The following is a 57671-nucleotide window of genomic DNA, read 5'->3' as shown; positions in this document are numbered from 1 at the left end:
GCCGGGTCCACAGGCGCCCTGATCCAGGCCGGCCGCCTGGCAGACCGTGGCCCGGAAATTGTCGGAGGAGACCGGTGCCTCATTGAATTCAAGCGGACTTCCCTCCCTGCCAGCGGGCTTCACAAAGAGTCCTGTCACCATGGCAGCTTCAGGCGGCAGGACATCGCTGCTTCTGGCTCCGTGGTCACCGGTGATGATGATGGTCGAGCCGGCGTATTGCCTCACGGCTTTGAGCTGGTCCAGGTATTCGTAAAGGATGTGGAAACAGCCCTTGGTCTGGAGCAGGTAGGAAGAATTGCCGGCCTGCACCCTTTGAGCCTGTTCGTCCATGGTGAAAGGGGGGTGGGAGCCGTTCAGATGCAGGAATATGAAATTCCCGCTATCCGCCGTGACCTTCAGGCCCTGGTTAAGGAGACCGTCATAGAAGAGCGGGTCGTCCAGTTCGTAGGGGGCGGGGCCAGGCGCGGCATGGGTCAGCTGGGAAAATTCCTGACTGCCTGTCCAGTAGAAAGGTTTGAGAGCCAGGGGAACTGAGCGATAGGCATTCAGCCGGATCAAGCTGGCCAGCAGCTTTCTTGTGTCGATCTCGGGTCTGCCTTTGGCCAGATTGTCCGCCAGCAGTGACAGGTCACGGGCCTCATCGTAGGCCTGGCTGGGTGTCAGATAGAGTTTGCAGGTAAAACCCGCCTCCTTGAGGCCGGGGATAAAGCTTCCCTCCCGCCAGGCTCTTTTTAAGTAATCTCTGTAGCCTTCCTTGAAGTCGTAGGGGACGCCCGTCAGCGATTCGGTGACGGAGGGAAAGGTCTGGCTGTAACGTGAGGTGTTGTTGGTAAAACGTGTGAAACCGTCCAGACGGTCAAAGAAATGAGGGTCGTCGCTTTCGACCAGGTCCAGAAAGCGGTTGTCCAGGCGGTCCAGAATGAAGACAATGATGTTGTTGCCGTCAGCAACTTCATAAATTCCCTGCCTGGACAGGTAGCTGTCAGACCTGTCCTTTCGCAGGCCGGGCTCCCCCGCATAAGAGAAAATGGCCGTGATCAGCTGGGTGCCCACCAGAATCAGGGGGAGGATAAAGGCAAGGCGCCGCCAGGTTTTCCCGCTAAGGAATCTGACCAGAAGTGGCAGCAGGATGAGTAAGGTCCAGAGAGTAAGGTTGGCCGCCATCTTACCCGTAACTTCCTCCCAGGCAACCGCGTCTCCGGTCAGCCTGCCCAGACCCGCATTCAGGAAATTCGCCTGGACATAAAGGGAAAGACCCAAACCAAGAAGCAGGGACAGGGTCAGATCAAAGAGCCGGCCCCGGAGGAGGGCGGATGCCAAAGCGATCAGGACAGTCCCCGCGGAGGCGATCAGGATCAAGGGGCCGACAAGACTGCCAAAGGAAAAGGTCATATCTTCCAGATTGCCCGCGTAAAGCTCGAAGATGCCGAAGACGAAAAAGGTAAAGCAAAGACTGGCTGCGGCCGGGAGGGCGGACAGCAGCCGCTCCCGGAAAGAGCGCCGGTCGGCCCACAGGAAGCTGACCTTGTCGATTTTTTCATTGGCTCCTGTCCGCAGCGTCCGGTCCGCAGGGACAGGCAGCCGGTCTCTTTTTGCGAAAAGCCTGATCCAGAGTCTTCCAAGGCTGACACGGAAATTCAGGAAAAAGAGGCGGATCCGGTTAAAAAAAATGCCGGCGGTCACGCCCAGGGTAATGACAAGGGCCGAGACAATCTGAATCAGGTAGGTGGTGGTGGCCGGGTCAATGTAAGCCTGGACCGTTTGGCTGCGGGCCAGGAAGAGACCAGTGAGCAGCAGGATGATGGCGGGGATTTTGCGTCTCATGCCTGACCCTCCTCTCCATCCCTGGCCGCGGACTCGAGGTCCTCCATGATCTGGAGCAGGAGATCGCCCCTGGTCTTGAGTGCCGGATCCCTGTCGGAGAGGGGCTGCTTGAGGATCTCTTCCAGCCGGGGATCGCCCAGCCGTCCCTCTTGACGCAGCCGGTCCAATCGCATGATCTGGTTTTCCAGGGCGCCTGTGTCCCGGCCTTGCTCCTGCCCAATATCAGGCTGCTGATGAGCCGGCGGTGATTTCTCTTCTTCCTGTTTCATTTCCAGTTTCCGGATCATGTAGCTGCCGCCGCCCCGCGCGCCGTCTCCCAGGTCAAAGATGTTACGGGATACGATCTCGCTGATCCGCTGAGCGTAACGATCTTTTTCACGGAAAAGCCTTTCAATCATTTGTGGCAGCCGGTCAAGCTGGTCGGGATCGACAGAAAGGCCGATCTGATCGCGAAGTGAAATATCCAGTGGCACAATGGGGATCCGGTCGTATTCGGGGTTGAGGATTTTCATGGGGGTGTTGATGAAAAGCGAAGGTTTTTTGGTCGCGTAGGAAAATTCCTGGGCGATGGAGGACCAGTCGGTGATCACCAGATCAGCTGTATAAACTGTTTCACTGGAGGAGAAATCGGTCTGGATTTCAAGCCTGTCGTCCGGCAGGCCTGCGTAGCGGTCCTGGATGGCCCGGATCTTGGCCGGAAAGCGTTTGACAAATTCCGGATGGGGACGTACAACGATCCGGTAGCCTGTTGCCAGCAGGGGTTTGAGAGTTTCCTCCAGGCAGGATTCCAGGATGTTGTCTTTTTGCCAGGAGGGGGCGATCAGGATAATCCTGGGCTGGTTTCGGATCTCGCCCAGCGCTTCAACTTCCCGCAGCATGGAGTCGAGCAGGGGGAAGCCCGTCTTGACAAGATTCTTGGGGGGCAGGCCGTAGAGTTTTTCCGTTTCGCGGACCTCCCTGATGTTGCTTGGCCCATAGCAGAAAATGGTGTCAAAATGGTCCAGGGCCCCTTTCCGGTACATGAGATGGTAACTGGCCATGCCATGGTCGATGAAGATGTATTCGACGTCTTTGCGGACCAGGGAACGCTTGATGTGATAGGTTTCCAGATCTGGTGTTGTCATGACCACCATATCGGCATCCATCTTCATCATGAACTGGATCAGGGCGATGGGGCCGATGTAATAGCTTTGGATGCGGGGATGGGTGTTTTGAAAAATCCGGTCATGGAAGTCACTGGTCACATAATGGATGGTCAGGTCGGAATGATCCAGGACGAAATCCATAAAACCCTGGAAATATTTGTAAAAGCCGCTGCCTTCCGAGTAGAAGACAAGCTGCTTGCCCGGGCAGGCGGCAAAGCGTTTTTTATCCATTTTCTGGCGCCGCCTTTTTCCCCTTGCCAGGGCGCGGGCGGCGGCCCGCTCCTGCCGGCTGAGCCTGACTTTGGAAGCGCGCTGCAGACGATCCAGATAGGGCCGGGGATCATGGATCCGGTTGCAGGCGGCCAGAACAGGGATGGAGAGCAGGTTGCCTGTGATCCAGTAAAGGCCGATGCCGGCCGGCAGAATGGCAGCGAAGAAGACCGAAAAGGCGACAAGAAAGGCGGCGGTCAGCCACTTGCGGACCGGGCCCTGTGTCAGTTGGAGGATGTAGTGCTTGTTCTGGTAAGCCGCCAGCGCCAAGGCGCTGAGCCCCGACAGGGCGGGATAGATGAGGGTGATTGAACCAAAAGCCGGCAAGTGGGTCAGCTGGGTTCCAAGGAACCAGGTGTCCAGGTCCAGGATGGATCCGACACCTTCCATTCCGGCAAAAAGCCGGGGGCTGGCCTGGACTGTTTCCATGACTTTGAGCTGTCCGCCTGTCCCCAGGCGGGCGGCGGTGGTGCCCAGCAGGTCAGCAGTCCTGTCAAGGAGAGAGCTGATGGCAGCGGCATCCAGATGAAGCAGATGCTGGAGGGGGTGGTAGATGACGTTGATCAGGCCCAGGATCAAGGGGATCTGGGCCAGGAGCGGCAGCAGGCTTTTCAGGGTGCTGTAGCCCTCAGCCTTGAAAAGTGCCCGCTGCTCTTCGATCATCAGGGTGCTCTTGCCCCTGTTCCGTTGCTTGACGTCGTCCAGAGCCGGCTGGATTTTTGCCATGATCAGGGCATTTTTTTGGGAACTCAAAGACAGGGGAAACATGAGGAGCTTGGTCAGCAGGGTGAAGAGGATGATGGCGGCACCGTAATTTCGGACCAGGAGCAGGCAGAGGTACATGAGATAGCCAAGCGGCAGACCGAGCAATGTGTTGATAATTTTCATTCAATCCGCCTTGTCCAAAAAGATAAAAGGGCCAATCAGCCTGTCAGTCATCTTAGCACAAGGACAGCCGGCAGGGATTCCGAGCAGCGGGGTCCGGCAGGGCCTGTCCGAAAAAGGGGAAATGGTGTAGAATAATTGAACGAATTGATGGCGGAATCTTGTCTATTCCTGGCGATGGTGTTCAAGAATGACCGTATCTGAGAAGTATTGTAACAGGGGGTCCTGCTGTGAGAAAATTGATTTCTTTAATCCTTGCGATCAGTTTCCTGGTTCTGGCTGCCGGCTGTGCCAAAGAAAAAAAGGAGAAAGTCCTTGTCTACCTGAGCGCCGAGGAGTACCGCGTCGAATACTTCCACAAGCGGCTGAAAGAAGAGTTCCCGGACTACGAAGTCGTTTTGGAGTATCTTCCAACGGGAACCCACGCGGCCAAGCTAGAAGCGGAAGGTCTTGACACGGCATGCGATATTTCCTTTGAACTGGATTACGGCTACCTGGGCAGCCTGGAGGGGCTTTTCGCCGACCTGTCCGCCTATGACACCTCCCCTTATCTGGATGAACTGATCCCCGAAAGCAGAAAGTATCTCCCCGAATTGAGGAATGGCGGCTGCATCGCCGTCAACCGGCAGATTCTTGATGAGCGGGGGCTGCCCCTGCCGCAAAATTATCAGGACCTGGTCAGGGAGGAGTACAGGGGGCTGGTCTCCATGCCCAACCCCAAGGCCTCCGGGACCGGCTACATGTTTTTGAAGTCCCTGGTCAATGCCTGGGGGGAGGACCGGGCTTTTGAGTATTTTGAGGCCCTGACCCCCAACATCCTCCAATACACCTCTTCCGGTTCCGGCCCGGTCAATGCCCTGGTTCAGGGTGAGGCGGCCATCGGCCTGGCCATGACGGCGCAGACAGTCACGGAGATCAGCAAAGGCGCCGGGCTGGAGATTTATTTTTTCGAGGAGGGCTCGCCCTATTCCCTCTACGGCATCGCCATGATCAAGGGCAAGGAGGAGCGGCCCGCTGTCAGGGAGGTGTTTGAGTTCTTTCTCCATAAGCTGATCATCGAAGACAAGGAACTGTTTTTCCCCGAGAAGATTTTCAAGGACCGCGATTTTGTGATCGACAACTATCCGGACCCCATTCCCTACGCTGATATGTCAAATGATTCCCCGCAGGAGAAGGCCCGCTTGCTGGAAAAATGGGACCACTGATGCCGAAACACAAGCTGGTACTGGAAAAGATAAGCAAAAAATTCGGGCCCAACAAGGTCCTGCGGGATATCTCCTTTGCGGTGGAGGAAGGGGAATTCCTGGCCATCCTGGGCCCGTCGGGCTGCGGCAAGACCACCTTGCTGCGCATCCTGCTGGGACTGGAAGAGGCCGAAAGCGGCCGGATCATCAAGGACGGAAAAGAGATCACCCGCCTGGCGCCGGCCCAGCGAAAGATGGGCATGGTCTTTCAGAATTACGCCCTTTTCGGCAATATGACCGCGCTGGGCAATGTGGAATATGCCCTGAAAAAACAGAGCGGGGATAGGATCCTGGCCCGGGAAACGGCCCTCCGCCTGATCGGCCGCGTCGGTCTGACGGATCACATGGACAAGAAGCCGCACGCCCTGTCCGGCGGCCAGCAGCAGCGGGTGGCATTGGCCCGGACCCTGGCCATGAATCCGGACATCATCCTGATGGACGAACCCATGAGCGCCCTGGATGTGGAAACCCGGCTGGCGCTCCGTTCGGAGATCCTGGGCATCCAAAGGGAGTTTGGTTCCACCATTCTTTACGTGACGCATGACCAGGAGGAGGCTTTCGCCATGAGCGACCGTATCATGGTCATGCATGAGGGGCGGATCCAGCAGCTGGATACACCGCAAAACCTGATGGATCACCCGGCCAATGACTACATCCGCAGTTTCGTCATCCATAACATCCGGCTCAAGATTGAATCGCTGATCCGTTACGCGAGGGAGGAGACATGAAGGGCAGCAAGGGCCTGACCGGCGTAAAATACCTGCTCCTGGCTTTTTTTGCCTTCTCCGTTTTTCTGCCCCTGATCCGCATGCTGGCCCATATGGCAGGCATTGACATCAGGGCCCTCCTGGCATCCGGACAGTTTTTGAACGCCCTCAAAAATTCGCTGGTGGTGACCACTGTATCGACCCTTATTTCGGTCGCGCTTGCCGCCGCTCTGGCCTGGTTGGTGGAACGGAGCGGAATCCGCTTCAAAGGTTTTTTTACCCTGCTTTTTACCCTGCCCATGCTGATTCCCTCGATTTCGCACGGCATGGGCCTGGTCGTCCTCTTCGGGGCCAATGGGATTCTGACCAATTGGCTGGGACTGAAGGGCAGCGTTTACGGTTTCTGGGGAATCGTAACAGGCTCCGTCATCTACTCCTTCCCGGTCGCCTTCCTCATGCTGTCGGACATTCTCCGCTATGAGGACAGCACGCCCTATGAGGCTGCGGAGGTGCTGGGCATTCCCAGGGGATGGCAGTTCACCTCCATCACGGTTCCCTATCTGCGAAGGCCTCTGACCTCAACGGTCTTTGCCATCTTTACCCTGATCATCATTGATTACGGGGTCCCGCTCATGATCGGGGGCCAGTACAGGACCCTGCCGGTCATGATGTACCAGGATGTGATCGGTCTGCTCGATTTCGGCAAAGGCAGCGCGATCGGCCTGGTGCTTCTGACACCGGCGGTGATTGCTTTCCTGCTGGATGTCCTCAACCGGGACCGGGGCATCCAGTCCTTTGTCAGCAAACCTTTTCGTATCACGCGAAACCGGGTCCGGGACGGATTGGCCTATCTTTTATCTGCCTTGGTCAGCCTGGGGGTTGCGCTCCCCATCGGGGCCTTCCTGCTCTTGACCCTGGTCCGGAAATATCCTGCCGACATGCGCCTATCCCTGGACAATGTCCGCCGGACTTTCCAGATGAGCGCCGGCGCCAACCTGGGTCACTCGCTCCTGATCGCCCTTTTTACCAGCCTGACTGGCCTGGTGCTGACCTTTGCTGCCGCCTACCTGACCGCCCGCAGCCGGGGCCGCCTGTCCAAGCTGCTCCACCTGGCCTCCCTGACCTCCCTGGCCATCCCGGGCATCGTGCTGGGCCTGTCCTACGTTCTCTTCTTCAAGGGCAGCCTGATCTACGGCACCCTGGCCATCCTCATCCTGGTCAACCTGGTCCACTTTTTTGCCTCCCCCTACCTGATGATCTACAACACACTTTCCAAGATCAACCAGCACCTGGAGGCCGCCGGCCAGACCCTGGGCGTCAGCAGGTTCAGCGTGATCCGGGATGTGATCATCCCGCAGACTGCCGGCACCCTGGGGGAGATGTTCACCTACTTTTTTGTCAATTCCATGATGACCATCTCGGCGGTGGCCTTCCTGGCGACAGCCGGCACCCGGCCCCTGTCTCTCATGATCACCAGCTTTGAAGCCCAGATGATGCTGGAATGCGCGGCTTTCATCGCCCTGCTTATCCTGACGGTCAACCTGGTTGTCCGGGGTCTTTTCGCCTGGAATAAAAAGAGAATAGGAAGGGGAATGGCATGAAGCTGACCCGTCTGCAGTTTGATTTGCTCGCCCGCCTGATCCAGGGCAGGGGGAGCGTCACCCAAAGAGAACTGGCCGGGGCGACAGGCTGGTCGCTGGGCAGCGTCAACCGGGCCCTGGGCGAGCTCTCTGCTCATGGATGGATCCGGCAGGGCGCCGTCACGGAGGCGGGGAGGGAGGCCCTGGAGCCGCACCGGGCAAAAAGAGCCATCTTCCTGGCCGCCGGCTTCGGCGCCCGCATGGTACCCATCACCCTCAACACCCCCAAGCCACTGATACGGGTCAAGGGGGTGCGGATCATTGACACCCTGCTGGATGCGGTGACCGGTGCGGGCATCGAAGAAATTTATATCGTCCGCGGCTATCTGGCCGAACAATTCGACCAGCTCCTATACAAGTACCCCCAGATCGAATTTCTTGAAAATCCGGCCTACAACGAAACCAACAATATTTCCTCACTCATGTGTGCCCGCTGCCATCTGCAATCGGCCTATGTGCTCGAAGCCGATCTCTTTTTGCAAAATCCCGGCCTCATTACCCCCTACCAGTACCGGTCAAACTACCTGGGCGTTCCGGTGGAACGGACCGACGACTGGTGCTTCACAAGCCGTGACCGCCGGATCACCGACCTCACCCTGGGCGGCCGGAACTGCCACCACATGTTCGGCATCTCCTACTGGACTGACGCTGACGGCGCCCGCCTGGCCGGGCGGATCCAGGACGTCTACGGCATGCCCGGCGGCAGGGAACGCTTCTGGGATGCCGTCGCCCTCAACTATTTCCCGGAGGAGTTCGAGATCGACATCCGGGAATGCGGCTTTGACGACCTGGTTGAGCTTGACACCTTCCGGGAGCTCAAGGAGCTGGATCCCTCCTATGGGGCCCCCGGGCAGGCGGGAAATGAAGGCTTGGATCAGGCCAGGAGCAGCTTGTCGTCAAAATCCCCATAAGCACTGATGCTTTCAAACATGGCCAGCAGCTTTTCCACGGTCAGCTGCTTCTTGGCCTCACCTTTCACATCGATGACCACCCGGCCCTCCTGGAACATGATCAGGCGGTTCCCGAAGGCGATGGCATCCTTCATGTTGTGGGTCACCATCAGGGTGGTGACGGCATGGCGGGCCACCATCTTTTCTGTAAGCTCCAGGACGGTTTTTGCCGTTTTGGGATCCAGGGCTGCCGTATGCTCATCCAGGAGCAGGAGTCGTGGCTTCTTGAGGGTGGCCATGAGCAGGGTCAGGGCCTGCCTTTGTCCGCCTGACAGCAGGCCTGCTTTGACGGAAAGTCTGTTTTCCAGGCCCAGTTCAAGCTCTTTCAATTTCTCCCGGTAAAAGGCACGCTCCGCTTTGGGAAGCCCCCAGCGGAGTCCCCGAGGCTGTCCCCGGCGTTTGGCCAGGGCCAGATTTTCCTCGATGCTCATACCGGCTGCCGTCCCCATCATGGGATCCTGGAAGACCCGGCCGATATAAGGGGCCCGCTTGTGTTCGGGCAGCCGGGTCACGTCCGTTCCGCCGATGAATATCCGCCCGCAGTCGACAGGCAGGACACCCGCGACGGCGTTGAGCATGGTGGATTTGCCGGAGCCGTTGCCGCCGATGACGGTGACGAAATCGCCCTCATCAATCGAAAGGCTGAGCCCGATCAGGGCCTTGCTCTCATTGACTGTATTCCGGTTGAAGGTTTTACTGACACGACAGATCTCAAGCATGGTCTCCGCCTCCCTTCCGCCAGGCCGACAGCTGCGCAAGCCTGCTTTTCCAGTGCGGCAGGGCCAGGAAAACCGCGACAACCACCGCCGTGAGCAGCTTCAGGTAATTGGGATCCAGCCGGAGCCATAGTACAGACTGAATGACAGCAAAGTAGATGACTGCTCCCATGGATGAGCTGAGCAGGCGAAGAGCGAAATTCCGAAAGACCCTGGATAGAAGCACCTCGCCGATGATAACGGCTGCCAGACCGATGATGATGGCCCCCCGGCCCATGTTGATGTCAGCAAATCCCTGATACTGGGTCAGGAGGGCGCCTGACAGGGCCACCAGGCTGTTGGACAGCATGAGGCCTGCAATTTTGGCAAATCCGGTCGAAATGCCCTGGGCTTTGGCCATGCTGATGTTGGCGCCCGTGGCCCGGATCCCTGTGCCGAATTCAGTTCCGAAAAACCAGTAGAGCAGGGCAATCAGGGCCAGGAGAAAGAGGGCGGCAACGAAAAGGGGCGATCCATGGAAGGCACGCTCGCCCTTGATCACTTCCTGCAGGTAGCGCAGGGAGACCAGCAGGCGGAAATGATTTACGTTGAGGGCCAGGTTGGGCTTTCCCATGACGGACAGGTTGACGGCCCAAAGGCCGATCTGGGTCAGGATGCCGGCCAGCAGGGGTGAAATCCCGAACAAAACATGAAAGATGCCGGTGACAAGGCCCGCCAGCGCGCCCGCCAGGACAGCCAGGGCCAGCGCCGGCCAGAGGCCCCAGCCTTGGACCAGCAGGACTGCCAGGACAGCTCCTCCCGTGCAGAAGGAGCCGTCCACGGTCAGGTCGGCCATATCCAGGACCTTGTAGGTGATGTAAACGCCGATGGCCAGGATGCCCCAGATCATACCCTGTGCCAGAGCGCCCGGAAGCTGATCCAGGAGATTGGAGAAACTTAAATTCATGGCTTGGTTCAATCGCGGGGGTTAATCCGTGATTGCCTCGTATTCTTCAGGCATGACCAGGCCGAGTTCCTCACAGATCTCCCGGTTGTACAGCTTGGTAAAGCGGGGGGCGTATTCGACCGGCATCTTCCCTATTTCGGCCTGGCCGGTCAAAATCCTGGCGGCCATTTCCCCGGTGGCAAAACCGAGATCATAGTAGTCGATGGACAGGGTGGCCGCGCCGCACGCAGAGCAGATGCCCTTTTCACCGGCGATGACCGGCAGCCTGGCCGGCCGGCAGATGTTGTCGATGATACCCGCATTGGACGCCACGGTATTGTCAGTCGGAAGGTAGAGGGCTTCCACCTGGCTGACGGCCGTCATGGTGACGCTGGACAGGTCGTTTGAATCGGTGAAAGGGAAGAGGGCGACCTTGCAGCCGTCCGCCTCCAGCAGGTCCCGGATGACCTGGACCTGGTAGAGCGAGTTGGGTTCTCCGGAACAGTAAAGCAGGCCAATGGATGAAAGGTCCGGGAAAAGTTCGCGGAACATGGCAGCCTGCTGATCCAGGGGCGCCAGATCCGAGGTGCCCGAGATGTTGCCTCCTACGGTACCCTTGAAGTCCTGGATGCCCAGGGCGACCCCGTACTCCGTGATGGAGGTGCCCAGGATGGGGATATCCGCGGTTGCGGCAGCCGCCGCCTGCAGAGCCGCGGTTGCGTTGGCCATGATTAAATCAACCTTGGAGGCGACAAATCCGTTGGCGATGGAAGCGCAGGTGCCGGGATCGCCTTGAGCGTTTTGAAAGTCAAAGCTCACCCGATCCCCCAGTTCTTCTGTGAGGGCATCTTTAAAACCTTGTGTCGCTGCATCGAGTGCTTTGTGCTGGATCAGCTGTGAAATACCGACCCGGTAAAAGCGGCCGCTCCCTTCTGTGGGGTTTGCAGTGCCGTTTTTTACGGCACAGCCCATTGAGATGATGGCCAAAGTGGTCATCAGCAGGACGGCGAAAATGCGTAACGCTCTTTTCATGATCTGTTCCTCCTTCTTTGAGTATTTTAAGTTCGATCATAGACTTAATTGACAGGCTTGTATAGTGAGTGAATGCAAATTCAACGAAACACACAGCATTACAGATTGCTTAGACCATAAAGTTGCATAAATACAACAAGGGGGAGGCGGACTGCTTCCCCCTTGTCCAGGTCAGAGGCCACCTGCTCTTTTCAGCCTGTTGACAGTTCTGGAAAGAGGGTGGCCTGCCCGGTCCCCGCAGGTTCCGATCAGTTCCAGGGCGCTGAAGATGATGCCGTCAGCTGCCTGTACGAGGCAAGCCGCCTGCTTTTCCTGGTTTCCGGGTAAATCGGTGACGGCCGGGAGGCTGATCAGGCGGGCAGCCTCTTCAAGGAAATGAACTGCCTCCCCAGGATTTACCGGTGTCTTCACATAGACAAAGCCTTCCGCATCCCGGACAATGTCCCTGGCCCGCCGCCCTAAAGACGGGGCCAGCACGGAGATGAGGGCGATCTTGTGCTGCTTTGCAAAGGGCAGAACTTCAGCCCTTTCCTCATGGGGCAGATCCAGGATGACCAGACCATCAAGGCCTGCTTCTTCACAATCGGAAAAGAAGGCCTGATAGCCGTAGCAGAAGAGCGGGTTCAGGTAACTTTGCAAAAGGATGGGTCGATCTGTTTTTCTCCGGATTCTTCCGGCCAGCCGGATCAGGTCCCCGGTTTTTGCGCCCGAGGCGATCGCACGCAGGTGGGCTGCCTGTCCGGCCGGCCCTTCGGCAGCGGGATCGGAAAAGGGGATCCCCACCATGATCATGTCCGCGCCGGCCTCAAGCATGGAGAGGGCGAACGATTCGCTTGACGCCGGGGAGGGGTCACCTCCCATCAGAAAGGCGATCAAGGCCTTGTTCCCAATGAACGTTTTTTCAATTCGATTCATGTATCTTCCTCCTCCTGTATGAGGCCATGGCCTCGACGTCTTTGTCGCCCCGCCCGGACAGATTGGCAATAATCAGGGCTTCCTTATCCATGTCGGGAGCGATTTTCATGACTTGCGCGATGGCGTGGGCGCTTTCCATGGCCGGGATGATTCCTTCAAGGCGTGACAGGTATTCAAAAGCCCTGACGGCTTCTTCATCTGTGACAGCCACGTAATCGGCACGTCCCGTTTCCTTGAGCCAGGCGTGTTCAGGACCGATTCCCGGATAGTCCAGGCCGGCGGAAATGGAATAGACCGGGGCGATCCGGCCCTGATCATCCTGGCAGAAATATGATTTCATGCCGTGAAAGATTCCCGGCCGCCCTGCAGTCAGGCTGGCAGCGTGCTGGCCGGTACCAATGCCCCGCCCGGCGGCTTCGCAGCCCAGCAGCCGGACACCCCTGTCAGGGATAAAGGGGTGAAAGAGGCCCATGGCATTGCTGCCGCCGCCGCAACAGGCGACAAGGACCTGGGGCAGACGGCCTTCCAGTTCGAGTATTTGCTGTCGCGCTTCCCGGCCGATGACACTTTGAAAGTCCCGCACCATGGCCGGGTAGGGGTGGGGGCCGACTACCGATCCCAAAAGATAATAGCTGTCCGCTGTCCGACCCGCCCAGGCGTGAAGGGCCGCATTGACGGCGTCCTTGAGGACACGGGTTCCGGTTTCGACCGCGTGGACCCGGGCGCCGAGAAGCTCCATCCGATAGACATTCAAGCGCTGCCGGTCAAGATCTTCCCTGCCCATGAAAATTTCACAGTCAAGGCCCATCAGGGCTGCTGCAGTCGCCGTTGCCACGCCGTGCTGGCCGGCGCCTGTCTCCGCGATCAGGCGCTTTTTTCCCATTCTGACCGCGATCAGGGCCTGACCCAGCACATTATTGATTTTGTGAGATCCCGTGTGGTTCAGATCTTCGCGTTTGAGGTAAATTTTTGCCCCACCCAGGTCCTCTGTAATCTTTTTGGCCAGATAGAGCCGCGATGGCCGGCCGGCGCAATTTTCGAGCAGGACGGACAACTCGGATTGGAAACCGGTGTCATTCCTGCATTTTTCGTAGGCATCTTCCAAGTCCCTGATTTCGTTCATCAGCAGCTCCGGGATGAACCGACCGCCGAAGGTGCCAAAATAGCCATTTCGTATCACTTTGTTTTCCTCACTTTCCATGCAGTTACAGTGGTCATTCATGTGCGTGGATGCATCACCATCGCTTGTGGAGCCGGAAAAGCAGGAGCCGTATCTTCATCTTCTTTCCTTTTCCAATTCTGTCGGGTCAAAAGAAAACCCGCCCTTGACTGATTGCCAGTCAAGGACGGGTGAATTTCATCCGCGGTGCCACCTTGTTTCACGGGCTGTCCCGTGCGCTTTGCGGGATACCATCATATCCCCGGCAACTTACGTATGCCTCACGTCGTGGAATACTCGGAAAACGGGGTTTTCCTTTGACCACGCCCTCAGCGGTCCATTTGATGTACTGCCTGGTGCGGGCTTCCACCTTGCCCCGCTCTCTGTGACCGCACATACACCTTTACTTCCGCGTCAACGGTTTATTCAGCTTATTCAGTTGTTGTGACCCAATATAGGCCCTTTGCCGTCCTCTGTCAATCGGGCCAGCGAGAGCTTGTCAAACAAAAACCGCCTGACGGCGGCTTTTGTCCGGCGGAGATGAAGTTTTCGTTCCGGCGGAACTTGGATTTTGCCCAACTTCCAAATCTTAATCTTTCACTTACATCCGTCCTCAAGTATCGCCGGCAGCGACTTTAAGTGGAGGTTGCAGCTATTTTGAAACGATGGTCAACTTCAGGTCCAAACCATCCAGGAGTTTCATCAAAGTATCGATTTGAGGAATATGTTTTTCTCTTTCCAGCCGTGAAATTGATTGCTGTGAGATACCGGTCATGGCAGCCAACTTCTCTTGCGTAATCTTTTTCCGCTTTCTTTCTTGAACAATTTTGTCGATCAAACTGTATTCTTGTTCAATTTTTGCGTACGCTTTATCAAAATTGGGATCTTTTCGCTTTTCTGCGACCAGATCCTTGACAATAATTTTCTCAAAACTCATTGCAATCAATCCTTTCTATCGATTTTTCTGGCCCTGCTTCTTGCCTTATTCAAATCATGCTGTTCTGCTTTACCTTTTTGTTTTTTACAAGCATGCAGAAGGTAGAGATTGTCTTGATCGAACATAACATAAAAAATCCGATTGTGTCTTCTAAATTTAATCTCCCACAATTTGCCTTCTATTTGTTTCGTGTTGATTGAAGCTAAAAATCAATTCCCCGTTTTTCAAGTTCTGCCAGGATGAAATAGCCTTCAGCGGATTCGATCGTGTCGAGTTTATCCAAATAATCTCTTATCAAGTATTTACCACCATCGGTTTTGTATGTATGAACATTCATCCATGCTTTTCTCTGATGAAAGTATACATCAAAATTGATGTATTGTCATCATCATGCCCCTTGCGATTAATTGATAAAATAACAGAAAATCACAATTTCGCGAAACTGCAACACGAAACTGCCCCAGCTGGCCGGTAACGGACTTGAGTTTGTCGGAGAGGGAAGAAGGGCGGGAGATCAAGGCATGGCAAAAACAAAGACTCCATCACGCTTACTCATGTAACGGAGTCTTTGTCTGGCGGAGATGGTGGGATTCGAACCCACGTGCCGGTCACCCGGCAAACGCTTTTCGAGAGCGCCCCGTTACGACCACTTCGGTACATCTCCGTGCCGGGCACCAGTTTATCATATGCCGGCTGCTTCTTGGAACAGCAGGTCCAGGAGTGGCTCTTTCATGGTCTCCGGGCTCTCCGTCAGCCAGGGCCCGGTCCGGTCCCTTGGAATAATCACCGGCATACGGTTGTGAATGAAAGCGAATCCGGGTGCGGCATCACGGGTCAGGATCACAAATGAGGGGAGCGGGTTGTCCTTTTCCTGGCGGTAGCATCCCGCCAGGAAAAGCGGCCCCTGGGGGAGGAAAAACTTGTAACGCAGCTTGCGGCCGTCAGAAGGCTGCCATTCATAGTAGCCGCTCGCTGGGATCAGGCAGCGACGGAATTGCATGGAATCCCTGAACATGGGTTTTTCCAGGGCCGTTTCACTTCGGGCATTAATGACCGGCCGGTTTTGGTAGCCCTTGAAACCCCATGTCATGGCCTGGTAGCTGCCCGGACCTGTTTGAACCGGGACCAGGTCGGAGGGGAAGATTTCCCCCTGAGTTTTCAGTTTGCGGGGAAGATCGGGGCCGCTCAGAGACTTTTCCACCTGCCTGGCGATCCGCTCAAGTTCGGGGTCGCTCAGTTCAATATAGTAACGTCCGCACACAGAAACCACCTCACCTTCGGGTGTCCATTGTAAATCATTTATGGTTTAATGAACGGGTGGCTGACAAACAGATAGACAAAACAAGACGGATGGCGGAGGCGAAAGTCTTTCCCCTGCTGATACGCATGTCGGGACCGGCCATGTTCTCCATGCTCATCATGTCGCTTTACAACATCGTTGACAGCCTCTTTGTCAGTGCCGTCTCCGAGATTGCGCTTCGGTCGGTCAGCATTATTTTCCCGGTTCAGCAGCTTATGATCGCCTTCGCCGTCGGCACTTCCGTAGGGGTCAATTCCTATGTCGCCCGCAGGCTGGGGGCAGAAGACCCTGAAACGGCAAGTGCCGCGGCTTCACACGGACTGGCCCTGTCTTTTGTCAACTGGCTCTTCTTCCTGGTTACCGGTTCCCTCATGGCCCCTGTGGTGGTTAATTGGTTTTCCAATCACGGAGAGGTAATCAGCAGCGGCATCGCTTATCTGAGGATTGTCACCGTCGGCTCCATTGGTCTCTTCTGGCAGATCCACAGTGAGAAGATTTTCCAGGCGACCGGGAATATGACACGTGCCATGTTCATCCAGCTGACGGGGGCGGTCCTGAATATTGCGCTTGACCCCATCCTGATCTTCGGCTGGTTTGGCCTGCCGGCCATGGGGGTCCGTGGCGCTGCCGTCGCGACGGTTGTTTCCCAGATCATTGCCGGGGGTGCGGGGGTCCACCTGCTGCTCCACAGGGAGAAAGTGATCAAGGTCAGACTTCGGGGCTTTCGCTTCCAGAAACACATCCTGGCCGCCATTTACCGAGTCGGCCTGCCTTCCCTGGTCATGCAGTCCGTGACGGCCATGGTCGGCATGGTCTTCAACATGATCATCCTGCCTTTTTCGGAGATCGCCATCACGGTTCTGGGCGTCTACCTGAAACTTGAATCCTTTGTCTTCATGCCGGTTTTCGGCATCGGCCAGGGCATGTTGCCGCTGATGGCCTACAATTACGGGGCCAAACGTTTTGACCGTGTCCGCCAGACCCTGAAAAGCGGCATGATTCTGATGGCAGGCATGATGTCATTTTCAACGGTGGTATTCCAATTGATTCCGCGGCTTCTCCTTGGTGCCTTCAACGCCACGGAGGAAATGTATGAAATGGGAATTCCCGCCTTCCGCAATATTTCCATCTGTTTCCTATTCGCGGGAATTGCTATTATTCTGTCCATCTCCTTCCAGGCCCTGGGCAGGGGAACTTACAGCCTCTTCATCTCAATCTTCAGACAGCTGGTCCTGCTACTGCCGCTGGCCCGCTTGTTTGCGGTCTGGCACCTGGACTACGTCTGGTACTCCTACGTCATTTCAGATCTGGGTGCGGCCCTGATGGCGGCCTTCCTCTTCCGACGGCTTTCCGCGAGAATCATGCCGCAGGAAGAAACCTCAGCAATCATGGCTGTTGAGAAGGACGCCGCCTAGCATCATTCTGCTTTTGTGCGCTGTCACATCGAATGGATGCAAATCGGTGTGATTTATGTGCAAATTTTGTGAAGCTCTGGTAACATATGGTCAACGTTTATTCCATTGAGGACAGAAAGTTTAGAGGAGGAAGCTTATGAAGATCATACGTAAGGTGACGGTCGCCTTCCTGGTCATTGCCCTGATGGTCATCCTGTTGCCGGTCAATGTCTTTGCCGCGGATGCACAGTTCATCATTTACCACACCAATGACATCCACGGCCGGGCCGAGGGGACTCCCGAAAAGGATAAGGACGGGAACCTTAACGAAAAGGGCAATATCGGCTACGCCCGCTACAAGAAGATCATTGATGTGGATAGGGGTAACATTGACTACGATGAAGTCATTGTCCTGGATGCCGGCGATGCGGTCCACGGCACCCTTTTTGCCCAGTTCAGCTCGGGTGAAAGCATGATCGAGCTGATGGGGATGGTGGGTGTGGATGCCATGACCTGTGGTAACCATGAGTTTGACTACGGCGCCGTCCAGCTCAAGGAGCTGGAGACTCAAGCGGCTGCTGCAGGCTTTCCCATTATGGGCGCCAATGTGACCAAGACCGATTCGGGCCTGCCTTTCTTTGGCGTCAACGTCAAAGAATTCGATGTTGCCGGCCGTAAGGTGATCGTTTTCGGGGTTACCACTCCCGAGACCAAATACAAGGCCCACCCCAACTATACCAAGGGTGTGTCCTTTGGCGCCGGTGACAGCGAACAGGACCTGGATGCCTTTGCCGCCAAGATTCAGGCCGTGATTGACGGCCTGCCGCCTGCGGAAGTGGTCATCATGATGGGCCACCTGGGTGTGGATATGAGTTCACCCATCCGGACCACCACGCTTCTGCCCAAACTGAAAGGGCTTGATCTGGTCATCGACGGTCACAGCCATACAGCGGATTACAAGATGAAGATCAAGGACAAGGAGGACAAAGAGGTTCTGGTTGTCCAGGCAGGCAAGTATTTTGAACAAATCGGCAGGATCTTGGTTGAGTTTGATGCCGGTGAAATCAGATTTACCCCCGAGCACATTACCTTCAAGGACGTGCGTGGTCTGGAGGGGGATCCCGCCATCCTGGCCAAGATCAAGGCCTTTAACGACGCCAACGCGGCGGAGCTGGGCAAGGTAATCGGCAAGACGGCTACCAAGCTGGTCCAGTCCGGAGACTTCCGGGGCAAGGAGAATGTTCAGCTGGTACGGGTCCAGGAGACCAATCTGGGCAACCTGGTCGCCGATTCACTTCGCAAGGCCACCGGTGCTGATGTGGCCCTGACCAATGGCGGCGGAATCCGGGCCAATATCGAACCGGGAGAGATCACTTTCGGCGATGCGGTCTCGGTGCTTCCCTTCGGCAACCTGATTACGGTCATCAGGGTGACCGGTCAGCAGATCGTTGACGCCCTGAAACACGGAGCCGGGGGTTACCCCGCGCCCATGGGCGGCTTTCCCCAGGTGTCGGGCCTGACCTTTGTGATTGAGACCGAGGGCCTGGGAGACAAGGAAGCTTTCAAGGGGATCGCTGACGTCAAGGTGGGCGGCACGCCCATTGACCTGAAAAAGACCTACACCCTGGCCACCAATGACTTCATGGCCGTGGGAGGCGACAACTATACCATGTTTGAGGGAGCCGAACAGGTCCTGCTCCACGGCCTCATGCTGGAAGCCTTTATCGATGAGATCAAGGCCCTGACCAAAGCTGCCGGAGCTGAGGGATTCACCTATGGGACCGACGGCCGCATCAAGGTCAGAAACCTGTCTGAAGTTGAACCGGCGGTTCCGACAGGTGAAACTGCCGTCTACCTGGTTTCCGGAGTCCTCTTCTTCGCGGTCGCGGCCCTCCTGCTTCTGACCAGCCGGAGAAAGGTTGAAGAGAGCTGACGGGAAGCCTTTGAAAATGGGTCACTTGACCCGGAACCGCCTCTATTTTGGGGCGGTTCCTTTTTCTGAGTCGTGATATAGTGATTAGAAGATAATCGGGTCAGGCGCCAAAGGTCAGGTGCTGGGAATAAGGGGTTACAGATGGCGACCAAGTATATTTTTGTGACGGGCGGTGTTGTGTCCGGGCTGGGCAAGGGAATCACGGCGGCTGCCCTGGGCCGGCTCCTGATCGCCAGGGGATTGAGTGTCCGCATCCAGAAGTTTGATCCCTACATCAATGTCGACCCGTCCCTGATGAGCCCCACCCAGCACGGGGAAATTTTCGTGACCGAGGACGGGGCGGAGACTGATCTGGACATCGGCCATTACGAGCGCTTCACCGATGTTGACCTGACCAGTGAAAGCGACATCACCTCGGGCCGGGTCTACCTCAATGTCATTAACCGGGAGCGGTCAGGCGGCTATTACGGCGGCACGGTCCAGGTGGTGCCTCACATCATCAATGAAATCAAGGATCATATCTATAAGGTATCGGAAGAAGGCCAGGTGGATGTGGTTATCTCCGAAATTGGCGGAACCGTCGGCGACATGGAGGGCCAGCCCTTCATTGAAGCCATCCGGCAGGTCAGCTATGAGGCGGGGAGGGGCAACTGCCTCTTCATCCATGTCACCTTGCTGCCCTATGTAAAAAAACCGGGTGAGATTAAAACAAAACCGACCCAGCACAGTGTGCAAAAACTTTTATCCTATGGGATCCAGCCCGATATCCTGGTTTGCCGGACGGAGCTGCCGCTTGATGAGGTCATTCGTGAAAAACTGGCACTCTTTTGCAACGTGCGCATGGATTCAGTCATCCAAAACGTTGACTGCAGCTCGGTTTATGAGCTGCCGCTGATCTTCGAGAATGAGGGCTTCGCCCGTGTTGTCTGTGAACGTCTGGGGCTCGACCGCCCCGAGCCCTTTCTGGATGATTGGAAACTCCTGGTTGAAAAAGCCAGGGAACCGCGCGAAAAACTGGACATTGCCCTGGTCGGCAAGTATACGGAATTGCAGGATGCCTATTACAGCGTGATCGAAGCGCTCGACCATGCGGGGATCGCCCTGGGCGTTGAACCCGTCATCGACTGGGTGGCAAGTGAGGAGCTGGAAGGGCTTTCTCCTGCAGAGGTGGACGCCAGGCTTGGATCGTCCTGTGCGGTGGTGGTTCCGGGAGGTTTCGGACCCCGAGGCATGGAGGGAATGATTGAAGCCAGCCGGAGCGCCCGTGAGCGGAATCTCCCCTTTTTGGGAATCGGCCTGGGCATGCAGATGGCGGTGATCGACATTGCACGTCATGTGGCCGGCATCGCAGACGCACACACCGATGAATACGGACCGGACTGCCGCGATGTTTTCTACTATGCGGGATTGACGGAGCCCGCAAGCGGTGTCGACCGGATTCCCTTCTGTGAACGGCCCATGCGAAAGGGCGCCTATCCACTGGTGATCGAAGATGAATCTTTGCTGGCTTCGATCTATGGCCGCCTGGAAACATCCGAACGGCATCACCACCGCAGGGAATTCAATCCTGCTTTCTCGGGAGTCCTGGCTTCAACAGGACTGCGCTACTCAGGCATGTCGCCTGATGGCCGCCTGGTTGAGGCCGTTGAGTGGCCCGGTCATCCGTTTTTTGTCGGGACTCTCTATCATCCCGAATTCAAGTCGCGGCCGACCCGGCCGCATCCGCTTTTTTTGGCCCTGATCGAAAAGGCAATCGCCCGCAAGAAAGGAGTGAGCTAGATGGCAGAGCTTATCCCCGAACTGTCCCGCACCTTCAGTGAATACCTCCTGGTGCCCAACCGGACCAGCCGTGAATGCATCCCCGACCGGGTGCAGCTTGCGACGCCTCTCGTGCGCTACAAGAAGGAGGCAGAGGATTGTCCCATCACCTTGAGCATCCCGCTTGTTTCCGCCATTATGCAGTCGGTGTCGGGGGACCGGATGGCAGTGGCGCTCGCCCGTGAAGGCGGGCTTTCCTTTATTTTCGGCTCCCAGCCGATTGAGCAGCAATGCGAGATGGTCAGGCGGGTCAAAAAATTCAAGGCGGGCTTTGTGCCAAGTGACAGCAACCTCAGGCCGGATGACAAGCTTGCTGATATTGTCCGGTTGAAAAAGAAAACGGGCCACTCCACTGTTCCCATTACAGATGACGGGACGGCAACCGGTAAACTTGTCGGGATCGTGACCAGCCGTGATTACCGCGTTTCCAGACTGGATCCCCAAACCCCCATTAAGGACTTCATGACGCCCCTGGAGGAGATTGTCTACGGACGTGAGGGGATCAGCCTGAGTGAGGCTAACGACATTATCTGGGACCACAAACTCAATCAGCTGCCCATCCTGGATGGAGAGGGCCGCCTGGTTTCGCTTGTTTTCCGCAAGGACTACGATGCCCATAAAGAAAATCCGGGGGAGATGCTGGACGCGCAAAAACGTCTCCTGGTCGGCGCGGGGATCAATACCCACGATTATAAAGACCGGGTCCCCGCCCTGCTGGACGCCGGATGTGATGTCCTCTGCATCGATTCCTCCGACGGTTTCTCCGACTGGCAAAAGGACACGATCGACTTTATCCGCCGGCAATATGGGCCCGACCTGCCCCTGGGTGCCGGCAATGTGGTCGACGAGGACGGTTTCCGTTTTTTGGCGGAAGCGGGCGCCTCTTTCATTAAAGTTGGAATTGGCGGCGGATCCATTTGCATCACCCGCGAACAAAAGGGAATCGGCAGGGGGCAGGCATCCGCCCTGATGGATGTCGCAAAAGCGCGTGACCGCTGGGAAGAAGAGACAGGGATCTACATTCCGCTGTGTTCAGACGGCGGGATCGTCCATGACTATCACATGGTTCTGGCTCTGGCCATGGGAGCGGACTTTCTGATGCTGGGCAGGTATTTTGCCCGCTTCGATGAAAGCCCGACCCGCAGGATCCTTTTCAACGGAAGCTATGTCAAGGAGTATTGGGGGGAAGGCTCCAACCGTGCGCGCAACTGGCAGCGCTATGAGGACGGCGGAAGGGGACAGATGCTCTTTGAGGAAGGCGTCGACTCCTACGTTCCCTACGCGGGGAAACTGGCCGACAACGTCCCGACCACCTTGGCCAAAATCAAGGCCACCATGTGCGCCTGCGGGGCACTTACCCTGGACCAGCTGTCGCACAAGGCCAGGCTGGTGGTGGTGTCGCCGACCAGCATCGTGGAAGGCGGTGCCCACGACGTGATCCATAAGGAAAGCGATTTCGGCAGTTGATCAAAAATAGCTTCTGTGTATAATAGGGCAATCGCAAACTATATGAAAAGAGGGAAGCATAAGAGCGATGGCTGAGACTGTCTACGAAATGACTTACGGAAAAATCCGTGAATACCAGCAGGAATTGGAAGACCGCAAAACCCGGGTAGCGGCCGAAATCGCCGAGCGTTTGAGGGAAGCGCGCGCCCATGGGGATATAACGGAGAATTCGGAATTTGATGATGCCAAGCAGGCCTATGCGGATAATGATCTGCGAATTGCCGAGATCGAGGAAATCCTCAAAAATGCGCGGGTGATCGATGAAAAGGGCATCAGCCGGACCCGGGTGACCCTGGGCGGCCAGGTGCTCCTGCGCAATGAGGACGACGGATCCGAACATGAGTACTTGATCGTTTCCGCCAAGGAGGAGGATATCCTGATTGGCAAACTTTCCAGCGAATCGCCGGTCGGACAGGCCATCCTGGGGAAGAAGAAGGGCGATGTCGTCCAGGTCAGCACGCCCCTTGGCATGATCAGGTATTCGGTGGCCCGTATTTCCAAGCCGAAAGGACTGAACGAATGATCAATGAAAACGGACCCTCTGACCGCCGGGATGAGCTTCCCGAGCAGATGAGGTACCGTCTTGACAAACTGAGGAAGCTGCAATCGGAAGGAAAAAACCCCTACCGGATTACCCGGGCCCAAGTGACCCACCTGGCTTCCCATATCATCACAAATTTCGAACAAATGGAGGGAGAAACCGTTTCGGTCGCAGGCCGCCTCATGGCCAAACGCGGCATGGGCAAAGTATCCTTCGCCGACCTGCTTGACCGGACGGGGGCCATCCAGATTTTCAGCCGGCTGGATCAGCTGGGGCAGGAATCCTATGAGGCTTGGCAGGCGCTCGATCTGGGTGACCTGGTCGCCGTGACCGGTCAGGTTTTCCGGACAAAAACGGGGGAGGTTTCGATTCGAAATACTTCCTGGACCCTGCTGGCTAAATCGCTGCGGCCGCTGCCCGAGAAATTTCACGGCCTGCGCGACACGGATCTCCGCTACCGCAAACGCTACCTGGACCTCATGGTCAACCCCGAGGTCCGGGATACCTTTGAAAAACGCAGCCGGATCATCCGCCTGATCCGGGAAGAGCTGGACAGGCGCGGTTACCTGGAGGTTGAAACTCCGCTTCTCAACCTTATTGCGGGCGGTGCGACGGCCCGCCCTTTTGTCACCCACCACAATGCGCTGGATTTGGATCTTTTTTTGCGTGTCTCACCGGAATTGTATCTGAAACGCCTGATTGTAGGCGGCCTGGAACGCGTTTACGAGATCGGCCGCAATTTCCGCAATGAGGGGATGAGCACCAAACACAACCCCGAGTTCACCATGCTGGAGCTTTATGAAGCATATGGCGACTACCACACCATGATGGAGATCACCGAAAAGCTTTTTTCAATCTGCTGTCTGGATATCTGCGGCAGCCACGACATCGACTATCAGGGGACGGCCATTTCCATGAAGCCGCCTTTCAGGCGCCTGTCCATGATCGAGGCCGTGCGTCAGCACACCGGCCTTGATTTTGATGAACTGAAGACGGATGAAGAGGCCCGCGAGGCTGCCAAGTCCTTCGGGTTGGAACAGGTGACAGCCAAGATGACCTGGGGTGAGGTGCTCAATGCCTGTTTCGAGAATTTCGTGGAGGAAAAGCTGATTCAGCCCACCTTCCTGATGGACTATCCGGTCGAGGTTTCCCCCCTGACCAAGATCAAGCCGGGAACGGAAGGGAGGCTGACCGAGCGTTTCGAGGTTTTCGTGGTGGGGCGCGAACACGGCAATGCCTACAGTGAACTGAACGATCCCTTTGACCAGAGGGGCCGCTTTGCCGATCAGCAGCGCCGCCGTGATGCGGGGGATGACGAAGCCCAGCTGCCGGACGAGGATTTTGTTGAAGCCCTGGAGTACGGCATGCCGCCGACAGGGGGCCTGGGCATCGGCATTGACCGCCTGGTCATGCTTCTGACCAACCAGCCCTCCATCCGGGATGTCCTCCTGTTCCCGACCATGAAGCCTCTGGATTGAGCCTGCACGCATTGAACTCTACCGCGTGGCTGCCGGCCCGGCCTTTATTCCGGCAGGCATCGCGAGAAACAAGGGCTACAGCTTTGATCTTTGGTGGCTCTACGGCTGGCTTCTATGGATCGTCGCTCTGATTCATTCCATGGTTCTGCCGGATAAGCATGCCCCTCAGGCCTATACCCATACCACTCTGCCGGCTCCTTTTCAGCCGGCTTTTCCCCCGGGGCAAAGCCTGGCGGATGAGCTGAAAAATGCAAAGATCTGCTTGATTAGGGCGCCATCAGTGAGCGGAAATTTGGCGAAATAAAAGAAAAACTTTTGTCGCGTATGTGGCCGGCCCTGCCGAAGCAAGATTCTTCAGTGAGCACGCCCGGCAGAAAGCGAAGGAGTCCTGCAGGCACTCCTGGATCAATCCCCCCCCCGGCAAAGTCTGATAAACTGACTAATGAATTGACCGTAACGGGAAGGATAAAAGATTGGAGCAGTCCATTGATTTGAGTGAAAACTGGCAGGCCTTTGTCGAAAAATGCAGGAACTGCCGTGACTGCAGTCTGGCGGACTCGAGGAAACATGTAGTCATCTGGCGGGGAGGGGTCCGGGCACCCCTGATGATTCTCGGCGAAGGACCCGGGGCGGACGAAGACCGCCAGGGCATCCCCTTTGTCGGGCGGTCTGGCCAGTTGCTTGATCTGCTTTTGACCAGCTTTGGTTTCAAGCCGGAAGACTACCATATCTGCAACATCGTCAAGTGCCGGCCCCCGGGCAACCGTGTGCCATCACGCGAGGAGGCGGCCGCCTGCCGGCCCCTGCTGAAAGAACAGATGCTTTTTGTGCGCCCGGCCGTCTATCTGCTGATGGGGGCCACAGCCTACCGCTACTTCACCGGTTCTGAAGAGGGGATTTCCAAGGCCAGGGGGATCTGGACCCTTTCCAACAAGTGCCACATCATGCCAACCTTTCACCCGGCTTATGCGCTGCGGGATCCCTCAAAAAAAGTTTTCCTATGGCAAGACATGGCATCGGTCAGGCAGAAGCTGGAGGAGCTCGAACTGATCGAACCGCTGGAGCAGCCCTCATGACGGAAAAACTTCCCGGAGCATTTCATTTAAGGACGGATATGACCCCTCAGGGCGATCAGCCGCAGGCCATTGACAAGCTGGTTGCGGGCCTGGACCGGGGAGATCAGGGCCAAACCCTTTTGGGCGTGACCGGATCAGGCAAAACATTTACCATGGCCAGTGTCATTCAGCGCACCCAGCGGCCCGCTCTGGTCATCGCGCACAACAAGACACTGGCCGGCCAATTATGCGCGGAGTTCATGGCTCTCTTCCCGGATAATGCGGTTGAATTCTTCGTCAGCTATTACGACTACTATCAGCCGGAGGCCTATTTGCCCACCCGCGACCTTTACATTGAAAAAGATTCCTCCATCAACGACGAGATCGACCGGCTCCGTCACAAAGCCACCTCCTCACTGCTGGAACAGCGCGATGTCATCGTGGTTGCCTCTGTTTCCTGCATTTACGGCCTGGGCGACCCCGACGACTACAAAAACCTCATGGTCAGCATCCGGCCGGGGATGACCCGCAACCGGGACCAGGTGATTGAAGACCTGGTCCGGATCCAGTATGTGCGAAATGATTTCGACTTGAAGCGGGGCACCTTCCGGGTACGGGGCGATACCCTTGACATTTTTCCGGCCTCCGAGGAGAATACCCTGACCCGCATCCAGTTTTTCGGCGATGAGGTCGAGGAAATCCGGGAGGTGGATGCCATCACCGGCCGTACCATCAAGGGCCGCAATTATGTGGCGGTTTTTCCTGCCAGCCATTATGCGACAACCCGGGAAAAGATGAAGCGGGCTGTCCACACCATCGGCACTGAACTGGAGGAAAGGCTGGACTATTTCCGCCAGCAGGGAAAACTGGTTGAAGCCTACCGGCTGGAGCAGCGCACCCGCTACGACATGGAGATGATGCTGGAGACCGGCTTTTGCAAGGGGATTGAAAACTATTCCCGGCACCTGACCGGCCGCGCGCCGGGACAGGCCCCCTTCACCCTGATGGACTTTTTCCCGGACGATTACCTGCTCTTCATCGATGAGTCCCACGTCAGCGTCCCCCAGATCGGTTCCATGGTCCGGGGCGACCGCTCCAGGAAGGAATCCCTGGTCGAGTACGGCTTCCGCCTGCCTTCAGCCTTCGACAACCGACCCCTGACATTTGACGAATTCAAGGAGCGGGCCGGGCAGACCCTCTACGTTTCCGCGACGCCCGCTGCCTATGAGCTGGAGCATTCCAGCCAGGTCGCCGAACAGATTATCCGGCCGACCGGCCTCCTGGATCCCCAGGTTTATGTCAGGCCTGTGGAAAACCAGATTGAGGATTTAATGGCGGCCATCCGGGAAACGACGGAGCGGGGTGAACGCACCCTGGTCCTGACCCTGACCAAGCGGATGGCCGAGGATCTGGCTGACTTTTTCCGGGAGGAGAAACTGCGGGTCGAATATCTTCATTCCGATATCGCCACGGTCGAGCGCCTGGAAATCCTGAGAAGACTTCGCAAGGGCGACTTCGACGTCCTGGTGGGCATCAATTTGCTGCGTGAAGGCCTGGATCTGCCGGAAGTCTCCCTGATCGCCATTCTTGATGCAGACAAGGAGGGCTTTCTCCGTTCAACCACTTCCCTGGTCCAGATCATCGGGAGGGCCGCCCGCAATGTCAACGGCCGGGTCATTCTATACGCCGATGAGGTGACCGCTTCCATGGAACGGGCCATCCGCGAAACCAACAGGCGGCGGGAGATTCAAAGCGCCTTCAATCAGGCTCATGGGATCACCCCGACCACCATCCGAAAAGACATCCGAGACCGGATTGACACGGCTTTTGAGCTGGTCGCCGACGAGCCCCTCGAAACGACCGAAGACATCGAACGCTATGACAGGGAACTGACCAAACTCTCCTACGCAGATCTGCAAAAACGCGCCAGGCAAATCGAAAAAGAGATGAACGCGGCTGCCCGCCGGCTTGACTTCGAGCTGGCAGCCCTTTTGCGTGATCAACTGATCCTGGTAAGGGGACACCTGGCAGGCTGATTTTTCCCTCTTATGCTAGACTGAAAACAAGAAATTTGGGTCTTGCAAGAGGAGTTCACCATGCCAAAAACACCTGCGCAAATTGCTTATGAGGGATGGATTTCCAATCCAAAAATGGACACAGCGACCCTGGCTGAACTGGTCGCCATCGCCGACCATCCGGAGGAAATTGAGGACCGCTTCTACCAGGATCTTCAGTTTGGGACAGCGGGACTCCGGGGCATCATGGGGGCCGGCACCAACCGGATGAATCCCTATACGGTTGCCCGGGCCGCGGAGGGATTTGCCCTTTATATTGAGAGCTTAGGGGAGGAGGCCTGCCGGCGGGGGATTGCCATCTCCTACGACTCCAGGAACCGGTCCCGGGAATTTGCCGAATTGGCCGCCTCCATTTTTATTGGCAGGAAGATTGCCGTCCGCTTCTCAGATGAATTGCGGCCCGTGCCCATGCTGTCATTTGCCATCCGCCACTTCGGGTGCTCAGGCGGCATTATGCTGACAGCCAGCCATAATCCCAAACAATACAATGGCTTCAAAGCGTACAGCTCTGACGGCGCCCAGCTGGGTCCTGATGAGGCTGGCCGGGTTGCCGCCATGATGGAGACGGTGACTGATCTGCCCGGCCTCCTGGAAAAGACTCTGTCCTTTGATGAAGCCGGCCGCTCACCTCTTTTCCATTTGATGGGAGGTGACCTGGATGATCTTTATGACGCCTCCCTGCTGGCTCTGACCCTGAACGGAGAAGCTGTCAGGCAAAATCACGACATACCCATCGTCTACTCCCCCTTTAACGGAACGGGGAATAAGCCGGTCCGGAGGATCCTGAAGAAGCACGGTTTTACGAAGGTCAGTGTGGTCCCGGAACAGGAGTTGCCCGATGGCAACTTCCCCTCCACTCCGACACCCAATCCCGAGCTGCCCGAGACATTGGAGCTGGCCATTGCCCTGGCCCGTGAAACCGGGGCCGGCCTGGTTCTGGCCACCGATCCGGACGCTGACCGGACGGGGGTCGCTGTCAGGGCTTCGGACGGTTCCTTTGTCCTTTTGTCAGGCAATGAAATCGGCCTGCTCCTGATGGACTACATCCTGGGAACCAAATCAGTGCGGGGAGAGCTGGAAGCTGACTCATTTTGTGTCTCCACGGTGGTTTCCTCCAGGCTGACCCGCGCGATCTCGGATCATTACGGTACGGGCCTCTACCTGTCGCTGACAGGCTTCAAGCACATCGCGGCTGAAATTCACAAGTACGGCGACCTGGCAGGGGGGGTCTTCCAGTTCGGTTACGAAGAGAGTTTCGGCTACCTCCTGGGCACCAAAGTGCGGGACAAAGACGCCGTTGTCACCTGCCTCATGATAGCGGAGATGGCCGCGGTGTCGGCTGCCTCGGGGCAGACCCTGATTGACAGGCTTGCGGCCCTTTACGAAAAATACGGCCAGGCCGCGGAAAACACCATTTCAATCATCCGGGAAGGCAAGGTTGGGCTGGAAAAGATCGCCGGCGTCATGCAGGCACTGAGAGAGAAGCCTTTTGAGGAGTTCGAACCGCTCGGCATCGTCAGTTTGTCGGACTTTCAGCAAAGCCTGATCACTCATGTCGAAACAGGCAGGAAGGAAGCGCTGGACTACCCGGAGAGCAATGTCCTCCTTTACCAGCTGCAGGGCCTCGACTTCATGTGCGTCAGGCCGTCGGGCACCGAACCGAAGATCAAGATTTATTTTGGTTGCTATGGAAAGGACCTGAAGGAATGCCGGGAGCGTCAACAGAAGTTTGAGTCAATCGTCCTGGCCCGTGTCAACCGCCTTTTGGGCGCGTAAGACGCACCTTTGAATTGAGACCCATGGCCTTTACACACCTTCATCTGCATACGGAATACAGCCTGCTTGACGGGGCCAACCGGATCCATGAACTGCCCGGGCGGTTGAAAGAGCTGGGCATGGACGCCTGCGCCATCACGGACCACGGCTCCATGTACGGTGTGCTCGACTTCTACCGGACCATGAAGGAGAACGGAATTCATCCCGTGATCGGCTGTGAAGTCTACGTGGCGCAACGAAGCCGCAAGGACAAGGACGGGGCCCTGGACCGGGAGCCCTACCATCTGATCTTGCTGGCTGAAAACAATGTCGGTTACCATCATTTGATCAAACTGGTTTCCGCCGGCCACGTGGATGGCTTTTATTACAAGCCCCGGATCGACAAGGAATTGCTGGCAGAGTACTCACAGGGCTTGATCGCCCTCTCAGCCTGCCTTTCAGGCGAAGTGCCCAGGCTGCTCCTGGCAGGTGAACGTGACCGGGCCATTGAGGCCGCCCTGGAGCACCAGAAACTTTTCGGTGAAGGCAATTATTTTCTGGAAATCCAGGGCAATGGCCTGGAGGATCAGGCCCTGGTCAACGCCGAGCTCATATCGATCAGCCGGGAAACGGGGATACCGCTGGTTGCGACCAACGACTGCCATTACCTGCTCCGCGAAGATGCCTTTGCCCATGAGGTGCTCCTTTGCATGCAGACTGGCAAGACCATCAATTCACCCGATCGGATGAGAATGGGGACGGATACGCTCTATGTCCGCTCGCCTTCGGAGATGGAGGAATTGTTTGCCAAGGTGCCCGAGGCCCTTGCCAATACGGAGCGGATTGCCGCCCGCTGCCAGGTTGAGATCAAGACCGGTGAAATTTCACTGCCGCAGTTTGAAACAGGGACGGGGGAGACGGCAGAGGAGATGCTGCTCCGGCTCTGCCGGGAGGGCCTGGAAAAACGACTCCTCCAGCGGGAGACAGGGATTCCCCGCCAAGCCTACCTTGAACGTCTTGATTATGAGCTTTCTGTCATCAACAGCATGGGCTACACCGATTATTACCTGATTGTCTGGGACTTCATCCGTTTTGCCCATGAGCGTGCGATCATGGTGGGTCCCGGGCGGGGTTCGGGGGCCGCTTCACTTGCGGCCTATACGCTTTTTATAACTGACATCGATCCCTTGAAATATGACCTCCTTTTCGAGCGCTTCCTCAACAAGGAACGGGTCAGCATGCCCGACTTCGATATTGATTTCTGCTATGAGCGCCGCGGTGAAGTCATCGATTATGTGACAGAGAAGTATGGCGCTGATCATGTCTGCCAGGTGATCACCTTCGGAACCCTGGCCGCCCGGGCGGTCATCCGTGACGTGGGCCGTGCGCTGGATGTTTCCTATGCGGAGACAGACCGGATTGCCAAGATGATTCCCAACCTGCTCAAGATGACCATCGACCTGGCCCTGGAGATGAATCCCGACCTCCAAAAACTTTACACCAGCGATGAGTCCACCCGGCGCATCATCGACCTGGCCAAACGTTTTGAAGGCATGCCGCGCCACGCATCAACCCACGCAGCCGGGGTCATTATCGCGGGCAAACCCGTTTGCGAAATCGCACCGTTGGCCAGAAATGACGAATCCATCGTGGTTCAGTTTACCAAGGATGATATCGAGGATGTGGGCCTCCTGAAGTTTGATTTCCTTGGCCTTCGGACGCTGACAGTCCTCCAGGAAACATCACGGCTGGTCGAGGAGAAAACGGGAACAGCCATCGATTTTGACCGGATGACCTACGATGATCCCAGGATATTTGAGATGATCGGGCGGGGCGAAACCGATGCCGTCTTTCAATTGGAAGGCGGCGGCATGACCCAGTTTTTAAAAGAGCTTCAACCGGAATCCTTTGAAGATATCATCGCAGGCGTTGCCCTCTTCCGGCCCGGCCCCATGGAGCAGATTCCCCGCTATGTCAAAGCGCGCCACGATCCGAAAAAAATCCGCTATGACTGGCCGCTCCTGGAACCCATCCTCAAAGTGACCTACGGGGTCATCGTCTATCAGGAACAGGTCATCCGGATCGTCCGGGATCTGGCAGGCTTTTCTTCTGCCCAGGCGGACAATGTGCGCCGGGCCATGGGCAAAAAAATCGAAAGCCTGCTCCAAAGCTACCGGGCCCTTTTTATTGAGGGCGGGATCGATGAGAGCGGCCAGCCGGTCAAGGGGGCGGTCGCCAACGGTGTCCCGCGCAGGGTCGCTGAAAAACTGTTCGAGGACATCTACGCTTTTGCGGGCTACGCCTTCAACAAGGCCCACGCGGCTTCCTACGCGGCGGTCGCCTATCATACCGCCTGGTGCAAGTACTATTACCCGGTCGAGTACATGGCGGCCATTTTGAACTCACACCTGGGTGATCTGGACAAAGCAGGGCATTACATCCGTGTAGCCGAAGCCATGGGAGTCAGGGTCCTGCCTCCTCATATCAACAAGAGCGGGACGCGCTTCCGCCCGGAGGGGGATGCCATACGGTTCGGGCTGGCCGCCGTCAAAAACGTGGGCAAGGATGCCATTGCCGCCCTGATCGGCGATCGTGAAGAGAAGGGCCTTTTTGCCAGCTATGGGGACTTCCTCAGGCGCATGTGTGAGTCAGCCATCAACCGCAAAATGATCGAAAGCCTGATCCGTTCCTCTGCCCTCGACTTCTTCGGTATCAGCCGCTCCAAAATGATCGCCGCCATGGAGCCTTTTTGTGACAGCATCCTTTCGGCCAAAAAAGGCGTCATGGAAGGCCAGATCACCCTCTTTGACCTGTCAGCCGACGAGGCTTTAAACCAGAAGGAAGAGCCGGACTATCCCAACGTGCCGGACTTTTCTCTCTTTGAGCGTCTGACCATGGAAAAGGATATGACAGGGCTTTATGTCACAGGGCATCCTTTGAGTTCCTACCGCCAGGCCATTGACTCCATGCCCTTGACCATGAGCCGGGAGATCAGGCGTGACGGCCTGGATCCGGATCAAGAAGCCTACAGCGGGCTGGAGGATAAGGTAGAGGGAAGATCGGCGCTCCAAGACCGCGACAGGGTGGTCATGGCAGGCCTGGTCGTGGCCAGGAGGGATCTTTTTACAAAAAACAAGGACCGCATGTCTTTCATCAGCATGGAGGATGAGACGGGCCACTTTGAGGTCATTGTCTTCCCAAAGACCTACACGGCCTACCATGATCTGCTTGACGATTACAGCGCTTTGCTGGTGGCAGGTACACTGGATCTGCGTGAAGAGGAACCCAAACTTCTGGCGGATCAGATTGCCCCGCTCGAGCCCGAAATGCGTGGTATTCCTGCTTCTTTCAAGGAAGCTGCCAAAAAGAAACGCCCCCGATCCAAAAGAGAGGAGGACAAAAAAGACACGGCGGCTGCTCCGCGGGCTTCAAAATCAATTGCCGCGCCAGAGCATGAGAAAACGCCTTCCCGGCCCATCGTAGTCATCCGGATTCCCGCCGGGGCAGGAGAGGCTTACGTGGAGTCCCTGCGCGCGGCGCTTGGCTATTTTTCAGGTGAGACACCCGTGCGATTCTTCTCTGAGTCGGAGGGCTGTTTTTATTCCGCCAAGGAGGACCTCTCCATCACTTGGAACGACCAGACGGCCCAGGTCCTGATGGAGCGTTTTGGATCTGAGAATTTCGGGATTCTATGATGGATAGAACCGGATAGCCAAATGTGAGAAAATACGTACAGAAGAAAGATTATTCCGTGCCGGTCACGGAAGGGAGTGACAATGAGTGGAAAAGAGAATTCAGAGGGCGGACACGCCAACGGTGACCGGCAGATCCGTTTAATTTTGAATATTCCAAACATCTTGACATTGCTGCGTCTGCTTGCCATCGTGCCGCTGGCCTTCATGATCTACCGCTGGCCGGCCCGTCGGCTGGAGACTTTCCTTATCTTTCTGGCCATCTGGGCAACTGATTTTCTTGATGGATGGATTGCCCGCCGTTTCGATATGATGACCGAGTTCGGGAAACTCTTCGATCCTTTTGTCGACAAGGTTTTGCAGGTGGTGACGGCCTTCATGCTGTTCGCTGCCGGCTGCATACCGATATGGGTGCCCCTCTACTATTTTGCGCGCGAATCCTTCATGCTCTTCGGAAGCAGCCTGCTCCTGGCCAAAAGGCGTGTGGTCGTTTTTTCGGACAGACTGGGGAAATTGGCAACCTTTCTTTTTGTCGTCGCTTTCGTCACCATTTTCTGGATCTCCGATGAAACGCACTGGCTGCGTCAGGTTGTCTTTATCCCGCCTGTCCTCTGTTCCTTCTGCGCGACAATCCATTACATGAGGCAGCAGGCTGGCATCGGCAGGAAAAAAGATGATTCGGGAAAAGACCCTCAAAATACTTGAATATCCTGCCATTATTGACCGGCTGGCCGGATTTGCATCCACGGAAACAGGCCGCGCCCTGTGTCATTCGCTTGTACCGCATCCGTCTTATGAAGATTCGCTTGAAGCCCTGGCAGAAACGGAGGACGCCCTTTCCCGTCTCCTGAAGTACGGTGAACTTCCCTTTTCCGGCATCAATGACCTGGTTCCCATGGTCCGCCATGCGGCGGCCGGAGCCGTTCTCGAGTGTTCGGATTTCTTTCGCATGGCGGCTTTTTTGAGGGCCGTTGAGCGTATGGTCGGCCAGATCCCGGAAGAGGGGGAAGAGGCTCTTCTCATTCATCGCAAGATCAGACAGCTTGAGCCCCTTCCGGGATTCCGGCGCCGCCTGGAGCAGTCGGTCAAGGACGAAGATGACCTGCTTGACCAGGCCAGCGATGCACTCCATCGGATCCGCGTCAGTTTGCGTGAGACCCAGGCTGCAGTCCGGCGGGAGCTTGAGAAGGTTCTGGCCAGGCAGGGGGAAGCGCTTCAGGAAAACATTATTACGCTCAGGGGAGGGCGCTACGTCGTTCCGGTCCGGTCTGACCGGCGCGCTGCGGTCAGGGGGATTGTCCACGACCGGTCGTCGACAGGCAGCACTCTCTTCATCGAGCCCATGGCCGTCGTGGAGCTTAACAATAAGATCCGGGAGCTGGAGGCGGAGGAGGCGCACGAAATCCGCGAAATTTTGAAAGAGCTGTCAGCCATTGTCGCCAAGCAGGCGGATGTTTTTATTAAGAACAGCCATCTGTTGGCAGAGCTTGATTTTGTCATGGCAAAAGCAAAGCTTGCCGGCCAGATGGACGGATCCAAGCCCCTTATGAATGAAAAGGGCGTGATTCTGCTCCGCAAGGCCAGGCATCCCCTGATCGGGCGGGACCGGGTCGTTCCCATCGATTTCGAGCTGGGCCGGACCTTTCGCACCCTAGTCATCACCGGCCCAAATACAGGCGGCAAAACGGTCAGCCTGAAGACCTGCGGCCTCTTGACCCTCATGGGCATGGCCGGCCTTTTCATTCCCGCCGCCGCCGGTTCCGAGCTGGCCTGGTTCCGTGCGGTTGAGGCCGACATCGGTGATGAGCAGAGCATTGAGCAGAATCTGTCAACTTTTTCTTCACACATGAAAGAAATCATCAGGATTACCGCTCAGGCAGCGCCGGGCATGCTGGTCCTGCTTGATGAACTGGGGGCGGGGACGGATCCTTCTGAAGGTGCCGCATTGGCCATTGCCATCCTTGATTACCTGAAAGCTTCGGGCTGTCACACCGTTGCGACCACCCATTACAGGGAACTCAAGGGTTATGCCATGACGGAACCGGATGTGGAGAACGCCTGCTGTGAGTTTGACACAGACACCCTGCAGCCCACTTACAAACTCTTGATTGGCGTCCCGGGAGTCAGCAATGCCTTCGCCATTTCCAGCCGGCTCGGCCTGTCACCGGCCATCATTGATGCAGCCAGGGCTCTGATTTCTGAGGAAGGGACCCATTTCGAGGACCTGGTTTCGGCCATCGAGCAGAGTCATAAAGAGGCCCGGGCCATGGAGGAGGAGGTCGAAAGCCTGCGCGAGGAAACCAACAGGGTCCGGGACAAATTGGCCCTGGAACGCGAAAAGTTCGACCGGGAAGGCAAAAAAATCCTCGAGGAAGCGCGTCTGGAGGCGACGGCCTTGCTCGACCGGGCCAGGGAAGACGTCGATAAGCTGCTGGGAGACTTGCGGTCAGCCCGGCAAGCGGACCGGGACTCGGATCACCGCCTTGCCTCAGAAGCGCGCGGCCGCCTGGGTGCTATCGGGAGGAAATTCCAGGTCCGCCGGCAGGATGAAAGCACCGGCGGGCCGGTCAGACCCGAAGAAATTTCTCTGGGGGATGCATACGATACGGTTTCCCTGGGCGTTTCCGGCCTGGTCCGGGAACTGCCTGATGCCAGAAACCAGGTGGTGCTGGAGTCGGGGTCCTTCCGCGTGAAAGTTCCTGTCCATGAACTCCGGCATGCAGGAAGAAAGCCAGGCAGGGACAGGAAAAAATCTGCCGCTCTTGCGGACCATTCATCCGCCCTGCGATCCGAAATCGTCATGCGGACCGGCACGGAATTAATGCTGCTTGGCAAGCGGGTTGATGAGGCCCTGACCATGCTCGACCACTTCCTTGACGAGGCGGTTCTTGCGGGCATTTCCCCTGTCCGGATCGTCCATGGCAAGGGGACGGGCGCCTTGCGCAAGGCGACCCGGGAGGCTTTGTCCCGGGACCGGCGGGTCAGGTCCTTCCGCCAGGGCGCGGACGGGGAGGGCGGCGACGGGGTGACCGTGGCCGAGCTCATTCTTTCCTAGCCGGTCATGTATAATAATACCAGGGACAGCTGTCAGAGCTTCCCCGCAAGCGACCCGCCGGGGCGGTTTACCGGCCGCCCGAGATCCAATACGCAGAGAGTGACGGGTGACATGAATCAAGCGTGGCTGTTCAACCGGGGTGAAAATTACCAAAGCTACAAGATGCTGGGTGCGCGTCCGCACCTTTCCCCGGAAGGCGGCCAGGGCTACCGTTTCGCAGTTTGGGCACCCCGCGCGGCGGGCGTCAGCCTGGTCGGCGATTTTAACGGCTGGGATCCTCAGGCAGATATCCTGCAACCCTACGGCACCACCGGAATCTGGCATGGCTTCGTGGAAGGCGCTCTGGAATGGCAGCGCTACAAGTATGCCATCCGGACCTCGTCCGGCCGTCTTCTTCTGAAGGCCGATCCCTTCGCACGGCATGCGGAAACCAGACCGGGGACGGCTTCCATTCTCTATGAGGCTGAAAATGACTACCAGTGGGGCGATGCGGACTTCCTGGCCTCCCGCCCCGATGCCCTGGAGGCAGGACCTCTCAACATCTATGAAGTGCACCTGGGATCCTGGAGGCGTTACGCGGATGGCCAGGTTTACAGTTACCGCGAATTGGCACCGCAGCTTGCTGACTACTGTAAAGAGATGGGCTACAATGCCGTTGAATTGATGCCCGTCATGGAGTATCCGCTCGATGCGTCCTGGGGCTACCAGGTGACCGGCTACTTTGCCGCCACTTCCCGCTATGGGACCCCGGCCGACCTCAAGCACCTGATTGATGTCCTGCATCAGTCGGGTATCCGCGTCATCCTTGACTGGGTCCCCTCGCATTTCCCCAGGGACGATTTTGCCCTGGCCCGCTTTGACGGGCACCCTCTTTACGAAGATCCCGACCCCGGCCGCGGCGAGCACCAGGACTGGGGGACCCTGGTTTTCAATTACGGACTTGCAGAAATCCGGTCTTTTCTCCTGTCCAGCGCCTGGTTCTGGATCGATGAATTTCACGCCGACGGCCTGCGTGTAGATGCCGTCAGCAGCATGATCTACCTCGATTTCGGCCGGCCGTCGGCCCAACCGAATCACGAGGGGACTTTCGAGCACATGGAAGCCATTGAATTTCTCAAAACGCTCAACGGTTTGATCCGTTCGCATTTTCCTCACTGCATCCTGGCAGCGGAGGAATCGACCCCCTACCCGGATGTCACCGCCCCCCTTGACCAGGGAGGGCTCGGCTTCACCCACAAGTGGAACATGGGCTGGATGAACGATACCCTTTCCTATATGGAGACCGATTATTTTGATCGGGGCCGGGTCCATGAAAAAATCACCTTTTCCATGGTTTATGCCTTCCGGGAAAATTTCATTCTTCCTTTTTCCCACGATGAGGTGGTCCACGGCAAAAAGACACTGCTGGGACGGATGCCGGGCGATTACTGGCGGCAGTTCGCTTCACTCAGAAGCTGTTACATGTATCAGATGTCCCACCCCGGAGGCAAGCTCAATTTCATGGGCAATGAGTTCGCCCCTTACCTTGAATGGCGTTACTACGAGGAGCTGGAATGGTTTATGCTGCGCTACCCGCGCCACCGCGAGATGAAGGATTTTGTCAGGGATCTCAATCATGTTTACCTGAGCCATCCCGCTTTCTGGGAGACAGACGGTTCCTGGGACGGCTTCGAGTGGCTGCAGGCAGATGATCGTGACCGAAGCATCTTTGTATACGCCCGCAAGGCGGCGGACAGAAAAGAAATCGTCGTGGTGATCCTTAATATGACGCCCGCTGCCTACGAATCATATGTCATCCCTGTTCCGGAAGAAGGCCGCTACCGACTTCTTTTGAACAGTGATGCGGTCCAATATGGCGGGAGCGGCTATGGAGGGCTCGAGGAGCAGGCGGCCTGGACGGCATCTGCCGGTCCGGATGGGGAAAACCCGCACCGGGCTGAATTGCAGCTGTCCCTTCCGCCCTTGGCGGGTGTGTATCTGCATTACACGGGAGAAAGAGAGGAATAAGCATGGCCAGGCAAGAGATGATCGCCATGATCCTGGCAGGCGGCCAGGGGTCAAGACTGGGTGTCCTGACCGATTATATCGCCAAGCCGGCGGTTCCTTTTGGGAGCCGCTACCGGATCATCGATTTCCCTCTCAGCAATTGCACGAATTCAGGCATTGAGACGGTCGGCGTCCTGACCCAGTATCAGCCGCTCGAGCTCAACTCCTACATCGGCAACGGCCATTCCTGGGATCTGGATCGAAACAATGGGGGAACTTTTATCCTGCCTCCTTTTCTCAGCCAGGAGGGAAATGAGTGGTATAAGGGAACTGCCAACGCCATCTACCAGAACATTCCTTTCATCGACGGCTTCCGGCCTGCCTATGTGCTGATTCTGTCAGGTGACCATATTTACAAAATGGACTATGCCAGGATGGCGGCTGCCCACATGGAGATGAAGGCGGAGGCGACCATCGCCGTCATTGAAGTGCCCTGGAGTGAGGCATCCCGCTTCGGCATCATGAATACGGATGAAAACGGCCGTGTTCTCGATTTTGAAGAGAAACCGGCCGAGCCGAAAAACAATCTGGCTTCCATGGGTGTCTACTGTTTTTCCTGGGAGGTTTTGCGCCAGGTCCTGATTGAGGACGAAAAAGACCCCAACTCAAAAAATGACTTCGGAGGCGATGTCATTCCCAAAATGATTGAAGGGGATTACCGCGTTTATGCCTACAACTTTGGCGATTATTGGAAGGATGTGGGGACCATCGTGTCACTTTGGGAATCCAATATGGATCTGCTCACCAAACCGGACGAGATCAACCTCCGCGATCTTTCATGGCCCATTTATTCCAAAAATCCCCAGCGGCCTTCTCATTATCTGGGACCCCATGCGCGCGTCAGCAATATTGCCGTAACCGATGGCGCGGAAATTCTGGGAGAGGTCCGCAATTCGATCGTCGGCTATAACGTGACGGTGGCGGAAGGAGCCGTGGTCAAAGATTCGCTTCTCATGCCCGGGTCAAGGGTTGGGGAAGGGGCTGAATTGACCCGTTGCATCGTGGGCATGAATACGGTGATCGAGCCTGACGTCCGGGCCACTCCCCAGGTCAAAGACGGCACGGAGGATTTTCTTAATCCGCTTTGCCAGGACCATATCACCGTCTTCGCGCCCGGACTGATTATCCGCCGGGGATCAGCCATCGCCGGCAATTCCATGATCGGGCCCGCACACAGCCGTTCACACCCCCACATCGCAGGGTTGAACCCTGATCATGTCGGAAGGGAGATGGGGCCATGCTAACCGATGCCATGGGGCTTATTTTGGCAGATAACCGGCGAATCCAGCTTGACGCGCTCAACCAGCCGCGGGCTTTGGCGGCCGTTCCCTATGCCGGCCGCTTCCGGATTGTCGATTTTACCTTGTCCAACATGGTCAACTGCGGGATCAAGCGTATCGGCGTCGTTGCCCTGACCCGCTACAAATCCCTGATGGACCATATCGGTACAGGCGCCTGGTGGGATCTCGACCGGATGAGGCAGGGACTCTACCTGATCCCTCCCTACATCAATCCGGTTACACGTGCACCCGACCGGACCGACGCCCAGGGAATCATCGATTTCATTGAAAGCGGTGATCAGCGCCACGTCTTTATTTCATCCAGCGACTATGTATCCAATATCCGGTACAGACCGCTTTTGGAGCGGCACCTTGAGTCAGGTGCTGACATGTCAGTCTATTTCGCCCGTGACGGGCATATTCCGCGGGCCTTCTCCCTGGCCATCGAGCTGGATGATCAGTCGCGGATCCGGGATCTCATGATTGATTATCCGGGGAGGGGAAGCCGGCTTAACGCTTTCGGCCTGATTGTCATCTCCAAATCGCTGCTGCTCCAGATTCTTGCCGAAATGATGGCCCGGGGGATCGCTGATTTTTCCATTGTGGGCCTGCTCCAGCTTTACAGGCAGTTCAGCATCCAGGCTGTCGAATACAAGGGTCTGCTCTTTCGGATTTACGACACGGCAAGCTATTTTGATGCCTCCATGCGGGTGCTTGAGAGCCAGGTCCGCTGCGAATTATTCTCCACCGAACGGCCCATCTATACCAAGGTTAAAAACCGGGCGCCCTGCATTATTTCACCCGAAAGCGGCAAGGTCAATAATGTGCTGGCCTCGGATGGCTGCGCCATCATGGGGGAAGTGGAGAACAGTGTCTTGTTCCGCGGATGCATCATCGGCCGAAATGCCCGCGTGACCAACAGTGTTCTCTTTCAGGACGTACAGATCTCGGAAGGTGTCACCCTGGATCACGTCATCGTTGATAAAAACAGCGTCATCAAAATGGGGGGCAAGCTGCTGGGCCAGGTTGGCTATCCCATCGTCATCGGGAAAAATTCCATCGTCTGACGAAAGGGGGTGAAAGTTTGAAAATTCTCTTTGTAACCTCGGAGATGGTTCCCCTGGCTTCGACCGGCGGACTCGGCGATGTGGCGGGCTCACTTCCCGAGGCGCTGCGGGAGAGAGGGCTTGACCTGCGGGTCATCATGCCGCTTTACAAAACCATCAAGCAGTCCTACGCATCGGAACTGCATTTTTTAAGATGGTCCATCATCAGGCTGGGCTGGCGGACCATGTATAGCGGCCTCTTTTCCATGGAAATAAATGGGGTTCCGGTCTACCTGATCGACAACGATTTTTATTTTGGCCATGACAAACTCTACATTGACTACGCTTTCGATATCGAACGATTTGCATTCTTTCAAAGGGCCGTCCTTGAAGCCATGGGGCAGCCCATGGCTTTCGAACCCGACCTGCTCCATCTGAACGACTGGCAGACCGGTATGATCCCGGCACTTCTTGAGTGCCACTACAAGCGGTACGGCCATCATGCGGGCGTCCAATCGCTGATTACCATCCATAACATGAGGCACCAGGGGATCCACGGCCGCGAAAGAGTGCAGGACCTACTCGACCTGCCCGATGAGTACATGACTGAGTCACGGGTCCTTCATGACGGCACTCCCAACTTCCTCAAGGCGGGAATTGTCTATTCCAACCGGGTCACGACTGTTTCTCCAACTTATGCGCAAGAGATCATGACCTCCTATTTCGGGGAGGGGCTGGAAGGGGTTCTGGCAAGTCAAAGCTGGAAAATCCAGGGAATTCTCAATGGCATTGACGTGGATCTATACAACCCCGAAACTGATCCGGAGATTGCCTCAACCTATTCAGCCAAGGCCTGGATGAGGGGAAAAGCGGCCTGCAAGAAAGCCCTCCAGGAAGAACTGGGGCTTCCGAAAGCTGCAAAAGAGCCCTTGCTGGCCATGGTCACCCGTCTTGACCGTCAAAAAGGAATCGACCTCCTGCTCCATATCCTGGACGAACTGCTTGAAGAGGAGATCCAGTTCGCCCTGCTTGGGACAGGCGATCCTTCCTACGAAAAACAGCTGCAGGATATTGAGTCACGTCATCCCGGCCGCATGCGGGCGGTCATCGCTTACGACCGCCATCTCTCCAGGCGGATCTATTCAGGCGCTGATCTCCTGATCATGCCTTCGCTCTTCGAACCTTGCGGGCTTTCGCAGATGATTGCCATGCGCTATGGCACCCTGCCGCTTGTGCGGCAGACAGGCGGCCTGGCGGACACCGTGGAGGCTTTCAACAAGTATGAAAAGACGGGGACGGGCTTTGGGTTTTTGAACATCAATGCCCATGAATTACTCTTCACAGCCAAAGAAGCCGTCCGCGTCTACCGGGAAGACAAGGAGGGCTGGCGCCTCATGGTCAAAGCTGCCATGGAGGGGGATTATTCCTGGTCCCGGTCGGCAAAATCCTATGAGAAGCTGTATCAGTCCATTCTCAAAGAAACGGGTTAACCCTTGCTGACCATCAGGCACGATGTCACCTCGCCCCGCTACCGTTCACCGTCAGGCCCGGTGCCTTGCGGAAGCCTGGTTACCTTCAGGGCGGCTCTGGGGGATGATTCCGCCCAAATCGATTCAGTCCGGCTTTTCTATGCTCACGGTTTGCGGGAGTTTCATCAAAGTTACCAGCGCATGGAAGAAGAGTCCTGCCAGGATGATTCCGCCTGGTTCAAATGTCAAGTACAGATGGATGAGGAACCGGGTCTCTTTTTCTACTGGTTTGAAGTGCGCTTGCGTGATGGCCGTTATCGGTGGGGCTTCCCGGATCAGGCCTCCCAGGGAACACGGGCGGAAACCCTGGACGGCAGTCCCTCTTTTTCCCTTGACGGTTCAAGTCCCATCCCGGGCTTTCAGCTGACGGTGCATGCAGGCGACTTTGTGACGCCTGACTGGATGAAGGGGGCGGTTATCTACCAGATCTTTCCCGACCGGTTCAGCCGGGGCAGCCGTTTTGACCGGGCCCGCGCACAGGAATTGATGCAGCGGCCGGAAAGGATCTGGCACAGCGACTGGAGAGAGGAAGTCGATTTCAAGGGCAAAGCCCCGCAAGGCTACCAGGCTTGCGATTTTTTCGGCGGAACCCTGGAGGGAATCGTGGAACAGCTTCCCTATCTGGCCTCCATGGGGGTGACGGTTCTTTACCTCAACCCGGTCTTTGAAGCCCAGTCCAATCACCGCTATGATACCGGCGATTATTTGACCGTTGATCCCCTCCTTGGCACCAATGACGACCTGATCCGGCTTTTCAAGGAAGCCGGAGGGCTTGGCATCCAGGTCATCCTGGACGGTGTCTTCAGCCATACCGGGGCAGACAGCCTCTACTTCAACCGCTACGGCCGCTACCCTTCGGCCGGGGCCTGGCAGGAAATGAGGGACGGGATCCCTTCCGATTTTACTTCCTGGTACCGCTTCGCCGGTGACTCTGAAATCAAGCGTTATCGGGAGGAGGGGGATTGTGAAAGCGCAACCGGGGAAGAGCCCCTGCTTTACGAGTGCTGGTGGGATTTTCACTGCCTGCCCAATGTCAATGAGGAAGACCTGTCGTACCGCCGCTTCATTTGCGGCCCTGATGGAGTTCTGGCCTATTGGATTCGCCGGGGATGTGCCGGATTCAGGCTGGATGTTTCGGATGAGCTCCCTGATTCTTTCCTGAGACTGCTGCGGAAGCGCATTAAACAGGAACGCCCTGACGCCTTTATCCTGGGGGAAGTCTGGGAGGAACCGACCGCGAAGATCAGCTACGGACATCACCGGGATTTTTTGTTTGGCAACACACACGATGCGGTGATGGGCTACACTTTCAGGCGGCAGGTGCTGGCTTTCCTTCAGAACAAGATCAAGGCGGAGCAAGTGGCTGACGCCTTCGAAAATACTCTCGCCGTCACCCCCAAGGAAGCTCTCTATACCCAGATGAACCTCCTGGGCAGCCATGATACCAGCCGGATTATCACGGAGCTTGCCGGGCGGCCCATGCCTGCCGGCAGGGAGGAGCAGGCCAGGCTTTCCCTGACCGGTGAGGAGCGCAAACGGGGTGAACGTATGCTCATACTTGCCTCTTTATTCCAGATCGCCTTTCCCGGTGCCATGGCCGTCTATTACGGGGATGAGCTGGGCATGGAAGGTTACGATGATCCCTTCAACCGGAGAACTTACCCCTGGGAGGCAAAGGGCGGCCCGCCTGAAAGCAGGCTGAGGGAACAGCTCGCCTCCATCATGCGTTTGAAGAGCCGAACACCTGTGCTGAAAACAGGCTTGTTCGAAATTGTCAGCGCCAGGGAGGGAGCCATTTTGTTACGCCGGTATAAGGACGGCGGGCTGGACGCTTTCGGAAAACCGATTGCAGGTCCCTCACAAGCCTGGATCGCCATCAACCGCGCTGACGGGACAGCCGCTTTTCCCGCGCAGACCGGCATCGGGCCTTTGGGACCGGAAAGCGGCGCCGTCTACCTGGATGGTGAAAGGGTTTTTTCTTTCTAGACGCCCGGGCGGGCGGGAATCTTCTTCAACAGGGCAAAGCGGGGCAGGCCCTCTTCATGGATCTGATGCGGTTCTCCCCCGATAAGAGGAAGCGCGTAATCGATGAAATCCCGGGTGACTCCATTGCCTTCTTCATTGATCCAGGTCAGAGGGACCATTTTCTCCCGGTTGGCGACTTCCTCCAAAGGCACTTGAATGATCTCGCATCGATAAGCTCCATGGCCGGGGCGGGCATAGCCCATCATGACGCCGCTGGCGCCTTCCATGGCCGCTTTTACTCCGGTACGCCCGGCGAGGAGTGCTTCCTCAATATCGACTCCCGAAGCACAGTGGGCAGCCGACCGCTGCAGGAGAGAAAACTCAATTCCTCTTACCTTCACCCCCAATTCCCCGGCAAGGAGATCGGCCAGCAGGGCAGCAGTACCGCCCAGCTGCTTGTGGCCGAAGGCATCAGTCGCCCGGCTTGACAGCTGTTCGGCAACCAGGCGCCCGTCCGCTGTCATGATGCCTTCCGACACGCTGATCAGGACAACATTCTTTTGCCTTAGGACCTGACGGGCATCTGCCAGCATCTTTTCCTGATCAAAGGCCACTTCCGGCAAATAGACCAAATCAGGACCCCGGCCGATAACTCCCGCGAGCGCAGAGGCTCCGGCAAGCCAGCCTGCGTGACGTCCCATGCATTCAAAGACGACCGCCATGGGGGTCTTGTAGGAGTGGGTATCATGCCAGACCTCGGCGATTGAGGTGGCGATGTAGCGGGCGGCTGAGCCGTATCCCGGACAGTGATCGGTCCCGAAAAGGTCATTGTCAACTGTCTTGGGGATGCCGATCACGCGGCAGTCGTAATCTTTGCTTTGCAGGTAACGTGAAACCTTGGAGCAGGTGTCCATGGAATCGTTGCCGCCATTGTAGAAAAAATACCGGATGTCGTACTTACGGAGGATTTCGAGAATTCTTTCGAAATCTCCGTCATCGGCCTGTGGATCCTCCAGCTTGTAGCGGCAGGTGCCCAGAATGGAGGAGGGCGTGCCGCACAGCAGTTCGAGCTCTCTTCGGTCCTCCTTTGAGAGATCAAAGAGATCGTCATGGAGGATACCCTCAATGCCGTGATGCATGCCGAAGACCCGGGGGATCAACCCGGGGTGTTCCAATGCTTCCAGGATTACGCCCGCAGCGCTGGCGTTGATCACTGAAGTTGGCCCGCCCGACTGTCCAAAAATGAGGTTTCCTTTAAGTGCCGTCATAATTGCCTCCAAAGATCACGTCTAAATGTCAATGGCCCGGAAAAGCCTGCCTGCCCGCTTCACGACGAGGAAGCTTATCCAAATTGAAAAGATCAAAGCGAAAAGGAAAATGCTGACAGCCGTGACAGCTGAACGGCCGCCGGACAGGCGCAGGACCAGGAAACTGAAGCCGGTGAGCAATCCAAGGTAGGCAAACATGCCCAGACTGGTCACCAGGGCGCCTTTCGTATTTTTTACGGCCTGGATTTCGTTGGTCCAATCAAGGAGGGGAAAGACCATGTCTGTGTAGAAACCTGTCATCTGGACCAGATAGGCATTGAGCCAGGCCGTGAAGAAAACAATCAGGCCGAAAAACCAGGAGGCAGAGAGAAAGACCGTCAGTCCAAGGGTGAGAATCAGCCATATCAAAGTCATGGTGGTCATGCCGGGTGTGAGCCAGGCCAGCACCTGGGTACGGATCGGAACAGGCATCAGCTTCGAATAGGCGAAAAGTGAACCCTGCCGGGATAAGGAGGAAGCTGACATCATATTGGTACCGGAAAAAAAAGCGGCCAGACCCGAGACGATCAGGACCAAAAGCCAGCTGAATTTTTCCCAAAGGCCGGAGGCGACCCAGCTTCTTGCCATTGCGATCAGGGAGGCACCCTCCAGCGCTGACTTTTCCAAATTGACCAGCGTGACGGCCAGGATGCCGATCATCATGGCAGGGAAGAGGGTGGCACCCAGGATGGTCTGAGTGAAGAAGGCGGGGGTACGCAGGAGCAGCTTCCATTCTTTGCTGACAATGGCCCGGTAGGCGCTTCTCGGGGTCAAGGCCCGTACTTGCTGTTCAGGGCTCAGTTCCCTGTGCCGTCTGGCGCCGGCCTTCAAACCCAGGACACCGGGCAGGTAGAGCTTGTTTGCCAGAAGCAGGAGCAGGGCCAGGGCGGCAGCATTCAACGCCAGCGCAGCCGACCCGTACAAAAGCGTTTGCCAGGAACCGGCACGGACCAGCATGCCGACCCCGAAAGCCGAGGAGGGCAGGAAACGCAGGGCACCCTGGAGGAAGGGGGGAATGCCGCCGGGAGCCACCACAGAGTAACCGGGTATCTGGTCACTCATATTTTTCATGTTGATCACGACGGAGAAGACGATGGCGATCAGGATGGCCAAGACGGAAGTGACCATCTGGAAGCGGTCCTTGTCGCGCGCAAATTTTGTGTAGCGCATCAGGACCATGACGAGGATGGTGATCAGGGCGAAGGGGGCCAGCATGATGAAGAACATGAAGGGGACAAGCTGGACAAAATACGGCCAGGGCCTGGCCGTCATGACTCCGTGGGTGATCAGGGCAGGCAAAAAAGCAAGGGTGGGGAAAAGAGTGACGGGGATGAAAGCCTGGGTCATCTTGCCTGCGATGATCACCGAGGGCTTGACAGGTAAAACCAGCAGGATTTCCAGGCTGCTTTCATGATAGAGGGTGGGGATGGCCTGCAGGATACCGAAGAGCAGGATCAGTATGGGCGCTCCGACCGCCGCCATGTGAATGAATCCATCCAGGTTGCCGGTTTTGATGGCTGCCTGCGTAATTCCGATCCCGTACATGACCGAATAAAAAGATAAGAGGAGGACAATGAAAAGGTAGAGCGCGATTGAAGTGCCCCTGGAAACTGTCTTAGTCTTTTTCCTCTTTCTTGAACCCAGGCCGAATCCGCGGTTGAAGCTTCCGATCATCTCGCTCAGGAGGGGCCTCATGAGGATGAAATACTGTTTCACCTGGTCCTCCCTCCTAAAGGCTGAAGCTCTCTGTCATTCCCTCACTGCCGCTATCATTGACCAGGCGGAGGAAGAGCGACTCCAATGAGCTGTCTTCGGCATAGCGTTCTTTCAATTCACTCATGGTGCCGACAAACAGCAGTTTGCCCCTGTCGATGACACTCAGCCGGTCACAGACTCTTTCGGCTACCTCCAGCACATGGGTCGAAAACAAAACAGTTTTGCCGGCGTCGGCGTGTTCCCTCATCAGCTGTTTCAGCTGGAAAGAGGAGGCGGGGTCCAGGCCAGTCATGGGTTCGTCAAGGAGCCAGGTTTCAGGGTCGTGTAAAAGGGCTCCGGTCAGGATCAGCTTTTGCTTCATGCCGTGGGAATAGGTCCGGATCATCTGATTCAAGACATCCTGGATGCCGAAACGCCGGGTTAAATCGCGGACGCGCTCTTCCCGGTCTTTTTTGTCCACCCCGTAGATGTCCGCGATGAAGCGGAGATATTCAATGCCTTTCAATCGCAGGAAGGTATCCGGATTATCGGGGACGAAAGCAAAGAGCCGCTTGGCTTCAAGGGGATCCTGTTCGATGTCGTGACCGTTGACAGTGATGGACCCCTGATCAAGCGACAGCAAACCTGTAATCAGTTTCAAGGTAGTGGTTTTACCCGCGCCGTTGGGCCCCAGGAAGCCAAATATCTCACCGTCACGGATATCCAGCGTCAGGTTATCGACAGCCTTGTGGATCCCGTCATAGCTTTTGCTCACATTTTTCAATTGGATCATTTTCTGCCACTTCATCCCTCTCCGGTCTCCGGCTGTTCCTCCATGCCGGACACACGTATCCAGTATAGGAAAAAGGACTGCCAAATTCAATGAAAGTGCTGCCTGCGCTGCTTCCTCCAAGTTGACAAGGCCGGCGGGGTTTGACATAATGGCTTGGCCGGCGCTCCGCCGGCCATAGAGGCGGCCATGGCGGAATTGGCATACGCGCACGTTTGAGGGGCGTGTGGGAGACCGTACGAGTTCGAGTCTCGTTGGCCGCACCAACTGACAGCCACTTGTCCTTCCGGTCTGGACCGGAAAGGCAAGTGGTTTTTTAGTACAATGTTGCGGGGAGGATTTGTCCTTTGATTGACCGCTATTCATGGTATGGGGCGCATGGCATCAGCAGGGAGGTTTTTGATCTCTCGGAGGCCGCCATGCAAAAAACGAAAGGCGTCATGGGGCGCATCGACCAGGTTCGCGAGAAACGGCAGCTGGAGATGCTGGCGGCATTCGTGGACACGGGAGTATCCGAAAGCGCCTTTTCCTCCAAGACTGGCTATGGCTACGATGACGCGGGCAGGGATCAGCTTGAAGCGGTTTTTGCCAGGGCTTTCAGGGCTGAAGATGCCCTGGTCCGGCTCCAGTTCAGTTCGGGCACCCAGGTCCTTGCCACTTGCCTGCGGGCACTTCTTTCTCCGGCTGACGAGATGCTGATTGCAACGGGCAGGCCCTATGATTCCCTGCTCCCGACCTTGGGACAGGTTCAGGGTGCCGCGGAAAAACCTGTCTTCCGCCAAAGCTTGACGGCCCGGGGTGTTCTGATCCGCCAGGCCGACCTGCTGCCGGACGGGGAGCCTGATCTTGACAGCATCCGCTCCATGGTTGGGCCGGCGACACGTCTCGTCCATGTGCAAAAGTCCAGAGGCTACTCCAAGAGGCGCGCCTTGCTGAATGAGGACATCCGGCAGATTGCGGAAGCAGTCAAAGAGGTCAATGACCGAGCCATAATTTTTGTAGACCACTGCTACTCGGAATTTGTCGAAATGGCGGAACCTCTCGAATTCGGGGCTGATCTGATCGCCGGATCCCTGATTAAAAATCCTGGTTCAGGCATTGCCCCCGGGGGGGGCTACGTGGCGGGCCGGGCCGATCTGATTGAGGAGGTCAGCCAGGCCATGACAGCGGTGGGTGTAGGCCGGCATGTGGGGCCCTCTTTCGGCCTGACCCGGCTGCTCCTGCAAGGACTCTACCTGGCACCGGCCGTGGTTGCCTCAGCCATGCAAGGTGCCGTGCACCTAGCCGCTCTTTTCAGTCTGGCAGGCTATGAGACAGCCCCCCTGCCCGACGGGGAACGCGGTGACATCGTCCAGCTGGTCAGCCTCAAGTCCCGGGCAAAACTGGAAGCCTTTTGCCGGGCCATTCAATCGGCTTCCCCCATTGATTCATTTGTCACCCCTATCGCTGCGCCCATGCCGGGCTATGACTGTGACATCATCATGGCCTCGGGATCCTTCATTCAGGGTTCGACCATCGAACTGTCCGCTGACGGCCCCGTCAGGTTTCCTTTTGATGTTTTTGTTCAGGGGGGCCTGAACTTCGAGCAGGCCAGGCTGGGCGCCATGAAGGCACTTGAAGGAGTGCGGAATGTTCAGTGAGCCAGCCAGTGTTTAACAACAGGAAACGCCAGGGCGGCGCCGGTCAAATGACCGATGAACTCGGGGTCAGGCGTGCTGGCCTGGAGAGGCGGAGGCGGGCAGTGCATCTGGCCCTCGCCCTCCTCGTTATTGCGACAGTTTCCTACGCGGTCTGGTCCATCCTTTTTGTGTTGACCGGAAGAAGCGAGGCAGTTCGCCTTTCTTTCATCAGGCGCGGCTCAATTGATCTGACAGCAAGCTGCCCGCTGATCTTTTTGGACAATGGCACGGCGGTGCTGTCTCCCGCCGGAGGCCTGCTTGTCCCCCTGCTCGCAGATGGGCAGCGGGCCGCCAAAGGTGAAACGCTGGCTTTGATCGTTGCGCCTGATAAGGAAGAGGTGGCCGGCCTTTTCAAAAATTCCATGGAAAAGTATCGGGCCAGGCTGTTTGTGGCAGGCGGATTTGCAGATCCGGCCCGTTTCCAATCGCCCCGTTCCCCCGCAGACAGTCGCTTGCGCAATGCCATCCGCGCCCTGGCTGATCTGGGCGGAAAACCCGACCTCAGGCCGCTCGGCAGCAGCCTGGAGCGAATAAGGCATGAGTTTAACGGGGCCGGTCTCGAGGCAGCGCTCTTTGCCGGGGAAGATGAGGAACTGTCGCAGTATGCCTTGGAATGCGAGGCGCTTCTTGAGCACTTGAAAGCCGACCCGCGCACTTTGATACTTCGGGCGCCCGAAGCGGGTGAAGTGCATTTTTCGATGACAGAACTGCCTCCTCTGGACCCCATCTGGGAGGAAATGCGCCTTGAGATGGAGGCGGTGCCTCTGCGCTGGGTTCACACGCGCAACAAGCAGAATGACCGGCGTTTCATGCAGGTAAGTCAGGGAGAGATCATTGCCGGCATCCGCCGCTTCAGCGGCCTGAAAGCTGCCTTTTATCTGGACCATGAGACCGCGGAGGCTCTTTCCATCAAAAAAGGTCAGCGGGTCGACCTGTCCGATCCGTCCGGAGGACTTGATCTTGGAGGATGTATGGTAGAGAGGGTGGAAAAAACCGGCCCCGGCCAGCTCTATCTGCTCAGCTGTGATGGACCGGCCTGCTCTTCCCCGCGTCATGCGGCTCTGGCCGAAGTCCTGTTGGTTGTCGGCCGGACAAGCGGTTTGCGCGTGCCGGTGGCCAGCCTGCTCGATTACGACAGGGAGACTCAAAGCGCCGGCCTGAGACGTATCAAGGGAGGCATGACGGAGACCATTGAAGTGAAGGTCACGGCCGCGGATGAAAGCCATGCCCTGATTCTTTCCAAAGAAGGAGAGGAGAGGCCGCTGGTCGAGGCCGATCTGTACGTGGTCAACCCCTGGTCCATCGGGGACGGGCAGCTGATTGACTAGAAAGGGAGAAGTCTGTGAACCGGAGGATTGAGATCAATGAGGACAGATCGCAGACCATCGGCAGGAACCTGGAGGAATTGATCCAATCAATCCGGCTGACGGCGCTTGAGGCAGGCCGTGACCCCGATTCAGTCCGCCTGGTTGCCGTCACCAAAAATTTCCCCGCTTCGGATGTCGAAGCTGCTTTCCATCACGGGCAGCGGGTATTTGGAGAAAACAGAGCGCAGGAACTTGTTGCCAAGGCCTCTGAGCTTGATTCCGGGGTCGACTGTGAATGGCATATGATCGGGACACTTCAGACCAACAAGGTCAAATACCTGACCGGTCTGGTCTCACTGATCCATTCCGTCGACAGCCTGCGTTTGCTTGAAACCATCCAGCGCCGGGCCGAGCGGATGGCACTGGTCCAGGATGTGCTTTTGCAGGTCAATGTGTCGGGAGAAGACAGCAAACACGGCTTTTCACCTTCAAAGATGGATCTTGTCCTCCAGGAGCGGGGGAATCTGTCCCATGTCAGGATCAGGGGACTGATGACCATGGCCCCGTTTTTTGATGACCCCGAGCGGGCCAGGCCTGTCTTTGCCCAGCTCCGGCTCCTGAGGGACCAGCTGTCGGAACGCCACGGCATGCCCCAGCTGGCCGAATTGTCCATGGGCATGACCGCTGACTACAAACAGGCCATCGCGGAAGGCGCGACCATTGTCAGGATCGGCAGCGCCATTTTTGGGCAGCGTACCCCATAAACTGTTGATCATAACAAGATGATGACAGACCGGTGACAGTTTGCCGCCTTGATTGAAAGCGCCCTTCCTTGTCTTTATAATGAGTGAACAAACGCAAGGCGTTTCAACAGGCCTGTCTTCATTTCATTCAGAGCCGACCGGCGGGGCCAGGGAGAGAGTGATGAGCAATTTTTTGAATAAACTGTTCGGTAGAACGGACGACGACTACGACGATTACACCGGCCTGGATACCTACGAATCTTACCCGGGCGAAGAGTCCCTTTCCGGCGAACGCGCTGTGCCACGCGAGATGAGACAGAAACGGTCCAGTGAACGCACGGTGCCCTTCCCGGGCACCAAACAGGGTGTGGATAATACGGTTGTCCTGGTGGAGGCTTTTGACATTGATACAGCCTGGCCCGTCTGCGACCATGTCAAACAGGGCAGAACCGTTATTTGCAACACAGAACGTCTGTCGCCGGATATCCGAACCCGTTTCCAGGATATCGTATCCGGTTCTGCTTATGCCATTGGCGGCCTGCTCCAAGCCGTTTCCCAATTTATCTTTGTCTTTGCCCCTGCGACAACCCGCATCGATTTTGATGACGGCCGCCTGGCCTTCAGTTCGCTTCGCAATGCCAGCCGTGAGCCGGCCATGTCAAGACTGAGAGGCGACCGCGACCCGGCACACCATGTGCGCTGAAATGGAGAAGATTGCGGTATCCCGCGGCCGGATCCTGATCGGCCTGGATGTGGGGGGCAGCATCACGAAAATTGTGGGTTTGGGGAAGGGCATCCAGCTTCGCGAAGCCCGGGTCCAAGCCAATGATCCCATCGCCTCCGCTTACGGCGCCCTGGGGAAATTCCTGACACTGAACGATCTTCGCATTGACCAGATTGAATCCATTCACGCGACAGGTGTCGGCGCATCTTACCTGGATGGCAGATTGATGGAATGTGAAACCGTCCTGGTGCCGGAATTTGATGCCGTCGGCCTGGGCGGCCTCTATGCAGCTTGTCTGGACCGGGCTATTGTGGTCAGTATGGGAACGGGGACATCTATTGTTTACGCTGACCGCAGCGAAATCCGCCACATTATCGGCTCAGGGGTTGGCGGAGGCACCCTGCTGGGACTGGCTCAGGTCATTCTAAATGTCCGGGATTTTGACAGTGTGGGGGAACTGGCCGACAAGGGTGATCTCCGGAGGATCGATTTAACCGTGGGCGATATTTCCCGCTATGAAATACCGGGACTTTCAAATGATACCACCGCCTCCAACTTCGGCAAAGTCGGTGATCAGGCCACACCAAACGATCTGGCCATGGGCATTGTCAATCTGGTCTTCCAGTCGGTGGGAACGGATGCCGTCCTTGCCGCCAAACTTGAAAAGGTTGAAAAAATTGTCTTTACAGGGAATTTGCTTCATCTCGACAAGGGCCGCCATGTTCTTGCCGATTTTTCCCAGCTCTATTCCGTTGATATCTTAATTCCCGAGCGGGCCGAATACGCAACGGCGCTCGGTGCAGCCCTCTATAAGGCGCACTGACAACAAAAAGCGCCAGGGGTGAGGAGTATTTTGTTCGTCATTCCAGTAAGTAGCGTTACTGTAATAATCTAAAATGCCGAGCAGAGCGCAACAACAGGAAATCACGAGAGCATTAAAAGAGAAAAAAGAATAACATAAAAGAGTAAAGTCCATGCAAATAAAGCTTTACAAGGCACTTTATCGGAATTTGATAAGCTATGCCTCAGTAGCAGGTGTTGATGAATCTGCCTTACAGAAGTATTTTATTCCGGAAGGAAATACCAGTTCTAATAGTATTCTTTTTCGTCTATGTTCATCTTTACAGAATAGTGGCATGATGCGTAACTCCATAAAGTTTAACGATAAGGATACCAGGTATAGAGATATCGTCAAAAAGGTGCTGTTTGGTTTTAACACAGAGAAGTCAGCAGCTACATACTCTGATTGGGAAAGCATCTACAACGCCATGCTTGCCGGCGGTATTACGGATAACGGCAGCAAAGAAAAGAAAGAATCGAACTGGGAAAAATACTGCCGTGGTCTTTATGACGGTTTGCGATTCTTGGCCTATGGTAATGGCGAGAGGATAATAAAAGATCTTGTGGCCGTTTCAGCACTGACAGATCAAGAACTCAAAGAGATCTACACAATTTCGAATCAAATACACGGTCTCGGTTTTCCGCTAACTTGCGATTGGCTGAAAGAGTGTGGCTGCACATGGCTTGCAAAACCGGATGTCCACATCAGTAGAGTTGTCAAGTATCTGAAATCCGATGAGAAGTTCAAGGATAAAGACATACTCATGATGATGTTCTCATGGGCCGAAACTGTAAAATCAAGCGGCGAGGATATGGGTGCCACAGCATATAAAATTGACAAAATAATCTGGCTCTTGTGTACCGGTGAGTTTTACCTTGATGATAGACGAGTAGGCCGGGAAGCAATATACAGAGAAATTGATGCCTTAATATAAAAAAAAGCCTTGACAGCACCTATTGTTATACAAGAGTTTCTTATTCCGGGAATTTCACTTCCAGAGCAGCAGTGCATTGTAGATGAAATACAAGCGGAAATAGAGAATCAAGAGTAGAATAAGGCCGAGATAGCCGGTTAGAGGAATCAGATTGACGAAGTAATTATTCAATCAATTTCAGTGTAAAACAGAAGACCACACAAAAGGTTTGTCCTTCGGTGTGGTCTTCTGTTTAGCTCCACCTGAAGAATTCCGGTTAAAAATTCTCTTGTAAAAAGAATCCCTAATTGGCCTAGCCTTTGAGCGGTGCTTTTTGCCTGCACTTTATTCTCTTCTTCAAGCCTTGGATTTGATGTAGCGATCAATCGACTCGGCCGCCGTCTTGCCCGCGCCCATGGCCAGGATGACCGTGGCAGCGCCCGTGACTGCGTCGCCGCCTGCCCAGACCCCTTCCTTGGAAGTGGCCAGTGTTTCTTCATCAACGACGACGCCGCCCCAGGGTTTGCATTGAAGGTCGGGAGTCGTATCGCGCAAGAGAGGGTTGGGTGATTGCCCGATGGCGACGATGACCGTATCCAGATCGATGTTGAATTCGGAATCCGGGATGGGTACCGGCCGCCTGCGGCCGGAATCGTCGGGTTCGCCCAGCTCCATCCTGATGCAGCGGATGCCTGTGACCCAGCCTTCTTCATTGCCCAGGATCTCAACGGGGTTGGCCAGTAGACGGAATTCAATGCCCTCTTCCTTGGCGTGCTCAACTTCTTCATGCCTGGCCGGCAGTTCCTCTTCGGAACGGCGGTAGATGATGTAGACCTTGTCGGCTCCCAGCCTGAGGGAGGAACGGGCGGCATCCATGGCGACATTGCCGCCCCCGATCACGGCAACCCGCTTGCCGATGTTGATGGGGGTCGCTGAATCGGGCCAGCGCCAGGCCTGCATCAGATTGACACGGGTCAAAAACTCGTTGGCCGAGTAGACCTGGTTGAGGTTTTCACCCGGGATATTCATGAAACCCGGAAGTCCCGCCCCCGTTCCGATGAAAACCGCCTCAAAACCCTCTTTGCCGAGCAGTTCGTCCAGGGTCAGAACCTTGCCGATGACCATGTCGCACTCAATTTTGACACCCAGTTCTTTCAGCTGCTGGATTTCAGTCTGAACCAGGCTTTTGGGCAGACGGAACTCAGGGATACCGTACATGAGCACGCCGCCGGCCACATGCAGGGATTCGAAGATGGTCACCTGGTAGCCCAGCCTGGCCAGATCGCCGGCACAGGCCAGGCCTGCGGGGCCTGAACCGATGATGGCTACTTTGCGGCCGTTTGATTCCGGTTTTACGGGCGCTTCGCCAACGTGCTCGAAATGCCAATCGGCGGCAAAGCGCTCCAGGCGTCCAATCCCCACCGGTTCACCCTTGATGCCCCTGACGCAAACCAGTTCGCACTGGCTTTCCTGCGGACAGACACGGCCGCAGACAGCGGGCAGGCTGTTGGTCTCAATGATGGTCTGGTAGGCGCCTTCGAAATCGCCGCTGACAATACGATTGATGAAATCCGGTATCTGAACGTTGACGGGGCAGCCGCCGATGCAGGGCTTGTGCTTGCACTGCAGGCAGCGTGTCGCCTCCTCCATGGCCATCTCAGCCGTGTAGCCCAGGGCCACTTCGTCATAATTGCGGTTGCGGACATCCGGATCCTGCTCAGGCATTTCAGTTTTTTCGGGTTTCATGTTCGGCTTGTACTTAGCCATGGCGCACCTCCCCGGTCAAACGGCAGCGGTGAAGCTTCAGTTCTTCTTCACGGTCGAAGGCTTCCTGTTCCAGGTAGGCCCTGGACCTGCGGATCGATTCGTCAAAATCAACTTGATGGCCGTCAAAGTCAGGCCCGTCGACGCAGGCAAATTTCACCTGGCCATCTACAGTCAACCTGCAGCAGCCGCACATGCCGGTGCCATCGACCATGATGGTATTCATGCTGACAATGGTCTTGATTCCGTGGGATCGGGTCAGATTGGCAACTGCCCGCATCATGACCAGGGGACCGATGGCCAGGACCAGGTCAAAATGAGCGCCCTCCTTGATCAGGTCCTCCAGCACATGCGTCACAAAACCTTTGCGGCCACTGGATCCGTCATCCGTGATCAGGTGGAAGCGATCGGAAACGGCTTTCATTTCCTTCTCAAGGATGATCAGGTCCCGGGTTCGGAAACCGGCGATCACATCGATTTGGGCCCCGATTTGATGCAGGTAGGCAGCCTGCGGATAAGCGATGGCCATGCCAAGTCCGCCTCCGATGACCGCGACCCGCTTGCCGGCGTATTCATCAAGCTCTGAAGGCTTGCCGAGCGGACCGACGAAGCTGGCCAGCGTGTCGCCGACTTGTTTGTCACCCAGGCGTATGGTGGATTTCCCCACCATTTGGAAGATGATTCGGACAGAGCCGCTTTCCGGATCTGTTCCCGCGATGGTGAGAGGCACACGCTCGCCCTCCTCATCGACTCTGAATATAATGAATTGCCCCGGCAGCGCCTTGCGAGCAATCAGCGGGGCCTCAATGTCCATCAGGACTGTTTCGCTGTTAAGCTGCTCACGCGCTAGAATCTTGTTCAAAGCACATGCTCCTTCCCATAACTTGCGTCCCGGCAGCGGTCATGTGCGGCCGGTCAGCCTGTAATTACCTTAAAGAGAATACCATAAGGGCAGGGGATTGAGCAGGGTCCGGGAATCTATTTTTGCCAATCGAACTGGTACGCCCGGACCGCCTGTGATATAATATGGGTCGGGAAAGCCTGGCGGAAAGCAAAAGAGCGAAATGGAAATTTGCTCGAATGCTGAGCCAAAGTGCAGTGCCAGTGGGCATTTCAAGCTCGCTGCAGTTGATTTTGTTTCCTGAGATTGTTGGGTGTAACAGCGGTTGACAAGGTTGTGAATGGCTGTTATTCTAGCAAGGCGCCTTTCGGGAGGAAGGTGCGGTTGGACCTTGAAAATTGAACAGTGCGAAAAAGACGGGACCTTGATTTTGAATTGAGGTTTAGCGGACAGTGAAGTAATAAAGAGCCAAAGGGCTCTCATTTATACATGAGAGTTTGATCCTGGCTCAGGATGAACGCTGGCGGCGTGCTTAACACATGCAAGTCGAACGGGGGTCATTTGACGGAAGTCTTCGGACGGAAGTGATTTGACTCGAGTGGCGGACGGGTGAGTAACACGTGAGTAACCTGCCTTTTGCTGGGGAATAACTGTGGGAAACCATGGCTAATACCGCATGTTGTATCCACAAGGCATCTTGTGGGTATGAAAGGAGCAATCCGGCAGAAGATGGGCTCGCGTCCGATTAGGTAGTTGGTGGGGTAAAGGCCTACCAAGCCTGCGATCGGTAGCCGGACTGAGAGGTCGAACGGCCACATTGGGACTGAGACACGGCCCAGACTCCTACGGGAGGCAGCAGTGGGGAATTTTGGGCAATGGGGGCAACCCTGACCCAGCGACGCCGCGTGAAGGACGAAGGCCTTCGGGTTGTAAACTTCTTTGGGGAGGGACGAAGATGACGGTACCTCCAGAACAAGCCACGGCTAACTACGTGCCAGCAGCCGCGGTAATACGTAGGTGGCAAGCGTTATCCGGATTTACTGGGTGTAAAGGGCGCGCAGGCGGTCTTGCAAGTCAGATGTGAAAGATCAAGGCTTAACTTTGACAGGTCATCTGAAACTGCGGGACTTGAGTATCAGAGGGGAAAGTGGAATTCCTGGTGGAGCGGTAAAATGCGCAGAGATCAGGAGGAACACCGGTGGCGAAGGCGACTTTCTGGCTGACAACTGACGCTGAGGCGCGAAAGCGTG

The 57671-nt window shown here is 56.3% G+C and carries 41 protein-coding genes, 2 tRNA genes, 1 rRNA gene and 1 pseudogene (1 of these 45 running past the window's edge); 29 read left to right on the top strand and 16 right to left on the bottom strand.

Annotated features, from left to right (window positions below):
- A protein-coding gene (locus GX839_03820; GenBank protein NLB04587.1) for an LTA synthase family protein crosses the window boundary here: on the bottom strand, positions 1-1824 show its 5' portion. It extends 159 nt beyond the left edge of the window; the window shows 1824 of its 1983 coding nt (coding positions 1-1824); the start codon lies at positions 1822-1824; the stop codon falls past the left edge of the window.
- A complete protein-coding gene (yidC, locus tag GX839_03815) occupies positions 1821-4127 on the bottom strand; it encodes a membrane protein insertase YidC (protein ID NLB04586.1) in 2307 nt (768 codons plus the stop codon). The genes GX839_03820 and yidC overlap by 4 nt, the downstream gene beginning before the upstream one ends.
- A 227-nt stretch (positions 4128-4354) precedes the next feature.
- Here yidC and GX839_03810 point away from each other — a divergent pair, with 227 nt between their 5' ends.
- Genes GX839_03810 through GX839_03795 form a run of 4 tightly spaced genes read left to right on the top strand, consistent with a single transcriptional unit; the run spans position 4355 to position 8626 of the window.
- Positions 4355-5329, top strand: a complete 975-nt coding sequence (locus tag GX839_03810) for an extracellular solute-binding protein (protein ID NLB04585.1) — start codon at positions 4355-4357, stop codon at positions 5327-5329.
- Positions 5317-6096, top strand: a complete 780-nt coding sequence (locus GX839_03805; GenBank protein NLB04584.1) for an ABC transporter ATP-binding protein — start codon at positions 5317-5319, stop codon at positions 6094-6096. The genes GX839_03810 and GX839_03805 overlap by 13 nt, the downstream gene beginning before the upstream one ends.
- A complete protein-coding gene (locus GX839_03800) occupies positions 6093-7676 on the top strand; it encodes an ABC transporter permease subunit (GenBank protein NLB04583.1) in 1584 nt (527 codons plus the stop codon). The genes GX839_03805 and GX839_03800 overlap by 4 nt, the downstream gene beginning before the upstream one ends.
- Positions 7673-8626 carry an NTP transferase domain-containing protein gene (locus GX839_03795; GenBank protein ID NLB04582.1) on the top strand — a complete coding sequence of 318 codons (954 nt, stop codon included), beginning with the start codon at positions 7673-7675 and terminating at the stop codon, positions 8624-8626. Before GX839_03800 ends, GX839_03795 begins: the two co-directional genes overlap by 4 nt.
- Here GX839_03795 and GX839_03790 read toward each other — a convergent pair.
- The 9 genes and pseudogenes from GX839_03790 to GX839_03750 all read right to left on the bottom strand — a co-directional run bounded on the left by GX839_03790 (position 8590) and on the right by GX839_03750 (position 15610).
- The gene (locus GX839_03790) at positions 8590-9384 is read right to left on the bottom strand and encodes an ABC transporter ATP-binding protein (protein NLB04581.1); all 795 of its coding nucleotides are present in this window, start codon (positions 9382-9384) and stop codon (positions 8590-8592) included. The genes GX839_03795 and GX839_03790 overlap by 37 nt on opposite strands.
- Complete coding sequence (locus GX839_03785) at positions 9377-10327, bottom strand: ABC transporter permease (protein NLB04580.1); 951 nt, start codon at positions 10325-10327, stop codon at positions 9377-9379. Before GX839_03785 ends, GX839_03790 begins: the two co-directional genes overlap by 8 nt.
- Before the next feature lie 21 nt (positions 10328-10348).
- A complete protein-coding gene (locus tag GX839_03780; GenBank protein NLB04579.1) occupies positions 10349-11338 on the bottom strand; it encodes an ABC transporter substrate-binding protein in 990 nt (329 codons plus the stop codon).
- Positions 11339-11509: 171 nt separating this feature from the next.
- Positions 11510-12253, bottom strand: a complete 744-nt coding sequence (trpA, locus tag GX839_03775) for a tryptophan synthase subunit alpha (GenBank protein ID NLB04578.1) — start codon at positions 12251-12253, stop codon at positions 11510-11512.
- Positions 12240-13430 (bottom strand): tryptophan synthase subunit beta, encoded by a 1191-nt coding sequence (gene trpB, locus GX839_03770; protein NLB04577.1) that lies wholly within the window; start codon positions 13428-13430, stop codon positions 12240-12242. Before trpB ends, trpA begins: the two co-directional genes overlap by 14 nt.
- A gap of 634 nt (positions 13431-14064) precedes the next feature.
- Positions 14065-14349 carry a helix-turn-helix transcriptional regulator gene (locus GX839_03765; GenBank protein ID NLB04576.1) on the bottom strand — a complete coding sequence of 95 codons (285 nt, stop codon included), beginning with the start codon at positions 14347-14349 and terminating at the stop codon, positions 14065-14067.
- A gap of 5 nt (positions 14350-14354) precedes the next feature.
- Positions 14355-14686, bottom strand: a pseudogene (locus GX839_03760) (type II toxin-antitoxin system RelE/ParE family toxin).
- A gap of 236 nt (positions 14687-14922) precedes the next feature.
- Positions 14923-15013 (bottom strand) — tRNA-Ser (locus GX839_03755).
- 18 nt (positions 15014-15031) lie between these two features.
- A complete protein-coding gene (locus GX839_03750; protein ID NLB04575.1) occupies positions 15032-15610 on the bottom strand; it encodes an SOS response-associated peptidase in 579 nt (192 codons plus the stop codon).
- Positions 15611-15630: 20 nt separating this feature from the next.
- On the opposite strand from GX839_03750, the gene GX839_03745 reads away from it, so the two are divergent.
- The 17 genes from GX839_03745 (at position 15631) to GX839_03665 (ending at position 43838) form a co-directional block, all read left to right on the top strand.
- Positions 15631-17064 (top strand): MATE family efflux transporter, encoded by a 1434-nt coding sequence (locus GX839_03745; protein NLB04574.1) that lies wholly within the window; start codon positions 15631-15633, stop codon positions 17062-17064.
- Positions 17065-17200: 136 nt separating this feature from the next.
- Positions 17201-18976 (top strand): hypothetical protein, encoded by a 1776-nt coding sequence (locus GX839_03740; GenBank protein ID NLB04573.1) that lies wholly within the window; start codon positions 17201-17203, stop codon positions 18974-18976.
- A 141-nt stretch (positions 18977-19117) separates the two neighbouring features.
- Positions 19118-20755: a CTP synthase gene (locus GX839_03735; GenBank protein NLB04572.1), complete on the top strand. Its 1638-nt coding sequence runs from the start codon at positions 19118-19120 to the stop codon at positions 20753-20755.
- Positions 20756-22261 (top strand): IMP dehydrogenase, encoded by a 1506-nt coding sequence (locus GX839_03730; GenBank protein NLB04571.1) that lies wholly within the window; start codon positions 20756-20758, stop codon positions 22259-22261. It abuts the gene before it with no gap.
- Positions 22262-22328: 67 nt separating this feature from the next.
- The gene (gene greA, locus GX839_03725) at positions 22329-22823 is read left to right on the top strand and encodes a transcription elongation factor GreA (protein NLB04570.1); all 495 of its coding nucleotides are present in this window, start codon (positions 22329-22331) and stop codon (positions 22821-22823) included.
- Positions 22820-24319, top strand: a complete 1500-nt coding sequence (gene lysS / locus GX839_03720) for a lysine--tRNA ligase (GenBank protein ID NLB04569.1) — start codon at positions 22820-22822, stop codon at positions 24317-24319. Before greA ends, lysS begins: the two co-directional genes overlap by 4 nt.
- A 491-nt stretch (positions 24320-24810) precedes the next feature.
- A complete protein-coding gene (locus GX839_03715) occupies positions 24811-25395 on the top strand; it encodes a uracil-DNA glycosylase (protein ID NLB04568.1) in 585 nt (194 codons plus the stop codon).
- On the top strand, positions 25392-27410 hold the full coding sequence (uvrB, locus tag GX839_03710; protein NLB04567.1) for an excinuclease ABC subunit UvrB: 2019 nt from the start codon (positions 25392-25394) through the stop codon (positions 27408-27410). The genes GX839_03715 and uvrB overlap by 4 nt, the downstream gene beginning before the upstream one ends.
- A 60-nt stretch (positions 27411-27470) precedes the next feature.
- Entirely contained in the window at positions 27471-29225 is a 1755-nt protein-coding gene (locus GX839_03705; protein NLB04566.1) for a phospho-sugar mutase, read from the top strand.
- Between the two features lie 23 nt (positions 29226-29248).
- Positions 29249-32899 carry a DNA polymerase III subunit alpha gene (locus GX839_03700; GenBank protein ID NLB04565.1) on the top strand — a complete coding sequence of 1217 codons (3651 nt, stop codon included), beginning with the start codon at positions 29249-29251 and terminating at the stop codon, positions 32897-32899.
- A gap of 81 nt (positions 32900-32980) precedes the next feature.
- The gene (locus GX839_03695; protein ID NLB04564.1) at positions 32981-33601 is read left to right on the top strand and encodes a CDP-alcohol phosphatidyltransferase family protein; all 621 of its coding nucleotides are present in this window, start codon (positions 32981-32983) and stop codon (positions 33599-33601) included.
- On the top strand, positions 33570-35951 hold the full coding sequence (locus GX839_03690; protein ID NLB04563.1) for an endonuclease MutS2: 2382 nt from the start codon (positions 33570-33572) through the stop codon (positions 35949-35951). The genes GX839_03695 and GX839_03690 overlap by 32 nt, the downstream gene beginning before the upstream one ends.
- 111 nt (positions 35952-36062) lie before the next feature.
- On the top strand, positions 36063-37958 hold the full coding sequence (gene glgB / locus GX839_03685; protein ID NLB04562.1) for a 1,4-alpha-glucan branching protein GlgB: 1896 nt from the start codon (positions 36063-36065) through the stop codon (positions 37956-37958).
- Positions 37959-37960: 2 nt separating this feature from the next.
- Positions 37961-39241 carry a glucose-1-phosphate adenylyltransferase gene (locus GX839_03680; protein ID NLB04561.1) on the top strand — a complete coding sequence of 427 codons (1281 nt, stop codon included), beginning with the start codon at positions 37961-37963 and terminating at the stop codon, positions 39239-39241.
- Positions 39235-40344, top strand: coding sequence for a glucose-1-phosphate adenylyltransferase subunit GlgD (glgD, locus tag GX839_03675; GenBank protein ID NLB04560.1), 1110 nt, complete (start codon positions 39235-39237; stop codon positions 40342-40344). The genes GX839_03680 and glgD overlap by 7 nt, the downstream gene beginning before the upstream one ends.
- Before the next feature lie 17 nt (positions 40345-40361).
- Positions 40362-41813: a glycogen synthase GlgA gene (gene glgA, locus GX839_03670; GenBank protein NLB04559.1), complete on the top strand. Its 1452-nt coding sequence runs from the start codon at positions 40362-40364 to the stop codon at positions 41811-41813.
- A 3-nt stretch (positions 41814-41816) separates the two neighbouring features.
- On the top strand, positions 41817-43838 hold the full coding sequence (locus GX839_03665) for a glycoside hydrolase family 13 protein (protein ID NLB04558.1): 2022 nt from the start codon (positions 41817-41819) through the stop codon (positions 43836-43838).
- On the opposite strand, the gene GX839_03660 is transcribed toward GX839_03665, so the two are convergent.
- The 3 genes from GX839_03660 to GX839_03650 are packed head-to-tail and all read right to left on the bottom strand — an operon-like array spanning position 43835 to position 47612.
- Positions 43835-45085: a 6-phosphofructokinase gene (locus GX839_03660; protein ID NLB04557.1), complete on the bottom strand. Its 1251-nt coding sequence runs from the start codon at positions 45083-45085 to the stop codon at positions 43835-43837. The genes GX839_03665 and GX839_03660 overlap by 4 nt on opposite strands.
- Positions 45086-45106: 21 nt before the next feature.
- Positions 45107-46840, bottom strand: a complete 1734-nt coding sequence (locus GX839_03655) for a hypothetical protein (protein ID NLB04556.1) — start codon at positions 46838-46840, stop codon at positions 45107-45109.
- A gap of 13 nt (positions 46841-46853) precedes the next feature.
- Entirely contained in the window at positions 46854-47612 is a 759-nt protein-coding gene (locus GX839_03650) for an ABC transporter ATP-binding protein (protein NLB04555.1), read from the bottom strand.
- A 180-nt stretch (positions 47613-47792) separates the two neighbouring features.
- On the opposite strand from GX839_03650, the gene GX839_03645 reads away from it, so the two are divergent.
- The 7 genes from GX839_03645 to GX839_03615 all read left to right on the top strand — a co-directional run bounded on the left by GX839_03645 (position 47793) and on the right by GX839_03615 (position 53837).
- Positions 47793-47875, top strand: a tRNA-Leu gene (locus GX839_03645).
- 153 nt (positions 47876-48028) lie between these two features.
- Positions 48029-49249, top strand: a complete 1221-nt coding sequence (locus tag GX839_03640) for a hypothetical protein (GenBank protein ID NLB04554.1) — start codon at positions 48029-48031, stop codon at positions 49247-49249.
- Positions 49246-50616, top strand: coding sequence for a hypothetical protein (locus tag GX839_03635; GenBank protein ID NLB04553.1), 1371 nt, complete (start codon positions 49246-49248; stop codon positions 50614-50616). The genes GX839_03640 and GX839_03635 overlap by 4 nt, the downstream gene beginning before the upstream one ends.
- Positions 50617-50672: 56 nt before the next feature.
- Positions 50673-51359 carry a YggS family pyridoxal phosphate-dependent enzyme gene (locus tag GX839_03630; protein ID NLB04552.1) on the top strand — a complete coding sequence of 229 codons (687 nt, stop codon included), beginning with the start codon at positions 50673-50675 and terminating at the stop codon, positions 51357-51359.
- Between the two features lie 160 nt (positions 51360-51519).
- Entirely contained in the window at positions 51520-52041 is a 522-nt protein-coding gene (locus GX839_03625) for a cell division protein SepF (GenBank protein NLB04551.1), read from the top strand.
- Position 52042: 1 nt separating this feature from the next.
- On the top strand, positions 52043-52885 hold the full coding sequence (coaW, locus tag GX839_03620) for a type II pantothenate kinase (GenBank protein NLB04550.1): 843 nt from the start codon (positions 52043-52045) through the stop codon (positions 52883-52885).
- Between the two features lie 151 nt (positions 52886-53036).
- The gene (locus GX839_03615; GenBank protein ID NLB04549.1) at positions 53037-53837 is read left to right on the top strand and encodes a hypothetical protein; all 801 of its coding nucleotides are present in this window, start codon (positions 53037-53039) and stop codon (positions 53835-53837) included.
- 336 nt (positions 53838-54173) lie between these two features.
- Here the strand turns inward: GX839_03615 and gltA are convergent, their stop codons facing one another.
- Both gltA and GX839_03605 read right to left on the bottom strand, forming a co-directional pair.
- Entirely contained in the window at positions 54174-55583 is a 1410-nt protein-coding gene (gene gltA / locus GX839_03610) for an NADPH-dependent glutamate synthase (GenBank protein NLB04548.1), read from the bottom strand.
- Complete coding sequence (locus tag GX839_03605) at positions 55576-56442, bottom strand: sulfide/dihydroorotate dehydrogenase-like FAD/NAD-binding protein (protein ID NLB04547.1); 867 nt, start codon at positions 56440-56442, stop codon at positions 55576-55578. The genes gltA and GX839_03605 overlap by 8 nt, the downstream gene beginning before the upstream one ends.
- A gap of 461 nt (positions 56443-56903) precedes the next feature.
- Here GX839_03605 and GX839_03600 point away from each other — a divergent pair.
- Positions 56904-57671 (top strand): 16S ribosomal RNA (locus GX839_03600); the annotation flags it as partial.

Source organism: Fastidiosipila sp. (assembly GCA_012511175.1).
Classification (GTDB): Bacteria; Bacillota; Clostridia; order Saccharofermentanales; family DTU023; genus UBA4923.
Note: the sequence above shows the minus strand (reverse complement) of the source record. Positions and strands in the feature narration are given on the sequence as shown.

Coding starts and splice junctions, on each gene's coding strand:
- GX839_03805 (NLB04584.1), top strand. CDS start 5,317: ATGGGACCACTGATGCCGAAACACAAGCTGGTACTGGAAAAGATAAGC.
- GX839_03790 (NLB04581.1), bottom strand. CDS start 9,384: ATGCTTGAGATCTGTCGTGTCAGTAAAACCTTCAACCGGAATACAGTC.
- GX839_03800 (NLB04583.1), top strand. CDS start 6,093: ATGAAGGGCAGCAAGGGCCTGACCGGCGTAAAATACCTGCTCCTGGCT.
- GX839_03640 (NLB04554.1), top strand. CDS start 48,029: ATGCAAAAAACGAAAGGCGTCATGGGGCGCATCGACCAGGTTCGCGAG.
- GX839_03625 (NLB04551.1), top strand. CDS start 51,520: ATGAGCAATTTTTTGAATAAACTGTTCGGTAGAACGGACGACGACTAC.
- GX839_03785 (NLB04580.1), bottom strand. CDS start 10,327: ATGAATTTAAGTTTCTCCAATCTCCTGGATCAGCTTCCGGGCGCTCTG.
- GX839_03700 (NLB04565.1), top strand. CDS start 29,249: ATGGCCTTTACACACCTTCATCTGCATACGGAATACAGCCTGCTTGAC.
- yidC (NLB04586.1), bottom strand. CDS start 4,127: ATGAAAATTATCAACACATTGCTCGGTCTGCCGCTTGGCTATCTCATG.
- GX839_03615 (NLB04549.1), top strand. CDS start 53,037: ATGCAAATAAAGCTTTACAAGGCACTTTATCGGAATTTGATAAGCTAT.
- GX839_03765 (NLB04576.1), bottom strand. CDS start 14,349: ATGAGTTTTGAGAAAATTATTGTCAAGGATCTGGTCGCAGAAAAGCGA.
- GX839_03650 (NLB04555.1), bottom strand. CDS start 47,612: ATGATCCAATTGAAAAATGTGAGCAAAAGCTATGACGGGATCCACAAG.
- GX839_03730 (NLB04571.1), top strand. CDS start 20,756: ATGGCAGAGCTTATCCCCGAACTGTCCCGCACCTTCAGTGAATACCTC.
- GX839_03735 (NLB04572.1), top strand. CDS start 19,118: ATGGCGACCAAGTATATTTTTGTGACGGGCGGTGTTGTGTCCGGGCTG.
- glgD (NLB04560.1), top strand. CDS start 39,235: ATGCTAACCGATGCCATGGGGCTTATTTTGGCAGATAACCGGCGAATC.
- GX839_03780 (NLB04579.1), bottom strand. CDS start 11,338: ATGAAAAGAGCGTTACGCATTTTCGCCGTCCTGCTGATGACCACTTTG.
- GX839_03695 (NLB04564.1), top strand. CDS start 32,981: ATGAGTGGAAAAGAGAATTCAGAGGGCGGACACGCCAACGGTGACCGG.
- GX839_03660 (NLB04557.1), bottom strand. CDS start 45,085: ATGACGGCACTTAAAGGAAACCTCATTTTTGGACAGTCGGGCGGGCCA.
- coaW (NLB04550.1), top strand. CDS start 52,043: ATGGAGAAGATTGCGGTATCCCGCGGCCGGATCCTGATCGGCCTGGAT.
- GX839_03690 (NLB04563.1), top strand. CDS start 33,570: ATGATTCGGGAAAAGACCCTCAAAATACTTGAATATCCTGCCATTATT.
- lysS (NLB04569.1), top strand. CDS start 22,820: ATGATCAATGAAAACGGACCCTCTGACCGCCGGGATGAGCTTCCCGAG.
- glgB (NLB04562.1), top strand. CDS start 36,063: ATGAATCAAGCGTGGCTGTTCAACCGGGGTGAAAATTACCAAAGCTAC.
- GX839_03680 (NLB04561.1), top strand. CDS start 37,961: ATGGCCAGGCAAGAGATGATCGCCATGATCCTGGCAGGCGGCCAGGGG.
- trpA (NLB04578.1), bottom strand. CDS start 12,253: ATGAATCGAATTGAAAAAACGTTCATTGGGAACAAGGCCTTGATCGCC.
- gltA (NLB04548.1), bottom strand. CDS start 55,583: ATGGCTAAGTACAAGCCGAACATGAAACCCGAAAAAACTGAAATGCCT.
- uvrB (NLB04567.1), top strand. CDS start 25,392: ATGACGGAAAAACTTCCCGGAGCATTTCATTTAAGGACGGATATGACC.
- greA (NLB04570.1), top strand. CDS start 22,329: ATGGCTGAGACTGTCTACGAAATGACTTACGGAAAAATCCGTGAATAC.
- GX839_03740 (NLB04573.1), top strand. CDS start 17,201: ATGAAGATCATACGTAAGGTGACGGTCGCCTTCCTGGTCATTGCCCTG.
- GX839_03795 (NLB04582.1), top strand. CDS start 7,673: ATGAAGCTGACCCGTCTGCAGTTTGATTTGCTCGCCCGCCTGATCCAG.
- GX839_03705 (NLB04566.1), top strand. CDS start 27,471: ATGCCAAAAACACCTGCGCAAATTGCTTATGAGGGATGGATTTCCAAT.